Annotated in this window: 50 protein-coding genes and 1 pseudogene (1 of these 51 running past the window's edge); 42 read left to right on the top strand and 9 right to left on the bottom strand. The window is 54.6% G+C overall.

Translation table 11 applies throughout. The features are described from left to right. From AQS70_RS20745 to AQS70_RS20790, 10 genes are all read left to right on the top strand, one after another. Nucleotides 1-477, top strand: a 477-nt coding sequence (locus tag AQS70_RS20745) for a Dyp-type peroxidase (protein WP_156355246.1), incomplete at its 5' end; no start/stop codon positions are given. Nucleotides 478-519: 42 nt separating this feature from the next. Next, nucleotides 520-1,344: an iron uptake system protein EfeO gene (efeO, locus tag AQS70_RS20750; protein WP_055104612.1), complete on the top strand. Its 825-nt coding sequence runs from the start codon at nucleotides 520-522 to the stop codon at nucleotides 1,342-1,344. 481 nt (nucleotides 1,345-1,825) lie between these two features. Continuing rightward, nucleotides 1,826-2,833 carry an undecaprenyl-phosphate 4-deoxy-4-formamido-L-arabinose transferase gene (gene arnC, locus AQS70_RS20755; RefSeq protein ID WP_055104613.1) on the top strand — a complete coding sequence of 336 codons (1,008 nt, stop codon included), beginning with the start codon at nucleotides 1,826-1,828 and terminating at the stop codon, nucleotides 2,831-2,833. A 2-nt stretch (nucleotides 2,834-2,835) separates the two neighbouring features. Beyond that, complete coding sequence (arnA, locus tag AQS70_RS20760) at nucleotides 2,836-4,827, top strand: bifunctional UDP-4-amino-4-deoxy-L-arabinose formyltransferase/UDP-glucuronic acid oxidase ArnA (RefSeq protein WP_055104614.1); 1,992 nt, start codon at nucleotides 2,836-2,838, stop codon at nucleotides 4,825-4,827. Beyond that, on the top strand, nucleotides 4,827-5,711 hold the full coding sequence (arnD, locus tag AQS70_RS20765; RefSeq protein WP_055104615.1) for a 4-deoxy-4-formamido-L-arabinose-phosphoundecaprenol deformylase: 885 nt from the start codon (nucleotides 4,827-4,829) through the stop codon (nucleotides 5,709-5,711). Before arnA ends, arnD begins: the two co-directional genes overlap by 1 nt. Further along, complete coding sequence (gene arnT / locus AQS70_RS20770; RefSeq protein ID WP_055104616.1) at nucleotides 5,708-7,357, top strand: lipid IV(A) 4-amino-4-deoxy-L-arabinosyltransferase; 1,650 nt, start codon at nucleotides 5,708-5,710, stop codon at nucleotides 7,355-7,357. Before arnD ends, arnT begins: the two co-directional genes overlap by 4 nt. After that, nucleotides 7,354-7,698, top strand: coding sequence for a 4-amino-4-deoxy-L-arabinose-phosphoundecaprenol flippase subunit ArnE (gene arnE, locus AQS70_RS20775; protein ID WP_055104617.1), 345 nt, complete (start codon nucleotides 7,354-7,356; stop codon nucleotides 7,696-7,698). The genes arnT and arnE overlap by 4 nt, the downstream gene beginning before the upstream one ends. Further along, nucleotides 7,695-8,102: a 4-amino-4-deoxy-L-arabinose-phosphoundecaprenol flippase subunit ArnF gene (arnF, locus tag AQS70_RS20780; RefSeq protein WP_055104618.1), complete on the top strand. Its 408-nt coding sequence runs from the start codon at nucleotides 7,695-7,697 to the stop codon at nucleotides 8,100-8,102. Before arnE ends, arnF begins: the two co-directional genes overlap by 4 nt. Beyond that, on the top strand, nucleotides 8,099-9,463 hold the full coding sequence (locus tag AQS70_RS20785; RefSeq protein WP_055104619.1) for a UDP-glucose dehydrogenase family protein: 1,365 nt from the start codon (nucleotides 8,099-8,101) through the stop codon (nucleotides 9,461-9,463). Before arnF ends, AQS70_RS20785 begins: the two co-directional genes overlap by 4 nt. A gap of 115 nt (nucleotides 9,464-9,578) precedes the next feature. Further along, on the top strand, nucleotides 9,579-11,201 hold the full coding sequence (locus tag AQS70_RS20790) for an ArnT family glycosyltransferase (protein WP_055104620.1): 1,623 nt from the start codon (nucleotides 9,579-9,581) through the stop codon (nucleotides 11,199-11,201). Nucleotides 11,202-11,274: 73 nt separating this feature from the next. Here AQS70_RS20790 and AQS70_RS20795 read toward each other — a convergent pair whose 3' ends face one another. Together AQS70_RS20795 and AQS70_RS20800 are read right to left on the bottom strand one after the other, a co-directional pair. Continuing rightward, a complete protein-coding gene (locus AQS70_RS20795; RefSeq protein ID WP_055104621.1) occupies nucleotides 11,275-12,366 on the bottom strand; it encodes an NAD(P)H-dependent flavin oxidoreductase in 1,092 nt (363 codons plus the stop codon). Nucleotides 12,367-12,409: 43 nt separating this feature from the next. Then, entirely contained in the window at nucleotides 12,410-13,966 is a 1,557-nt protein-coding gene (locus AQS70_RS20800) for a L,D-transpeptidase family protein (RefSeq protein WP_055104622.1), read from the bottom strand. Nucleotides 13,967-14,108: 142 nt separating this feature from the next. Here AQS70_RS20800 and AQS70_RS20805 point away from each other — a divergent pair, with 142 nt between their 5' ends. From AQS70_RS20805 to AQS70_RS20875, 15 genes are all read left to right on the top strand, one after another. Then, nucleotides 14,109-14,816 carry a murein L,D-transpeptidase catalytic domain family protein gene (locus AQS70_RS20805; RefSeq protein ID WP_055104623.1) on the top strand — a complete coding sequence of 236 codons (708 nt, stop codon included), beginning with the start codon at nucleotides 14,109-14,111 and terminating at the stop codon, nucleotides 14,814-14,816. A gap of 236 nt (nucleotides 14,817-15,052) precedes the next feature. Next, the gene (locus AQS70_RS20810) at nucleotides 15,053-15,823 is read left to right on the top strand and encodes a FadR/GntR family transcriptional regulator (protein WP_055104624.1); all 771 of its coding nucleotides are present in this window, start codon (nucleotides 15,053-15,055) and stop codon (nucleotides 15,821-15,823) included. Nucleotides 15,824-15,949: 126 nt separating this feature from the next. Continuing rightward, complete coding sequence (locus AQS70_RS20815; RefSeq protein WP_055104625.1) at nucleotides 15,950-17,152, top strand: ABC transporter substrate-binding protein; 1,203 nt, start codon at nucleotides 15,950-15,952, stop codon at nucleotides 17,150-17,152. Nucleotides 17,153-17,219: 67 nt separating this feature from the next. Next, complete coding sequence (locus AQS70_RS20820; RefSeq protein ID WP_055104626.1) at nucleotides 17,220-18,080, top strand: branched-chain amino acid ABC transporter permease; 861 nt, start codon at nucleotides 17,220-17,222, stop codon at nucleotides 18,078-18,080. Between the two features lies 1 nt (nucleotide 18,081). After that, nucleotides 18,082-19,092 (top strand): branched-chain amino acid ABC transporter permease, encoded by a 1,011-nt coding sequence (locus AQS70_RS20825; RefSeq protein ID WP_055104627.1) that lies wholly within the window; start codon nucleotides 18,082-18,084, stop codon nucleotides 19,090-19,092. Beyond that, entirely contained in the window at nucleotides 19,089-19,850 is a 762-nt protein-coding gene (locus AQS70_RS20830) for an ABC transporter ATP-binding protein (protein WP_055104628.1), read from the top strand. The genes AQS70_RS20825 and AQS70_RS20830 overlap by 4 nt, the downstream gene beginning before the upstream one ends. Beyond that, a complete protein-coding gene (locus AQS70_RS20835) occupies nucleotides 19,850-20,545 on the top strand; it encodes an ABC transporter ATP-binding protein (protein WP_055104629.1) in 696 nt (231 codons plus the stop codon). The genes AQS70_RS20830 and AQS70_RS20835 overlap by 1 nt, the downstream gene beginning before the upstream one ends. A 16-nt stretch (nucleotides 20,546-20,561) precedes the next feature. Beyond that, entirely contained in the window at nucleotides 20,562-21,839 is a 1,278-nt protein-coding gene (locus tag AQS70_RS20840; RefSeq protein WP_055104630.1) for a Zn-dependent hydrolase, read from the top strand. Then, on the top strand, nucleotides 21,839-23,251 hold the full coding sequence (locus AQS70_RS20845; protein ID WP_055104631.1) for an amidase: 1,413 nt from the start codon (nucleotides 21,839-21,841) through the stop codon (nucleotides 23,249-23,251). Before AQS70_RS20840 ends, AQS70_RS20845 begins: the two co-directional genes overlap by 1 nt. Before the next feature lie 143 nt (nucleotides 23,252-23,394). After that, complete coding sequence (gene cho / locus AQS70_RS20850) at nucleotides 23,395-24,234, top strand: excinuclease Cho (protein ID WP_055104632.1); 840 nt, start codon at nucleotides 23,395-23,397, stop codon at nucleotides 24,232-24,234. Between the two features lie 360 nt (nucleotides 24,235-24,594). Continuing rightward, nucleotides 24,595-25,119: a fimbrial protein gene (locus AQS70_RS20855; protein ID WP_055104633.1), complete on the top strand. Its 525-nt coding sequence runs from the start codon at nucleotides 24,595-24,597 to the stop codon at nucleotides 25,117-25,119. Between the two features lie 144 nt (nucleotides 25,120-25,263). Then, entirely contained in the window at nucleotides 25,264-25,932 is a 669-nt protein-coding gene (locus AQS70_RS20860) for a fimbrial biogenesis chaperone (RefSeq protein WP_162233918.1), read from the top strand. 18 nt (nucleotides 25,933-25,950) lie between these two features. Then, nucleotides 25,951-28,590: a fimbria/pilus outer membrane usher protein gene (locus AQS70_RS20865; RefSeq protein WP_241492873.1), complete on the top strand. Its 2,640-nt coding sequence runs from the start codon at nucleotides 25,951-25,953 to the stop codon at nucleotides 28,588-28,590. Nucleotides 28,591-28,615: 25 nt separating this feature from the next. Further along, a complete protein-coding gene (locus AQS70_RS20870; protein ID WP_082428165.1) occupies nucleotides 28,616-29,914 on the top strand; it encodes a fimbrial protein in 1,299 nt (432 codons plus the stop codon). Then, nucleotides 29,911-30,666, top strand: coding sequence for a fimbrial biogenesis chaperone (locus AQS70_RS20875; RefSeq protein ID WP_055104635.1), 756 nt, complete (start codon nucleotides 29,911-29,913; stop codon nucleotides 30,664-30,666). Before AQS70_RS20870 ends, AQS70_RS20875 begins: the two co-directional genes overlap by 4 nt. A 64-nt stretch (nucleotides 30,667-30,730) precedes the next feature. Here the strand turns inward: AQS70_RS20875 and AQS70_RS20880 are convergent, their stop codons facing one another. Continuing rightward, nucleotides 30,731-31,507 carry an APH(3') family aminoglycoside O-phosphotransferase gene (locus AQS70_RS20880; protein WP_055104636.1) on the bottom strand — a complete coding sequence of 259 codons (777 nt, stop codon included), beginning with the start codon at nucleotides 31,505-31,507 and terminating at the stop codon, nucleotides 30,731-30,733. A 305-nt stretch (nucleotides 31,508-31,812) separates the two neighbouring features. Here AQS70_RS20880 and AQS70_RS20885 point away from each other — a divergent pair, with 305 nt between their 5' ends. The 5 genes from AQS70_RS20885 (at nucleotide 31,813) to AQS70_RS20905 (ending at nucleotide 35,988) form a co-directional block, all read left to right on the top strand. After that, the gene (locus AQS70_RS20885; RefSeq protein ID WP_055104637.1) at nucleotides 31,813-32,355 is read left to right on the top strand and encodes a DUF3455 domain-containing protein; all 543 of its coding nucleotides are present in this window, start codon (nucleotides 31,813-31,815) and stop codon (nucleotides 32,353-32,355) included. A 104-nt stretch (nucleotides 32,356-32,459) separates the two neighbouring features. Next, nucleotides 32,460-33,026: a sigma-70 family RNA polymerase sigma factor gene (locus AQS70_RS20890; RefSeq protein WP_055104638.1), complete on the top strand. Its 567-nt coding sequence runs from the start codon at nucleotides 32,460-32,462 to the stop codon at nucleotides 33,024-33,026. Beyond that, complete coding sequence (locus AQS70_RS20895; RefSeq protein ID WP_055104639.1) at nucleotides 33,023-33,754, top strand: anti-sigma factor; 732 nt, start codon at nucleotides 33,023-33,025, stop codon at nucleotides 33,752-33,754. Before AQS70_RS20890 ends, AQS70_RS20895 begins: the two co-directional genes overlap by 4 nt. Nucleotides 33,755-33,960: 206 nt before the next feature. Then, a complete protein-coding gene (locus tag AQS70_RS20900; RefSeq protein WP_055104640.1) occupies nucleotides 33,961-34,845 on the top strand; it encodes a LysR family transcriptional regulator in 885 nt (294 codons plus the stop codon). 216 nt (nucleotides 34,846-35,061) lie between these two features. Next, on the top strand, nucleotides 35,062-35,988 hold the full coding sequence (locus tag AQS70_RS20905) for an AEC family transporter (protein ID WP_156355247.1): 927 nt from the start codon (nucleotides 35,062-35,064) through the stop codon (nucleotides 35,986-35,988). 52 nt (nucleotides 35,989-36,040) lie between these two features. Here the strand turns inward: AQS70_RS20905 and AQS70_RS20910 are convergent, their stop codons facing one another. Further along, entirely contained in the window at nucleotides 36,041-37,039 is a 999-nt protein-coding gene (locus AQS70_RS20910; RefSeq protein WP_055104641.1) for a GlxA family transcriptional regulator, read from the bottom strand. 289 nt (nucleotides 37,040-37,328) lie between these two features. Between AQS70_RS20910 and AQS70_RS20915 the strand changes: the two genes are divergently transcribed. After that, nucleotides 37,329-37,871: a cysteine hydrolase family protein gene (locus AQS70_RS20915; RefSeq protein ID WP_055104642.1), complete on the top strand. Its 543-nt coding sequence runs from the start codon at nucleotides 37,329-37,331 to the stop codon at nucleotides 37,869-37,871. A 208-nt stretch (nucleotides 37,872-38,079) separates the two neighbouring features. Here AQS70_RS20915 and AQS70_RS24130 read toward each other — a convergent pair. After that, nucleotides 38,080-38,214, bottom strand: a pseudogene (locus tag AQS70_RS24130) (site-specific integrase); the annotation flags it as partial. Between the two features lie 102 nt (nucleotides 38,215-38,316). Here AQS70_RS24130 and dusA point away from each other — a divergent pair. Next, entirely contained in the window at nucleotides 38,317-39,327 is a 1,011-nt protein-coding gene (gene dusA, locus AQS70_RS20925; protein WP_055104644.1) for a tRNA dihydrouridine(20/20a) synthase DusA, read from the top strand. Between the two features lie 67 nt (nucleotides 39,328-39,394). On the opposite strand, the gene rssC is transcribed toward dusA, so the two are convergent. From rssC to AQS70_RS20940, 3 genes are all read right to left on the bottom strand, one after another. Further along, on the bottom strand, nucleotides 39,395-39,877 hold the full coding sequence (rssC, locus tag AQS70_RS20930; RefSeq protein WP_055104645.1) for an anti-sigma factor antagonist RssC: 483 nt from the start codon (nucleotides 39,875-39,877) through the stop codon (nucleotides 39,395-39,397). Next, on the bottom strand, nucleotides 39,874-41,058 hold the full coding sequence (gene rssB, locus AQS70_RS20935) for a two-component system response regulator RssB (RefSeq protein WP_055104685.1): 1,185 nt from the start codon (nucleotides 41,056-41,058) through the stop codon (nucleotides 39,874-39,876). Before rssB ends, rssC begins: the two co-directional genes overlap by 4 nt. A gap of 342 nt (nucleotides 41,059-41,400) precedes the next feature. Further along, nucleotides 41,401-42,090, bottom strand: a complete 690-nt coding sequence (locus AQS70_RS20940) for an MlaA family lipoprotein (RefSeq protein WP_055104646.1) — start codon at nucleotides 42,088-42,090, stop codon at nucleotides 41,401-41,403. 233 nt (nucleotides 42,091-42,323) lie between these two features. Here AQS70_RS20940 and AQS70_RS20945 point away from each other — a divergent pair, with 233 nt between their 5' ends. Next, nucleotides 42,324-42,587 carry a DUF4404 family protein gene (locus AQS70_RS20945; protein WP_055104647.1) on the top strand — a complete coding sequence of 88 codons (264 nt, stop codon included), beginning with the start codon at nucleotides 42,324-42,326 and terminating at the stop codon, nucleotides 42,585-42,587. A gap of 78 nt (nucleotides 42,588-42,665) precedes the next feature. Here AQS70_RS20945 and AQS70_RS20950 read toward each other — a convergent pair whose 3' ends face one another. Further along, nucleotides 42,666-47,522: an NAD-glutamate dehydrogenase gene (locus AQS70_RS20950; RefSeq protein WP_055104648.1), complete on the bottom strand. Its 4,857-nt coding sequence runs from the start codon at nucleotides 47,520-47,522 to the stop codon at nucleotides 42,666-42,668. Nucleotides 47,523-48,019: 497 nt separating this feature from the next. Here AQS70_RS20950 and AQS70_RS20955 point away from each other — a divergent pair, with 497 nt between their 5' ends. The 9 genes from AQS70_RS20955 to AQS70_RS20995 form a co-directional block, all read left to right on the top strand. Beyond that, on the top strand, nucleotides 48,020-48,376 hold the full coding sequence (locus tag AQS70_RS20955) for a hypothetical protein (RefSeq protein ID WP_055104649.1): 357 nt from the start codon (nucleotides 48,020-48,022) through the stop codon (nucleotides 48,374-48,376). Between the two features lie 57 nt (nucleotides 48,377-48,433). Next, nucleotides 48,434-49,183 carry an amidohydrolase family protein gene (locus AQS70_RS20960; RefSeq protein WP_055104650.1) on the top strand — a complete coding sequence of 250 codons (750 nt, stop codon included), beginning with the start codon at nucleotides 48,434-48,436 and terminating at the stop codon, nucleotides 49,181-49,183. A gap of 507 nt (nucleotides 49,184-49,690) precedes the next feature. Next, nucleotides 49,691-50,650: an AAA family ATPase gene (locus AQS70_RS20965; RefSeq protein ID WP_055104651.1), complete on the top strand. Its 960-nt coding sequence runs from the start codon at nucleotides 49,691-49,693 to the stop codon at nucleotides 50,648-50,650. Nucleotides 50,651-50,652: 2 nt separating this feature from the next. Then, complete coding sequence (locus tag AQS70_RS20970; protein ID WP_055104652.1) at nucleotides 50,653-51,597, top strand: DUF58 domain-containing protein; 945 nt, start codon at nucleotides 50,653-50,655, stop codon at nucleotides 51,595-51,597. Then, nucleotides 51,594-52,088, top strand: coding sequence for a DUF4381 domain-containing protein (locus tag AQS70_RS20975; RefSeq protein ID WP_055104653.1), 495 nt, complete (start codon nucleotides 51,594-51,596; stop codon nucleotides 52,086-52,088). The genes AQS70_RS20970 and AQS70_RS20975 overlap by 4 nt, the downstream gene beginning before the upstream one ends. Continuing rightward, nucleotides 52,081-53,157, top strand: coding sequence for a vWA domain-containing protein (locus tag AQS70_RS20980; protein ID WP_055104654.1), 1,077 nt, complete (start codon nucleotides 52,081-52,083; stop codon nucleotides 53,155-53,157). Before AQS70_RS20975 ends, AQS70_RS20980 begins: the two co-directional genes overlap by 8 nt. Beyond that, on the top strand, nucleotides 53,154-54,896 hold the full coding sequence (locus tag AQS70_RS20985; RefSeq protein WP_055104655.1) for a VWA domain-containing protein: 1,743 nt from the start codon (nucleotides 53,154-53,156) through the stop codon (nucleotides 54,894-54,896). The genes AQS70_RS20980 and AQS70_RS20985 overlap by 4 nt, the downstream gene beginning before the upstream one ends. After that, entirely contained in the window at nucleotides 54,893-56,527 is a 1,635-nt protein-coding gene (locus tag AQS70_RS20990) for a BatD family protein (RefSeq protein WP_055104656.1), read from the top strand. The genes AQS70_RS20985 and AQS70_RS20990 overlap by 4 nt, the downstream gene beginning before the upstream one ends. Before the next feature lie 118 nt (nucleotides 56,528-56,645). Continuing rightward, nucleotides 56,646-57,671, top strand: the 5' portion of a protein-coding gene (locus tag AQS70_RS20995; RefSeq protein WP_055104657.1) for an exonuclease SbcCD subunit D C-terminal domain-containing protein. It continues 219 nt past the right edge of the window; the window shows 1,026 of its 1,245 coding nt (coding positions 1-1,026); its start codon is at nucleotides 56,646-56,648; its stop codon lies off the right edge, out of view.

Below are 57,671 nucleotides of genomic sequence, written 5' to 3' on the forward strand. Positions count from 1 at the left end.
CGAATCATTCGTAACTTCGTCGAGCGCTGGGACCGAACGCCGCTGCAAGAGCAACAAAGCATCTTTGGCCGCAACAAGGCCACCGGCGCGCCGATGGATGGCCAGCACGAAACCGATACGCCCAATTACAGCAAAGACCCTGAAGGTAAAGTCACCAAGCTCGATGCCCACATCCGTTTGGCCAACCCGCGTACCGCTGAAAGCCAAAAAAATTTAATTTTGCGCCGCCCGTTCAACTACTCGAACGGCGTCAACAAGAACGGCCAGCTGGATATGGGCTTACTGTTCATTTGCTATCAGAACAACTTAGACAACGGCTTTATCGCGGTTCAAACCCGGCTAAATGGCGAGCCTCTGGAGGAATATCTCAAACCTATTGGTGGGGGCTACTTCTTCACTCTACCCGGCGTACGCAACAATCAAGACTTCATTGGCCGCTCTTTGCTCAATGCTGCCTTACCGCTGACCCGTACATGATTGCGACCTCAACCCACCTCACATACACACCGGAAAAGCCCCATGAAAAAGATGTCGCTCGCCCTGTTTATCGCTTTAGGTTTGCTTCATGCCCCGCTCTCGGTATTCGCGGCGACTGCACCATTGGACTTGGTGCAGCCTATTTCTGACTACAAGATCTACGTCACTGAAGAAATCGACACGCTGGCGCAAGACACTCAGCGCTTCACCGATGCTATTAAAAATGGCGACCTGGCCACGGCCAAGCAGCTATACGCCCCAACCCGCATTCATTACGAGTCGATTGAGCCGATTGCTGAGCTGTTCAGTGACCTCGACGCGTCTATTGACTCGCGGGTTGATGATCATGAAAAAGGCGTGAACGCTGAGAATTTCACTGGGTTTCATCGCATCGAATACAGCCTTTTCTCTGAGAACAGCACTAAAGGCTTAGAGCCGCTAGCGGACAAACTCAACGCCGACGTTAAAGACTTGCAAGCCCGGGTTGCCGATATAACCTTCCCGCCTGAGAAAGTCGTTGGTGGTGCCGCCGCGTTGATGGAGGAAGTCGCTGCCACCAAGATCTCCGGCGAAGAAGATCGTTACAGCCACACCGACTTATATGACTTTCAGGGCAACGTAGACGGCGCCAAGAAAATTTTTGATCTGTTGCGCCCGCAAATCTCGGCAAACGACAAAACGTTTGTCGACAAAGTTGATAAGAACTTCGCAACCGTTAACGACATTTTGGCCAAATACAAGACAAAAGACGGCGGTTTTGAAACCTACGACAAGGTAAAAGACAACGATCGTAAGGCGCTGATCGGTCCGGTTAATACCTTGGCCGAAGACTTATCGACCTTACGCGGCAAGTTAGGATTGAACTAAAAATCCCTATCGGCGCCCTCCTGTGTGATCTGCATCACAGATCGACGGGTTGGCGCAGGGGGTTTCTAGCGTTAAAAAAAGTCCTTTTATGTTTAATCACTGATCTAGGTCATTGTTTAAAATCGCAAAAGCTTCATTCTTGATTCCCCCTGCGTGACGCCTACCCCTCAGCTAATAAAGCCGTAGCCCTAGCGCTACTTGGGTTTTCTGAATCAAACCTGTCCAGGCAATAGAAAATATGGCCTTTTGCTTTAACTTTCATAGGTTTTTTACACCTCTGCGTTTAACGTAGGCACCTGCTTTGGGGATTTTTCCAAATAGTTTGTAAGAAAAATCATGTAGATAACGTGGCTCAATGACTTTACCTTCGCCAGTTTTAGGCTTTAATGCCTGTGGGCGTAGTCTATGAGGGCGCCTGAACAGGCAGACTTTACAGACGAGTCATCGTGAACCATAGAAACTGACTGGAACGAACAATACTTTGAAACCCTACCCTATCCAGTGCGTGTCGATCGTCATTCCGGTCTACAACGAAGAACAAAGCCTGCCAGAGCTGCTTCGACGTACAGAGGCGGCCTGCGCGCAGCTAACCCAATCTTACGAAATCGTACTGGTCGACGATGGCAGCCGAGATAAATCGGCGCAAATTCTGCAAGAGGCCGCTGAGCGTGAAGGCAGCTCGGTCGTGGCGGTTATCCTCAATCGCAACTACGGTCAGCATGCCGCGATCATGGCTGGCTTTGAGAATTCCAAGGGTGATGTCGTTATCACGCTGGACGCGGACTTACAAAACCCTCCAGAAGAAATCCCGCGCTTGGTCGCCCAGGCAGCCTTGGGCTATGACGTGGTCGGCACCGTGCGCAATAACCGTCAAGACTCCGCTTGGCGCCGCTGGCCTTCACGCCTGATCAACTTAGCGGTTCAGCGCTCTACCGGCGTTGCCATGAGCGACTATGGCTGCATGTTGCGTGCCTATCGGCGCTCAATCGTCGACGCCATGCTCGCCTGCCGTGAGCGCAGCACTTTCATCCCGATTCTCGCCAATAGTTTTGCTCGCCACACCACCGAGGTGTTGGTCCAGCACGCTGAACGCGAACACGGCGACTCGAAATACAGCCCGATGCGTTTGATCAATTTAATGTTTGACTTGATCACTTGCATGACCACCACCCCGTTGCGCTTGCTTAGCATCATCGGCTTCAGCATGGCCCTACTAGGGGTTATTTTCGCGATTTTGCTGATCGTACTGCGATTGATTTTCGGGGCTACGTGGGCTGGCGACGGTACTTTCGTACTGTTTGCCGTGCTGTTTGTATTTACTGGCGGCCAATTCATTGGCATGGGTTTGCTGGGTGAATACTTAGGACGCATGTACAGCGATGTGCGTGCCCGGCCACGATTCTTCATCGAGAAAATCGTTCGCGCCGAACCTGCGACAGTTACTGCTGCAACTTGCAACTCGTCTTCTTCTACTTCGACACAGGTCTAACCATGAGTTTGAAAGCCGTTGTTTTCGCCTATCACGATATTGGCTGCACAGGCATCGAAGGTCTGCTTAATGCAGGCTATGAAATTGCTGCCGTGTTTACCCATGCTGACGACCCCTCGGAAAATAACTTCTACGGATCTGTGGCCCAACTCTGTGCGCGCAAAGGCATTGCGGTGCACGCCCCTGAAGATGCTAACCACCCACTGTGGATCGAGCGGATTCGTAAGCTGAATGCCGATTACATCTTCTCGTTCTATTACCGCAACCTGTTAGGTGAAGAGCTGCTGAACAGCGTCAGCAAAGGTGCTTTCAACCTGCACGGTTCGCTACTGCCGCGCTACCGTGGTCGCGCCCCGGCCAATTGGGTGCTGGTCAACGGCGAAACCGAAACCGGCGTGACTCTGCACCGTATGGTTAAGCGCGCTGATGCCGGTGACATCGTCGCTCAAGAACGCATCAGCATTGAGCGCAGCGACACCGCTCTGAGCCTGCACGCAAAACTGCGCGACACCGCGGCTAAGCTTCTGGCCGAAACGCTGCCAGTACTGCCTGAGGGGACGCTCAAAGAAACCGCGCAAGACGAATCCAAAGCCACTTACTTTGGTCGTCGCACCCCCGCTGACGGCTTGCTGCAGTGGGCTCGCCCAGCTGAGGAGCTGTTCAACCTAGTACGCGCTGTTACCCAGCCGTATCCAGGCGCGTTCTGCGCTGTCGGTGAGCACAAACTGATTGTGTGGAGCAGCGAAGTGGTTGCTGGCAATGAAGGCCAAGCACCGGGCAACGTTATCAGCTGCGACCCGCTGCGCATTGCTTGCGGCAAGGACTCTTTGGTCATTACGGCTGGCCAGCGCAACGAAAACGGTTTGTACCTAAGCGGCCCGCAACTGGCTCGCGAATTGGGTCTGGTTGAAGGTTCACGCCTGCGTGGCAGCGAATCCGGGCGTCCCGCTCGCCGCACCCGCGTGCTGATTCTGGGTGTTAACGGCTTTATTGGTAACCACTTGTCCGAGCGTCTGTTGCAAGACGATCGCTACGAAGTGTATGGCCTGGACATCGGCTCCGACGCCATCGACCGCCTGCGCAGCCACCCAAACTTCCACTTCGTGGAAGGCGACATCAGCATCCACACCGAGTGGATCGAGTACCACATCAAGAAGTGCGACGTGATCTTGCCGCTGGTGGCCATCGCAACGCCGATCGAATACACCCGTAACCCACTGCGCGTATTCGAACTGGACTTCGAAGAAAACCTGAAGCTGGTTCGTTACTGCGTCAAGTACAACAAGCGCGTGATTTTCCCGTCTACGTCCGAAGTGTATGGCATGTGCCAAGATCAGAACTTCGACGAAGACACCTCCAACCTGGTTGTTGGCCCCATCAACAAGCAGCGCTGGATCTACTCCGTGTCCAAGCAACTGCTTGACCGCGTGATCTGGGCTTACGGCACCAAGGGCCTGAAGTTCACCCTGTTCCGTCCATTCAACTGGATGGGCCCGCGTCTTGACCGTCTGGACTCGGCGCGTGTGGGCAGCTCGCGTGCAATCACCCAACTGATCTTGCACCTTGTGGAAGGCACCCCAATCCGTCTGGTTGACGGTGGCGCACAGAAGCGTTGCTTCACTGACGTGGCCGACGGCATTGAAGCCCTGGCACGCATCATTGATAACAAAGACGGCAAGTGTGACGGCCAAATCATCAACATCGGTAACCCAGAAAACGAAGCGAGCATTCGTGAATTGGGCGAAGAGCTGCTGCGTCAGTTCGAAGCGCACCCGCTGCGTGACAACTTCCCGCCGTTTGCTGGTTTCCGTGATGTTGAAAGCCAGTCGTTCTACGGCACCGGCTATCAAGACGTTAGCCACCGTAAACCAAGCGTTGAAAACGCACGTCGCTTGATCGACTGGACGCCAACCACGGAACTGAGCGAAACCATTGGTAAAACTCTGGATTTCTTCCTGCGTGAAGCCATGGTTGAAATCGCGGAAAAACGTTAATGCAAGCAGGACTACGTATTGATGTCGATACCTACCGAGGCACCCGTGAAGGGGTGCCTCGGTTACTCGAATTGCTCGAGGAAGCAGGCGTTAAAGCGACTTTTTTCTTCAGTGTGGGGCCAGACAACATGGGTCGCCATTTATGGCGCCTGATCAAGCCTCAGTTCTTTTGGAAAATGATGCGCTCCAAAGCGGCCAGTCTGTATGGCTGGGATATTTTGCTGGCAGGAACCGCTTGGCCGGGTAAACCGATCGGCAAGGATCTGGGGCATTTAATGCGTCAGACCTTGGCCGCGGGCCACGAGGTTGGCTTGCACGCGTGGGATCATCACGGTTGGCAAGCCAACACCGGTCGTTGGAGCCAAGCGCAACTGATTGAGCAGATTCGACGGGGTGTTGACACGCTGAGCGACATCACTGGGCAGCCTGTCGAATGTTCGGCGGCAGCGGGTTGGCGCGCAGATGAGCGCGTAGTCCAAGCCAAAGAAACCTTTGGCTTTCGTTACAACAGCGATTGCCGCGGGCACAGTCTGTTTCGGCCCAGATTGGCTGATGGCAGGCTGGGTGCGCCGCAAATCCCTGTGGATTTGCCCACATTTGATGAAGTCGTCGGCCCTGAGCTCAGCGCTGCCGACTTCAACGCATACATTCTTGATCGCTTCAGCCCACAAAAGCTGAATGCGTACACCATCCATGCAGAAGTAGAAGGGATTCTAATGGCCAATGACTTTCGTCAATTGCTGACGCAGGCCCGTGCCCGCGACATTCACTTTCAACCCCTGCGGGACTTGCTTCCCGCCGACCTCAATGACCTGCCCGCTGGCCAATTGAGCCGCGGCGTACTGGAAGGCCGCGAAGGCTGGTTGGGAGTGCAAAAGCCATGACCCAACGTTGGATGATCCCGTTGCTGGTGCTGGGCTTTATCGCCTTTTACCTGTTACCTCTGGGGACCCACGGTCTATGGATTCCGGACGAAACGCGTTATGCGCAAATCGGCCAACAAATCCTCATAGACGGTAACTGGGTTACCCCGCACTTCATGGATATTCGCTACTTCGAGAAGCCGATTGCCGGTTACTGGATGATAGCTATCGGCCAAGCCATCTTTGGTGAAAACCTATTTGGCGTGCGTATTGCCTCGGCAATTGCCACGGGGCTGAGCGTTCTGCTGGCTTATCTGGTCGCCCGCCGCCTGTGGAATGACCCGCGCAAAAGCTTTGCCTGCGCACTGGTGTACATGACCTTCGGCCTGATTGCCGGTCAGGCTGGCTACTCCAACCTTGACCCGCAGTTCACCTTTTGGGTCAACCTGAGCTTGGTAGCGCTGTGGTTTGCAGTCGACACCCAGCACGCCCGCCAACGCCTGTTGAGCTGGATTCTACTGGGCTTCGCCTGCGGCATGGGCTTTATGACCAAGGGCTTTTTGGCCTTGCTACTGCCGGTACTGATCGCCCTGCCCTACATGATCTGGCAAAAGCGCTTTTTGGAACTGGTCAAATATGGCCTGGTCGCCATGCTGGTTGCATTGCTGGTGTCGTTGCCGTGGGTGTTGGCTGTTCACGCGCAAGAGCCGGATTACTGGCGTTTCTTCTTCTGGCACGAGCATATTCGCCGCTTTGCCGGTGAAGACGCGCAGCACGGTCGCCCTTGGTGGTTCTACTTGCCGCTGATGGTGGTGTCCAGCTTGCCGTGGGCTGCGCTGCTACCGGCCACCTTCAAAGATGCTTGGAAGCAAAAGCGCCATGTCAGCGTGGTCTTTATGCTGATGTGGTTGTTGTTGCCACTGGCGTTATTTAGTTTGAGCAAAGGCAAACTGCCGACCTACATCATGCCGTGCATGTTGCCGTTGGCTCTGCTACTGGGTCATACCTTGATTCAGCGCGTTGAGCAGGTCAAAACCTTGTCGTTGCGCTTGAATGGCCTGGTCGTGCTGTTGATGGGTGCGGTGGGTTTGTTGGCCTTGATCTTCTTCCAGATCAAAAAACCGTTCTACGACAACGAAACGCTGCACATGACACTGCTGATCGTGGTGTTGCTGACCTGGGTCGTGACTGGCCTGCTGGCCATGACACGCCCGGTAAAAATGTGGGCGGCGCCGGCCATCGCTATGGGCGTTCTGGTTCTGGTTTTACCCGCCAGCATGCCAACCAGCGTTGTTCACAACAAAATGCCAGATCAGTTTGTCCTGCATCATCTTGAAGCACTGGAGCCGGCAACGGCCTTGTTGAGTAATGATCTGGGCGCGGCTTCAGCACTGTCTTGGCGTCTTCGTCGCCCTGACGTCACGCTGTACAACACCCGTGGCGAAGTTAAATACGGTTTGGGTTATGAAGATGCCCAAGGCAAGACCATTGGTCTTGAAGAAGTTCAGCCGTGGGTCGCAGCGGCACGTCTTAAAGGGCCCGTGGGTGTAGTCATGCGGGTCAAGGACAGCGATGAAAGCCATGAAATGGACATGCTGCCCAAAGATGCTCAGCGGTTTGACGAAGGCAACATGGTGATCTTGATCTACCCGCAGACCACTCCATGACCATCACCCTGTTGTTATTGGCCTGCCTACTGACCTGCGCAGGCCAAGTGGCCCAGAAGTACGCCGTCGAAAGCTGGCGTGGGCTTGAGTCGGGGATCGCACTAAAACTGCGCTCCCCCTGGCTGTGGCTGGCCTTGCTTTGTCTGGGTCTAGGGTTGCTGGTGTGGTTACTGGTATTGCAACGGCTTGAAGTGAGCATCGCCTATCCAATGCTCAGCCTCAATTTCGTATTGATTACCTTGGTCGCAAGGTACCTGTTTAAAGAAAACATCGACCTGCGCCATTGGTGTGGTGTGGGCTTGGTGATTGCCGGTGTGGTTCTGTTAGGGCAACACGCATGAGCCTGGGCCGTGGTTTTATTTTTGCTTCAGGCAGTGTGCTGCTGGTCAGCGGTGCTCAATTGGGCATGCGCTGGAGCATGACGCGCTTGCCAGAACCCAGCCAATGGCTGAACGCAATCAGCCAAGGGGATGTTTCATTAGCCGCGCTGGCAGTCGTATTCGCTTCCATCATGGCGTATGCGCTGTCGATGCTCTGCTGGCTGCTGGCCTTGCGCGACTTGCCACTGGGGCGAGCATACTCGCTGCTCAGCTTTAGCTACGCGCTCGTTTATCTGCTGGCCGCCAGCTTGCCGGTCTTCCATGAAAGCTTCACCTTTTCAAAAACCCTAGGAGTGGCCTTGGTCATTCTGGGGGTGCTGACGATCAACTCTCGACGTACCCCAAGTTCCAGGAACAGCGCATGAAAATCAGTGTATTCGGTAGCGGTTATGTGGGCCTGGTGCAGGCAACGGTATTGGCAGAAGTCGGCCACGACGTGATTTGCATGGACATTGATCAGAAAAAGGTCGAGCTGTTACAGCAAGGTCACGTCAGCATTTTCGAACCGGGGCTTTCCAACCTGGTGCGTGAAAACCTTGAAAGCAAACGTCTGCGCTTCACCAGCGACGAAAAAACGGCTGTTGAACATGGCCAAGTGCTCTTTATCGCAGTGGGCACCCCGCCCAGCGAGGACGGCTCGGCAGACCTCAAAGCAGTATTCTCAGTGGGTGACGCGGTTGCCCGCCACCGCGTTGAGCCGGTGATTTTGGTCGAAAAATCCACCGTACCCGTGGGCACCGGTGATGCTCTGACTGCGCACATCAATAACGCCCTGAGCCAAAGTGAGCGCTCGTTGCAGTTCGACGTTGTCTCCAACCCCGAGTTTCTTAAAGAAGGCTCAGCCGTCAGCGACTGCCGCCGCCCCGACCGCATCATCATTGGCTGTGAGCGTGACGAAGTCCGCGACGTCATGCGTGACCTGTACGCACCGTTCAACCGCAACCACGACCGCATCATCAACATGGACTTGCGCAGCGCAGAGCTGACCAAGTACGCGGCTAACTGCATGCTGGCGACCAAAATCAGCTTTATCAATCAGATCGCCGAACTGGCCGAACACTTAGGCGCTGATATTGAGTCGGTACGTTTAGGCATCGGTGCTGACACCCGCATTGGTTACCACTTCATCTACCCTGGCTGTGGCTATGGCGGTTCGTGCTTCCCTAAAGATATGCGCGCACTGATCCACAGCGCTCAGCAAGTCAATTGCTCCAGTGATCTGCTGCAAGCCGTTGAAGCCATTAACGAACGCCAGAAACACAAATTGTTTGATCGCATTAATGCCTTCTTCAAAGGCGACCTCAAAGGTAAAACCTTTGCCTTGTGGGGCTTAGCATTCAAACCCAACACCGACGACATGCGCGATGCTCCGAGTCGCGTATTGATGCAAGCATTGTGGGCGGCAGGCGCAGACGTACGTGCTTTCGACCCCGAAGCGATGCAAGAAACCCAACGTTTGTACGGCGATGAACCACGCTTGAGCCTGATGGGCACCCCGGAGTCCACCCTCCAAGGCGCCGATGCCTTGATCGTGTGCACGGAGTGGCAGCAGTTCAAAGCGCCAGACTTTGATCTGATCAAACAACGCCTTAAAACCCCGGTAATTTTCGACGGTCGCAACTTATACGACGGCGAGCGCCTGAGCCGCCTGGGCTTGCAGTACTTCCCGATGGGCCGTGGCGAGTCGTGTAACTTGCCGGTATCTCAGGGTTCAACAGCCCCATAAGCCACCAACAACGCCGCCATTGACAACAATGGCGGCGTTTTTTTTGCCTACGTCTTAAGAAGCTACCGCGCCAGCGGTGGGTATGTGTCTGTCTATTGAGTCAAGGAAACTCGACATGCCGGCGTTCTCTTCTCCCAGCGTTTTACGCGCGTTGCACCGACAGTCCCTGCTACTGGGTGCGCTGACATTATTGCTGTTTAGTGTGGGTGATATTCACCAGGCCGCGATTGGGTTTGATTCGCGCTTTGTGATGTTTGCCAAAGAAATGCTGCGCCACGGTCCGAGTTTTTTTCCCACCACTTACGGCCAACCTTACGCCGACTATAACGCCACCACGACGCTGTTTATCTGGTTACTGTCGTTGCCGTTCGGCGAGGTCAACAGCCTCACCGCTTGGCTGCCCACGGCAATTGCCAGTGCAACCATCGTGACGCTGATCTACCGTTTAGTGGCTCCACAGTCCACCACATGGGCCTTGCTCAGTATTGTGTTGCTGTTGATGAGTGCGACGTTCATCACCGAAACCCGCGCTGTGTCACTGGACCAGATGCTCGCAGCGGTCAGCTTAGGCGTGTTCTACCTAGCCTATGCCCACGATCATTTTGGCGCGCCGCGCCGACATTTTTGGCTGCTGGTGTTACTGGTACTGGGCTTTGCCATTCGCGGCCCCATTGGTTTGGTCATTCCCACGGGCATGCTGTGCAGTTACTGGCTACTAAGCGGCCAATGGCGGCGCATGATCAGCGTGGGCTTACAGGCTTTGTTGTTATTAGTGCTGTGCATCGGACTGCTGCTGTTGCTCGCGTGGATAAGTGGCGGGCAAGCCTTTGTACAAGACGTGATTCGCATGCAAGTCACGGGGCGTATCGACGGCTCTGAAGGTGCCAGTAGCACGTTCTATTACTTCACTAGCTCCATGGGTAACTATGCCCTCGCCTACCCTTTAGCCGTGCTGGTCTTGGCGGTCACCCTGATCGCAGGGCGCAAACCGTCGAGCCCCGCCTTGCATCTGGTTAAGTACTGCGCGGCGGCAGGGTTGATCGTGATGATCGGCCTGTCGATCCCACAAGCGAAGAAAGCCCGTTACTTGCTGCCCATGCTACCCATGGCCGCGATTATTGCTGCGTATCCATTCATGGGCATGCAAGGTCGAGCGTTTGCGTGTCTACGCGTGATGATTCAGGTCATTTTATTGGTAATGCCCGCTCTGCTCATCGCAGGCTTGATCGTTGCAAGCAAGCGTTTCGCGGATGAATTGCCGCCGCTGAACACGATCTACAGTGTGCTCGGGGCGCTGCAAGTGGTCGCGTTAGGGCTATTATTCAACGCCCGGGTGCGCGCTGTTGGCTTGGGCGTTTGTGCAGTAGTGGCGATGTGGAGCAGCGCCATTGTGGTGCTCGAACCCGCTGAGCAAAACGCATACAACACACGAGATTTCACCGTGAACGCCATGCACCTGATCGACCAAGCCCCGGCCCCGTTGGTATTGCATGGCATGGCCAAAGACGCTAAGGCCATTAAATTTATGGTCAACGTAGATCGTGATTTGCTGCCAGTATTCACCCCTTCAGCCGTTGAATTAGCCGCCATAGAGGCTCCAGCGTGGATCGTGATGGATCGTAAGGATTACCAAGGAATGCAAGGCACCCCACTGGGCAACACTGTTCCGGCATTAAGCGGACGGTTCGATAAAAACGACTACGTGTTGCTGCATTTAACCCATAGCAAGGGCGATTAGCCCTTGCCGGCGTTAGCTTGTCTCGCGATCTGTTTAAGATCAAAAGATCGCGAGCAAGCTCGCTCCTACAAAGTTACTCTGCGTTTTTTGCGGCGCGTGCAGCGTAATCGTCAATCAGTTTACGAGTCAGCTCAAACGATGACAGCTCAGCCATACGCCCTGGGCTTAAAGGGAACGCCTGACCTGCCCACAAGTTGATGAAATCATCAGAACCCGAAGGCTCGGATTTAGCTTTCAATGGAAGCAGTACCCCGCCTGCCAACGGAAATTCTGGAGCCTGCGGGTTTATCGGCCCGACCTCACGCATCACCCGATTAACAATGCCGCGAGCCGGTCTGCCGGTGAACAGATTAGTCAGCGCCGTATCGCTGGCATTGGCCTCGCGCAGCGCCCGATGATGGGGCTTGGAGATCTTAGCCTGCGGGCAAAACAGATACGCAGTACCTATTTGAACGGCACTGGCGCCCAGCGCAAAGGCTGCCGCAATACCGCGTGCATCAGCAATTGCGCCAGCCGCAATCACTGGCACCGAGACAGCATCCGCGATTTGCGGGACCAACGCGAAGGTGCCGATTTGGCTGTTCAGCTCACGGGTTAAAAACATCGCCCGATGACCTCCAGCTTCGCTACCCATGGCAATAACGCCATCGCAGCCATTCATTTCGAGCCACTGCGCCTCTTCTACGGTAGTCGCCGAGCTAAGAATCTTTGCACCGGTGGCTTTGACTCGAGCGACCCACTCTTGCGCAGGCAAGCCAAAGTGAAAGCTCACCACAGGTGGACGCAGTTCCTCGATCAGCGCACAGGTGGCCTCATCAAAAGGCGCCCGACTCGAGATCGGCGTTGGCGCGTCATAGTCGGCGTCCAACTCTTGATAATAGGCTTTAAACAGGGACTTCCAACGCTGTATCTGAGCCTCGTCGTACTCGGGCGCTTGATGGCAGAAGAAATTGAGATTGAAAGGTTGATCGCTAGCCGCTCGAAACGTCGCCACCTCTTCGCGAATAGCTTCCAGGCTCAAGGTGGCGCACGCCAAAGAGCCCAAACCGCCCGCCTTGGCTACACCCATCATGACGTCAACACCAGCACCCAGCATGGGCGCCTGAATGATGGGAGCGCTGATACCGAGCAAGTCGATAAAGCGTGAGTCAGGCCAACACGTCATGGTTTTATTCTCAGCAGGGATGAGTGGTAAATAGTGACCGCGACTAACGCTTATTGGCCAGTGCTTTTATTAGGGCCTGGTCACGGCTGTAGATGTCCGGCGTGTAGATCACATTGCCAGCAGCGTCGGCTTGCGCCGTCCAGTAAGTCATCAAGATTGGCTTAGGGTCAGACAGGCGAAATTCATGGGTTTTACCCGTGCTGAGCAAGTCTTCGGTGCGATTTTTTTCGGCGGGTGTTACCAGCACATCACGCAGTTGGAACACCGACTCAACCCGCACACAGCCTGAACTAAAAGCCCGCGGGCCTTTGCTGAACAACGCTTGGCTTGGCGTGTCGTGCAAGTACACAGAGAACGGATTCGGGAAACGCAGCACAATTTTGCCCAGCGGGTTTCTGGGCCCGGCGCCTTGGCGCAACAGGATATTGCCGGGACGATCCCAATCAATACTTTGTGGCGATAACGGCTGGCCATTGCTGTCGATGACTTGCAGGTCATGGCGGCTCAAAAAAGACGCATCGCGGCGAATTTGCGGCAGTTTGTCTTCTTTAAAAATGGTTGGCGGAATGGTCCAGGTCGGATTTAGGGTCAAACGCGTTACCCGTGACTTGAGTAATGGCGTTTGACGATCAGGCCGCCCTACTTGAGTTCGGGTTTGCCACACCGGAGCGCCATTTTCGTAGACGGTCAATTTCGCAGCAGGCACATTCACCAGCAGCATCGACGGCTCGAAATCCTGAGCCATCCAGCGAAAGCGCTCCAAGTTTATTCTCAATTGCTCGCGGCGAACTTCAGGGCTCACATTCAGCTCTTTCAACGTACCGGCGCCAAGGATGCCATCGGCCTGTAATGAATGGTTGAGCTGAAAGCCTTTGATGGCTGAAACAAGCTCATTGCTATAGAGGTTATCGAGGGGCGCAAATGAGTGATCCAAGTACCCTTCGCCCCGCAGCCGCTGAACCAGCACTGGGACTCGCGAGTCTTGCATGCCAGGGCGTAGCACGGGGCCGTCCGGTACGGTTGGCCAAATCGGCAACGGTTGCAGGCGTTGCTGGGCATACACGTGACGCAAGTTCTTATACAGCTCAAACCCAGGGCGCGCCTGTGCAAACCCTTGGTCAATGTTGTTCAGCCCCAACTGCGCGATCGAAAGAATCGGGGTTCTGTCTGGCGTGACCTCATTGGCATGCCACACCGGTTCGAAACGGGCTTGCGGCAAGCGACCGTAGTGCAGGTCTTGTAGAGCCTGCAGATATTGGCGACTGATTTCGATATCGGCGCACAGGTCTTTAGGCTCGGGCAATGGGTAGTTCAGAGGGTCAAGGCCGTCGTCTGCAAGACTGGGCAAAGCGGCTTTAAAGGCTGCCAGACGCTCTTTGTCAGCCCAAATTGGCTGGTAGTTCTGGCTCTGGTAAAAAGCTTGCAGTAACGCCTGCGCAGGTTCGTTGATACGGCTGGCTAAGGTTGGGCAGGCTTGTGGCAGTTGAGTCAGTGTCACTTGCACCATGCCTAACGGCTCGACGGGCAGGTCATCCGCCCGCGCGACCAGTGGCGCTGCGAGCAGGGCAAGGGTGAAGTAACATGCGTGTTTTTTGATCAACTGCTTAACTCCAGTCCGTGGCCTTTGTGTGAGGGTCACCATGATGCTTGTCGCGCTATACAGTCAGGCTAGCATCTAAATCGCAGCTGCCCTTGGATCAGCGCAATGTCATAAGTCTATTTACTGTGGAAACTCTCTTAATATGCTGATTTTTTTGCGACGACTGTTTTTGGTCGCCGCGTCCCTGGGTTCTGTCTGCAGCCCAGTGTTCGCCGCCAATGCTTCTACCCCGGTGCTTTATAACAGCCTTGCCCAGGCAGCTCCGGAACTGAATCCTCAAGTCCTTGAAAGTGCCCTCAGCGCGATGCAATGCGCGGTTAACAACGGGGCCAGTAAAGCTCGGCACTTAGCGGTTATCGACTATTCAATGCCATCAACGGCTAAGCGTTTATGGATTTTCGATTTAAAGGCCAAAAAGCTGGTACTGCGTGAGCTTGTGGCTCATGGTCAAAACTCCGGTCAAAACTTTGCTACTCGGTTTTCCAACAGCGAGGGCAGCTTCCAGTCCAGTCTGGGTCTGTTTCGCACTCAAGAAAGCTACCAAGGTGCAAACGGCTATTCGCTGCGCATGGACGGTCTTGAGCCGGGTATCAATGATCGGGCCCGTGATCGCGATATCGTGATTCACGGGGCCAGCTATGTGAACCCTTTGTGGAGCCAAAGCCAAGGGCGCATCGGTCGCAGCCAGGGTTGTCCAGCCGTACGCCCTCAAGTTGCGCGCCAAGTGGTTGACAACCTGAAGAACGGTCAGTTCATGTTTGCGTGGTATCCCGATCAACGTTGGTTGAAATCTTCGGCGTATCTAAACTGCAAGCCACAGCTAGTGGCGAGTATTGTTTCAACCAAGTAGAAAAAAGTTTCTCTGTAGCCGCTGACGAGCCACGAGGCCGCGATGGGTTGCTCAGCAATCCTTTGCGGCGTCCCTACGGTGCTCATCGTCGGCCTGCGCCTCGTCAGCCACTGCCCTCCATACTCATTTGCGACGCCTTTTCTCTGGAGGCGACACCTCTAAGCGTCTAGGGTTGACTCAATAGGTTCGTGTCTATTTATTACTATTTATCCGCATTAATACGATAAATAGAACAGATGCTTAATCGCCCGATTCGCCGCAAACGCCAGAAGCTCTCCGATGTCATTGTCGAATCGGTGAAGCGTTCAATTGTGACCGATGCGCTAAAACCCGGCGACCGCCTGCCCACTGAGCGTGAGTTGATGGAGAGCTTTCAATGCTCCAAAGGCTCCGCGCGCGAAGCACTCAAGGCGCTTGAGGTCGAGGGGCTCGTCAGCACCCGCACGGGGCCCAGCGGTGGGGCTTACCTAAATCAAGCTGGAACCGAACCGGCCAGCCGCGCACTGCGCAATTATCTGCACTTCCAGCATTTGGACGGCGAGCAGGTGTATCAACTGCGCAAGGTCATTGAGGTTGAGTTGGCGGTGTCGGTCATCGGCCGCTTAAGCGCTAAGGATTATCAGGCGCTGCAAGCCAATGTGGATTTTTGCAGCGCGCCCGAAGACAGTGAAGAAGGCCAGCGTGAGCAACGCTTGGCCGAGATTGAATTCCATAACCTGTTGGCTGGCGCCTGCCCTAACCCGCTGCTGAGCTTTATGGCGCAGTTTCTCAACGATTTACTACGCGATCTGGTGGTGCTGAAAAAAGCCTACAAACCAAAACGCAAACAGTTCGATGCCGCCAACCTTGATTATCACAAGCAGTTATTGATTGCTTTGCGCGCCGAGGATGAGGCCAACGTTCGCAGTTTGATGCATGAGCATATGTGTGACGCCGAGCACCATATGACCGCCTTAGAAGGCCAAGTCAGCCCGCACTTCTTGCTTGAGTTCGATCACTCTCACTAAGCCGTTAAATCATAACCGTGTGTTAGCACGTACTGTCGCTCTATCTAATAAAAGGCCTGTTCACAGGACCTGATCCGCCGTTTGCCATTGCTACTCCTGCCAATAATTAAACCAGGGAGTTACCCTATGCAACGTCGTACTTTGTTGAAAGCCGGGCTGGTTGCTGCCAGTGCGTTAAGCCTTCCGCTAGGCATACGCCAAGCTTTCGCCGCACAACCTTTTACCTTCTATGGCCTCAAGTCCATGTCTGGAGCCTTTGCCAGTTATGGAAAGTTTGCCGACATGGGCTCGCGCTTGGCCGTGGAGCAGTATCCGCAGCTGTTGGGCAGGCCGTTGAACTACAAAGTCATCGACACCGAAGGTAATGCTGGCAAAGCAGTACGCAAGGTTCAGGAAGCCATTGGCCAAGACGGCGCGAGGTTTTTCCAAGGCTGCACGCTGTCGTCTTCAGCCTTGGCGGTGGCGAAAGAAGTCAACAAAACCCAAGGTGTTTTTATGACCCCGGTCGGGGCGGATGAAGTGACCGGCAAAGATTGCAACAGCTCCACATTTCGCTGGTCGGTGCCCACTTACGGCGCGGTGCGCGAAACCTTAGTCCCGCTGATCAAACGCCTGCCAGAGGCTAAACGCTGGTACACCATCACCCCGCAGTATGTGTTCGGCGAGGCGCTACTCGACGGCACGCGCCAAGTGCTTGAAGAACATGGCTTGCAATTGGTGGGCAACAGTTATCACTCACTACAAGAGCAGGAGTTTTCCGGCTACTTAACCAACGCTATTTCAGCCAAACCCGACGTGCTGGTACTGCTCAACTTCGGCAGCCAATCCAACAATGCGCTGCGCCAAGCCGTGAATTTCGGCATGAAAGAACGGATGAAGATTTTGCTGGTGTGGTCGGCCGGGCTGGATCAATTTCAGGAGCTGGGCAGTGATGTGCTGGAGGGTGTTTACCTTGGGGCGCAGTACTGGCACCAAGTGGACAGCCCGCTCAACCGCGAACTGGTCAAAGCGACCCAGGCCAAATACGGTATTAACCCCAACTACCCGCTAGCCGCCGATTACATCAGCACTAAAGTCATGCTCGACACCATCGCCGCCACTGGCAGCTTTGATGGTCCGACGGTGGCAAAAGCCATGCAGGGCTTGAGCTACGAAGGTCCGACCGGCAAAGAAACAATCCGCGCCGGTGACCATCAAGTGATCAAAGATTACTACCTGATGTTAGGCAAACCTGAGAGCGAAATGGCTGACAAGGACGATCTGGCGATGGTTGTCAGTTCGGGTCAGTCGTTTACACCGGTTGCCGACACCGGCTGCGTACTCAGCTAACCCCCCGATTATTTGGCGCTTGCTATACGCAGCCGGTCAACCACGACCGCCTGCAGAGGGTATCTGCATGCTCGAACTTTATATGTTTCAGATTCTCAATGGCCTAGGCCTGGGGATGATCTACTTTCTGATTGCGGTTGGGCTGACCATCATTTTTGGTCTGCTGAACTTCGTCAACTTCGCCCACGGCGCGTTTTTCCTGTTGGGTGCCTACCTCTGCTACACCGCGGTCAGCCTCACCGGTAATTTTTGGCTGTCGCTGCTGATTGCCCCCCTACTGGTTGCCGCCTTGGCCTGGATCATCGAGCGGGTGCTGATTCAGCGAATTTATAACCTGCCGCACATGTTTCAGATTCTAGTGACGCTGGGGATCGCACTGATCATTCAAGAAGCCAGCGTGATGATATGGGGGCCGGTTGGTAAAAGCGTCGCGGTCCCGCCATTGCTTCGCGGCGTGGTCGAAATTGGCGATTTTGTGTACCCCTACTACCGCTTGTTTCTGATTGTGTTCTCGGCGCTGGTGGGCTTTGCCCTGTGGTTGCTGCTGGAGCGCACACGCTTTGGGGCGTTGGTACGCGCTGGCAGTGAAAGCACTGAAACCGTGTCGTTGCTGGGCACCAACATCTTTCGCCTGTTCTCCATGACCTTCGCCCTAGGCGCAGGGCTGGCCGGTATTGCCGGTGTGCTATTCGCGCCGTTGCGCGGCGCTCAGCCTTTTGTGGGCCCGGAGATTCTCGGCGTAGCCTTCGTGGTGGTGGTGATCGGCGGCATGGGATCGTTCAGTGGCGCATTGGTGGGTGGTCTGCTGGTGGGTGTGGTGCAAAGCCTGATGACAACTATCTGGCCCCAAGGCGCGAGTCTAATGATCTACGGCGCAATGGCCATAGTGATTTTGCTGCGTCCTTACGGCCTGTTTGGGAGAGCCTGACATGAGCGAGAAAAACCCCCTGCCCTTCGCCAAGACTCAGTCGCGCTCAATGCTGCTGTTGGTGATTGCCGTGCTGATCGTACTACCGCTGGTCTTACCGTCGGCCACACTGGCCACCGAAATCTTGATCTTCGCCATGGCCGCGTTGGCCTGCAATTTGTTACTGGGTTACACCGGGCTGTTGTCGTTTGGCCAAGGTATTTTCTTTGGTGCAGGCTCCTATTGCGCGGCCTTGCTGATGATACATCTGCAATGGGGGCTGTTCAGCGCGCTGTTGGGCGCAGCCATCGCTGGTGCTTTACTGGCCTTTTTGGTGGGTGCCTTGGCGATTCGCCGCACGGGTATCTACTTTGTGATGCTGACCTTGGCATTCAGCCAGATGGCGTACTTCCTAACCTACACCCTGAGCGGCTGGACCGGCGGCGACAATGGCTTGCTCGACGTGCCACGGCCTGAAATTCGCATCGGCGATACAGTTTTGCTGTCGCTGGCGGATGCGCGCTACTTCTACGGTTTTGTCGCGGTGTTGTTTTTGCTGATTTTTATGGGCGCACGCCGGGTGATTACCTCGCCCTTTGGCAGCACGCTGATGGCCATCCGAGAGAATGAAACCCGTGCAACGGCCATCGGCTACGACACGCGTCACTTCAAGATCTTGGTGTTCATGTTGTCAGGCGCCGTGACCGGTATTGCCGGGGCACTGTACGGCATGCTGCTGCACTTTGTACCGCTGTCCAATATCGACCTGATGATGTCTGAAAACATTCTGATCATGACCATTGTCGGCGGCACAGGGTCGCTCTTTGGATCGTTGCTGGGCGCAGGGTCCATTGTTTTGCTGGGTGAATTCTTGTCTGACCTGTGGCCGCGTTGGCTGATGCTGCTCGGGGTCATTTTGATTGTGATCGTCGTGTTTATGCGCGGCGGCCTGTGGGGCGGGTTGAGCAGCGTTTTCGAACGCATCAAAGGCTCGCGCAAAAACAGCCTCCCGAATCAGGAGCAACAGCCATGAGTGCAAGCAGCCCTTACCTGCTAGAAACCGAAAACCTGAAGTTATCCTATGGCGCTTTCAACGCCGTAAACGGGGTCAATCTAAAGGTTGAGCAAGGCACTATCCATACCGTAATCGGCCCTAACGGTGCGGGTAAAACCAGTCTCTTTCACTGCTTGACTGGCGAACGCCGTGCCACTGACGGGGCAATTTTGTTCGGTGGTAAAAACATCATTAAAAAACCGTCTCATGGCCGAGTTGCACTGGGGATGGCTCGCTCTTTTCAACTCACCAGCTTGTTCCAGAATCTGAGTGTGCGAGAAAACTTGCGGCTTGCCGCACAAGGCCGTGACGGGCTGAGTGCATTGAACTTCTGGCGCCGGGTAGACAGCCGTCGCGAACACTGGGACATGGCTGACCAAGTGCTGGAACGCCTGCACTTGACCTCGCGCGCCAATACCTTGGCTGGCGAGTTGTCCCACGGTCAGCAACGGGTACTGGAGGTCGGTATGTCGATTTGCTCCAAGCCCAAACTGTTGATGCTCGATGAGCCGACCTCGGGCATGGGGATCGACGATATTCCGATCATGACTCAACTGATAAGCGACTTGGGCCGTGATCACACGGTGCTGCTGATCGAGCACAACATGAGCATTGTTATGTCCATTAGCCAACGCATCACGGTGATGAGCCATGGCCAGATTCTGGTCGAAGGCAGCCCTGAATTTGTCCGCGCGGATGAACGTGTGCGCACCGCCTACTTGGGAGAAGCCGCCTGATGCTAATCGTCGACAACATCCACTCTTATTACGACAAAAGCCACGTACTTGAAGGCGTCTCGCTGCAGGTGAACCCCGGCGAGTTGGTGACCTTGCTGGGCCGTAACGGCGCGGGCAAGACCACCACGTTGCGCAGTATCTTGGGGGTTATCTGCCCCCGTCAGGGGCAAATTCGCTTTAACGGACAAGACATGGTGGGCCGTAAGATTTTCGAAATCGCCCGCGAAGGTTTGGCGCTGGTGCCGGAACATCGCGGGATTTTCCGCCTGCTGAGCGTTGAAGAAAACTTGCGCATTGCCCAACGTAAAACCAGTCGCTGGCAGCTGGAGGACGTCTACGGGATGTTTCCACGGCTTAAGGAGCGGCGTAAAAACGCTGGCCATGCGCTGTCCGGTGGTGAGCAGCAAATGCTCGCCATCGCGCGCGCCCTGATCAATGACCCCAAGCTGCTGATTCTTGATGAGCCCACTGAGGGGCTGGCACCGGTCATCGTCGACGAGCTGGTTAAGATCCTGCGCAAGATCAAGGATGACGGCTTGCCAGTACTGCTGGTGGAACAAAATCTAATGGTCTGCGACAAGCTCGCCGACCGTCATTACGTGCTTGAACAAGGCCGCGTCGTGTATGAAGGCAGCGCCGCCGATTTTCGCGCCAACCCAACGATCAAGAACCGCTACCTGGCCCTTAGCGCCTAAAGGGAGACTCGTGTCCATGAACAGCCCTATCGTGTTATCCGACCTTTTCAAGACTGATGCGCCATTCATTAACCGCGACCGCCTATGGCAATCGCTGATGTATCTGGCCCAGCTCGGTGCCACCGCTAAAGGCGGTGTGTGCCGCTTAGCCTTGACCGACTTGGACCGACAAGCCCGCGATTTGTTTGTGCGCTGGTGTGAAGAGGCCGGATGCAGTGTCAGCGTTGACGGGATCGGCAATATCTTTGCGCGTCGCGCCGGGCGGCAACCCGACCTGCCTCCTGTCATGACGGGGAGCCACATCGACACCCAGCCCACCGGCGGCAAATTCGATGGCTGCTATGGGGTGATGGCAGGGCTAGAAGTCATCCGCACGTTGAACGATCTGCAACTCATTACCGAAGCTCCGATTGAAGTGGTGGTCTGGACCAACGAAGAAGGCTCGCGGTTTCCACCGTGCATGATGGGTTCCGGGGTGTTCGCCGGAAAGTTCGACCTTAATGACACGCTCAATAAAGTGGATGAACTGGGGCTTTCAGTGGGTGCCGAATTGCAGCGCATCGGTTATGCGGGCACACGTTCGGTACTCGGACATCCGGTGGGCGCGTATTTTGAAGCGCATATCGAGCAAGGTCCGGTACTCGAAGACCGCCACACCACGGTCGGCGTAGTGATGGGTTGCCTCGGCCAAAAGTGGTTCGACCTGACCCTGACCGGGGTTGAAGCCCACGCGGGCCCTACCCCCATGCATTTACGCAAAGATGCACTGGTCGGCGCGGCGCACGTGGTCAGCGCCGTTAACCGGATTGCCCATCAACATCAGCCCCACGCGTGCGGTACCGTGGGCTGCCTGAGTCTGCACCCCGGCTCGCGTAACGTGATCCCAGGCCAAGTGCACATGACCATCGACCTGCGGCATCTGCATGCTGATCACTTGCAAGCAATGGTCGATGAAGTACGCGAAGCCATCGACGTGGCCTGCACTGAACACGGCTTGAGTTTTGAGTTGACCCCTACTGCTGATTTCCCGCCGCTGGACTTCAACCCGGCTTGCGTTAATGCCGTGCGAGATGGCGCGCAACAATTGGGCTTTAGCCATATGGACATCGTCAGTGGCGCCGGGCACGACGCCATCTTTGTGGCCGAGCTGGGCCCGGCCGGAATGATTTTTGTGCCTTGTGAGGGCGGCATCAGCCACAACGAGATTGAAAATGCTGCGCCCCAAGACTTAGCCGATGGTTGCGCGGTATTACTGCGGGCCATGGTCAATGCGGCGCAAGGAGGCAAAAAATAATGAGTACGACACCTGACATTGGCCAGATGAACGCCGTCGAGTTACTGACCCGCTTCCGCGACAAAAGCTTGTCACCGGTGGAAGTGACCGAAGACGCACTGCTGCGCATTGAACGCTTCAACCCAGCGGTCAACGCTTATTGCCATGTTGACCCGCAAGGCGCGTTGCAGGCGGCACGCGAATCGGAACAGCGCTGGTTAAAAGGCACGCCTTGCGGTGCGCTAGACGGCGTGCCCGCGTCGATCAAAGACCTGACCCTGACCCAAGGTATGCCGACCCGCAAAGGCTCGCGCACCACCAAGGCCCAGGGCCCTTGGGAAATCGACGCCCCGTTTAGTGCGTTTATGCGCAAGGCAGGCGCGGTCTTGCTGGGTAAAACTACAACCCCAGAATTCGGCTGGAAAGGCGTCACTGATAACCCACTGTATGGCATCACCCGCAACCCGTGGGACACCCGGCAGACCGCAGGCGGTTCATCTGGCGGGGCCGCCGCAGCCGCCTCGCTTAACCTCGGCGTATTGCATCAGGGCAGTGATGCTGGCGGCTCGATTCGTATCCCATGCGCATTCACCGGTACGTTTGGCATCAAGCCGACCTTCGGCTACGTACCGCAATGGCCGGCCAGCTCCATGACGATCCTTTCGCACTTGGGGCCAATGACCCGCACTGTAGAAGACTCAGTCTTGATGCTGCAAACCGTGGCCAAGCCTGACGCCCGCGATGGTTTAATCGCAGCCCCACGTAGCACCCCGTGGTTGCAGCAGAGCAATGACCTTAAAGGCTTGCGCATCGCCTACAGCCCGAACTTCGGCTATGTAGACGTCGATCCTGGTGTCGCCCGAGTAGTGGCTCGGGCTGTTGCGCGACTGGTCGAACTGGGCGCGCATGTCGAACAGATCGACCCCGGTTTTAGCGACCCGCTAGAAACGTTTAACACCTTGTGGTTTGCCGGGGCTGCACGCTTAGCAAGCCAACTCGACAGTGCCCAACGCGAGCTGATGGACCCTGGCCTGCAACGCATTGCAGCGCTGGGAGCGCAGATTACCCTTGAGCAATACAGCGCCGCGCTGGAAGCACGAGCGGCCTTGGTGGCGCACATGAGCGCGTTCCATCAGCGCTACGACATCCTGATCTCACCCATGTTGCCCATTACCGCCTTTGCTGCTGGGCATAACGTGCCGCCCGACTCTTCATTCACAGACTGGATGCAATGGACCCCATTCACCTATCCGTTCAATCTCACACAACAACCCGCGGCATCGGTGCCCTGTGGGTTGGCCGATAATAGCTTGCCGGTTGGTCTGCACGTGGTAGGCGCACGTTTTGCTGATGATCAAGTACTGCGAGTGTGTCGGGCGTATGAACAGCACTTTCCAGAGAGCCATCCACACGCACCGGTAACGCCCCTCTAAAACCTATCCAGCTGGAGCGGACTTGCTTGCGATCTTTTGGCCCTCAGCATCAAAAGATCGCAGCCTTCCTGCTTTGGCAGCTCCAAGAGTGATTCTGACCAGCGGCTGTCATATTCCGTAACCAATGCCGCACTATAACGGATATGCATTTACGCCCAGTCAATCCCACCCCCGCTTATGAGTATCCCGAGCACCTTCGCGCGCAAGTTGAGGCAGCGCCGCGCGCGCCGGGTGTTTACTTCTTCTACGCCCAAGACGACTCAATGCCGCTTTATATTGGCAAAAGCGTTGATATCCGAAGTCGACTTCTTGCCCACCTGCGAACCCCCGAGGAAGCGCGGATGCTGCGCCAAGCGCAGAGGATTGAGTACGTACAAACAGCCGGAGAAATTGGCGCCCTGCTGCTTGAATCGCGCCTGATCAAAGAACTGCAACCTCTTAAAAACAAACGCCTACGCAAGCAGCGGCGTTTGTGCTCGATACGCATCAGCAACGGCACAGTAGAAATCATCGACACCACCGACCTGTCGGGAGCTAGTCAGTTATACGGGCTATTTCGTAACAAACGCATGGCCACCGAAGCGTTGACGCTAATAGCTGACGAACATCGTCTATGCCTGCACCTGCTCGGCATTGAAAAATCCCTTGGGCGCAGTTGCTTCAGGGCGCAAATAGGTAAATGCGCAGGCGCTTGTAGAGGCGATGAAAGCCATGAGGCTCATAGCGAGCGCTTATTAAGTGCACTCAAAGGTTGGGCAGTACACCGCTGGCCATACCCCTGCGCTATCGCTCTGCACGAACGCCACGCAGAGCGTGAGGAATACCACGTCGTAGACAACTGGCATTACATCGGGACTTACGCCACGCAAGCTCAAGCGAGGCAGGCATCCAAAAGTACAGGCCAAGCATTCGATGCCGACTGTTACAAGATCCTTGTAAGGCCGGTGCTGCTCGAAAGTACAGCGCTGATTTTGCTTGATTAGCAGGCGTTAATTTCAACATTTAGCACTCGTATCATTCGGTTTTTCATTGGGCACGGCCGCTATTATTCATCTGAGTTATCTTCAGTACCCCTCTATTATTAATCTCAACCAACAACACCTAATTGCAAGAGCCCCGCGCTAGTAAAGACAGCCATTCAAACTTACGCAAGAAATTAAAAAAATTCTTATCGAGCGAGTTACTGCTGATTAGGCTGCGTGATATTACATTGATATTACACAGCAAAAGACACACAGCGCTAAAAATAATAAAAACTTTTAATAACTTGCGCTTTTTGGAAGTAGCTTCTTAACTCACGGCGGCTAAAGGACCACTACTAAACGTCACATAGGAGATACACCATGAAACGGATCGCTTTCGTTATCGCTGCTACCTTCCCTGTTATGGCTTTTGCAGCCTCTAACAACACGATTACGTTTAACGGACAAGTGTCCGCTCAAACGTGCACCGTGGCAGTTAATGGCAATCAGGCTAACCCGGTTATTTTGCTTCCCACCGTGAGCGCCGCATCGTTAAGCACAGCAGGTAGTACAGCAGGAGAGACTACATTTACGGTTAGCGTCAGTAATTGCGATGCACCCAGCACCGCCTTGCCGATTAAAACTGCGTTCTTAGGTAATAACGTCACCAGTGATGGAAATCTCGGTAATACCGGCACGGCCACTAACGTGCAAGTTCAATTGCTCGAGGCGTCTGGTGGTACAGCTATTCAACTCCAAGGAACGACGTCAGTGTCTGGTCTGGTACTGGATGTCGACGCAACAGAAGCCAGTCATGACTTCGCCGTTCAATATGTCAGCGTAGTGGGTGGAGCGACTGCAGGTACTGTTTCAGCCAGCGTGCAATACGCTCTGGATTACCTGTAAGTCAATCATCCTTTCTGCCGGGCTAAACGCCCGGCAGTCATTTTGCCGCCATTTAAACACTCTTTACACACTGTGTATGGATACGCTATGTCTTGCCTTAAAAAAGTTCCCTTGGCCTTGGCCTTTACCTTATGCAGTCTTTCAATGCACACCGTAAGTGCCAGCGTTGTCATGACCGGCACCCGTGTTATCTATCCCGCTGACGCGTCGGAGAAGATGGTTCAACTGAGTAACCAGGACACGCATCCTTACATGGTGCAACTGTGGACTGATAGTGACCCTAGTAATAATGAGGTGCAGAAGGCCAGCGCCCCTTTTATTGCAAACCCTCATATATTTCGTATTAACCCCAACGCAGGGCAAATCGTGCGGCTTGTATTTACCGGCGGCGAGTTAGCTAAAGACAGAGAAACGCTGTTTTATCTGAGCTTCCTGCAAATGCCAGCCATCAGGGCTAGCGAATTACAGGCCAATAAGTTGCTGCTTAGCGTCAACAGCCGAATGAAACTCTTCTATCGACCTCAGCCGTTGGTGGGTAATCCTGATGAACTGAGTAAGTCACTCAGTTTCAAAGTAAACGGCAAGACTATCGTCGCCCGCAATAACAGTGGTTACTTCGCCACTGTGCGCGACGCTAAAGTAGTTCACGCTGGCCAGCCACTGCCGTTGAATCAAGCCGTGATGATTCCTCCGTTAAGTGAAGTTAACTGGACAGTTCCCCCCCGGAGTACGGCTACCCGTGGCGATACGTTACGCCTGACGTTGGTCAACGATTATGGTGCTGATATCACCACTGACCTTCTCCTAAACTGACGGCCAGGATGACTGTTTATGTGTGTGCGTCGCGTAGTGATGTTTAAAAAGGATTTTGATGTTTCGGGTTTACGTGGATTACGCGATTTAGTAGGCGCTTCAACGTTAATGACTCTCAGCGTGCTGTGCCCTGGCGTTGTGTTGGCAGAGCCCGCCCCCTTGGAATCAAACGACCCCTATATTTTCGACGACAGCATGATGTTCGGAAATGGCTCGTTGTCGCGTTTTAACCGGGTCAACGCGATAGAACCTGGGCAATACAAAGTCGACCTGTTTATTAATAAACGTTTTATTGATCGCGTTGATCTGCGCTTCGTGGATATGGGTGACGGCGAGGTGCTGCCCTGCCTACCAGAGGAACTGCTAACGTCTTCCGGCGTGCTCAAAAGCGCTATTCACAACCCTGACGCGAGTCAATGTTTGATCCTTTCCAGAGCGGTAAAGGGCGCATCCACTGCATTTGAATTTTCCATATTGAGGTTGGATTTAAGCATTCCACAAAGTTTGATGGCCAATACCCCACGAGGCTACGTGCCTACCCAGAACCTGGACGCTGGAAGCCCCATGGGTTTCGTCAACTACAGCGCCAACCAATATCATGTCTCGCGCTCCGGCAGAAACAGCAGCAGCACAGATTCAACGTATCTGGCACTGAACAGCGGCTTGAACGTTGGGCTGTGGCGCTTTCGACAACAAGGAAATCTGCGCTATGACAATGACAACGGCCAGCACTGGAACACCACTCGCACTTACGTCCAACGTGCATTACCGGGAATCAAGGGCGATCTGACCGCGGGCCAAGGCTTTACTTCGGGACGTTTTTTTTCGGGGTTAAGTTACACCGGTGTCGAGATCGCCTCCGACGACCGCATGTTGCCCGAGTCACTGCGTGGTTATGCGCCGACCGTGCGCGGTATCGCCACGAGCAATGCTCAAGTGATCGTGCGTCAGAACGGCAATACGATTTATCAGACCACTGTGACGCCCGGTCCATTCGAAATTAATGACCTCTACTCGACCAACTACAACGGCGACTTGGATGTCTCTGTGATCGAAGCCGATGGCAGTGTCAGTACTTTTACTGTGCCCTTCTCAGCGGTACCAGAATCTTTACGCGCGGGGATATCGCGTTACAGCATGGCCTTGGGGCGAACCCGAAATATAGGTGATCACGATCCGTTCGCCGAGATGACCTACCAAATCGGCATGAGCAATAGCATCACCGCCAGCAGTGGCTTGCGCGTCGCAGATCAATATCAAGCGCTGGTGTTTGGCGCTGTATATGCCAGCAGTTTCGGTGCCCTCGGCCTTGACACCACTTACTCACGGGCAACGTTACCTGAGGATGGCCAATTAGAGGGTTGGATGGGGCGTCTGTCTTATAGCCGTACGTTTCAACCCACCAACACCACCTTGTCGATTGCCGGATATCGTTATTCCACTGAGGGCTACCGAGATTTGAACGATGTATTAGGGGTGCGCAAATCTACCCGTAAGCACCAGACTTGGGAGTCTACGAGTTATATGCAGCGCTCGCGCTTCGAAGTGTCGATCAATCAGAGCCTTGACCAGTGGGGCAGTGTGTTTTTGTCAGGCTCCTCCCAGGACTACCGTAATGATCGAGAGCGCGACACGCAATTTCAGCTTGGCTGGTCCAACACCTTGCGCAACAACATCAGCCTAAACTTGACAGCCTCCCGGCAAACCACCGGCAGGTATCTGAACCGCGGCAGTGACTATTACGATGATCCATTCGATAACTCTGCAACGAGTAACGGATTGGGCGTTACGCGCATGGACGGTAGAAGCGAAACCGTGACGCTGTTTTCCGTGTCTTTCCCACTCGGCAGTCCATCTCGCCCCAATGTGCCCTCCTTAAGCAGCTCAGTCACGCATAGTTCGGTCGCCGGTAACGTCTACCAAACCTCGCTTTCAGGCACTCAGGGTGCGGATCAGTCGCTTAGCTACGGCATTGATGCGTCCCGCGATGCTCAGCAAAAGCTCAACGTTTTCAGTGCAAGCCTTCAAAAGTACTTCCCCAAGGCCTCTCTCAGTGCTACCGCCTCTAAAAGTCAAGATTACTGGCAAGCCTCCGGCAGCGCCCGCGGAGCCTTAGCAATACACGAAGGAGGCATCACTTTTGGGCCGTATCTGAGCGATACCTTTGCGCTGGTAGAAGCCAAGGGCGCCAGTGGTGCAACGGTTATGAACGGACTGGGCGCCAAAATTGATAGCAGTGGTTATGCATTAGTCCCCTCACTCACGCCCTACCGTTACAACTCCGTGGTCATCAACCCCGAAGGTATGAATGAGAAGACCGAACTCGACAATGGCCAGCAGCGAGTTGCGCCCTATGCCGGCGCAGCCGTCAAAGTGACGTTCAAAACCGTGGTCGGCAACGCGATTCTGGTCAAGGCGCTGCGCAGCGATGGTGAAGCTGTCCCCATGGGAGCTGACGTGCTGGATGACCGTGACAGCGTCATCGGAATGGTCGGTCAAGGCAGTCAAGCCTACCTGCGGACCGAAAAGCTTAAAGGCACGTTGACCGTACGCTGGGGCGACGCACCGCAGGAGCGCTGCACGATGAACTTCGATCTGGCCAAGCAGGATGTCAGCCAAGCCCTGATCAAGGTCAACAGCACGTGCCGTATTCCATGACTGCTTTCAACCAGAAGAACTTCTTATGACACTGTCTCGATCCCTGTTAACACTCACCGTGCTTGTCACTGTCGGCTCCGCTATTTCTGAGGCTCAAGCGACCTGTAGAAAAATCTACTCCGGCATCCAAACACGCGACAATAATACGGCTCAACTCACCTTCGGCCGGATCAATCTGACTTCAGCGCACTTGCAGCCGGTGGGCACACCCCTTGGCTCCGTTGTCATTTCCCCGGCGTCAGCCACTGGCCTAACCAGTGAGACATTAATGTGGGAGTGTGATCTCACAGATGCCAATGACCTTTACGAACTGTTCGCGACCAATGGTGACGACCGGGTGGGTGGATTTTGGGACATTGGGGCCGCTGATGGCCTGCCTAATTATTTCGCGACTTGGTTTCCTTACGTCGCGGTCAAACTGACCCATGTCAACTCAGGCCAGGTTTATACCCGTTACTGGCAGCAAGCCAGGATTACTGAATATGACACTGTCGGTACGAAGATCCAGATCAAGGCTAAACATCTGAGCATGATTCAAGCAGAACTGGTCCGCGTATCCAGCCTGCCGCCCAGTTCAGGCTCAGTCTCTAACTATTGCAGCGGCACGGCCCCCACTACCGGAGCCGGTATTTATTCTTACACCTGCACTCAGCCCAACGGATACATACAGTTCCAAGGCGGCGGTATTAAGTCCGACTCGGTAGGCGAAGACTCTAGTAGAAACTACAGATTTTGGGGTGCTCGAAACGGCGTCGGTTACGGCATGCGCGCGGCAGCCTCGATCAGTTACACCGCCACGTGCGTGGCCAGAAACGTCACGCCAGTCGTCACTTTTTTGCCCGTCACAGCCGCGGAGCTCAACCAAGGCATAACGCGCAGCAGTGATTTCACTATCGAGCTTGAGTGCGACAACACAGTGAACTCCGGTACGGCAACCAATCAGACCGCTTTAGGTATACAAGTAGCGCAAAGCGCGTATTCACAGGCTCAGTCCATGGGGCTTGTAACCAGTGGCGGCGCAGTCACTCACTTGCTGTCAAATGGTTATGGAAGTGACCCCTCTGTTGCCACGGGGGTGGGGATCAGCCTGCGTAATGCAACTGACGGTTCAGCCATGAACTTTCTAGGTTGGTCTAACACCGGAACAGGGGCCTCCAGTGGCTGGTATCCCGTCTTGGAAGGGGCAAACAATACGGGCAGTAATACACAGGGCTATACCAGTTACTCGCAGACCATAACCGCAACCCTTGGTGCGCTGCCCGGTTTAACGGCCAACCCCGGCAAAGTCAACGCAACCGCTTACGTGTTGGTGAAAGTGCAATGATTAAATTCAAGATCGCCCTATTGGTTAGTTGCGCCTATTTGGCAGTCAGCGTCGTACAGAGTGCTGCTGCCGGGGTGATGCCAGAAAAGACCCGATTGATTTTCCATGAGGGGCAATCTCATCGCTCACTGATGCTTGCTAATACCAACGCCTACCCGGTAGTCGTTCAAACCTGGGTCGATAACGGTGAAGGTAACCAAGCCCCTGAAAATGCTGTCTCGACCATGGTCGCTCTACCTTCGGTATTCCGGCTGCAAGCAGGTGCTATCCAAGGGTTACGTATCGTTCAAGACGCCAGTTCACTTCCAAAAGACCGTGAGTCTGTCAGTTGGTTAAATATTTACGAGATCCCGCCAACCAAAGCCGTGGCCCCGCTCATTGCAACTCAAGTCGCAGTAGCCATGAACACCCAAATGAAAGTGTTTTACCGCCCAGCCAATTTGCCTATACCACCTGAAAAAATGGCCGCGTCCTTAACCTTTAGTCTCAAACAACAGGCCGGTGGCTGGGTGTTGATATGCCACAACCCTAGCCCCTATCACGCATCTTTTTCATCCTTGCGCCTTGTTGCGCAAGGGCATGACTACGCAAAGGCGAAAACACAAGACATGATGACCCCTCCTCTGAGTGAGAAAACATATCCGTTAGAGTCAATTAATCTTGCTGGTCAGGTTGGCTTGGCTGTGAGTTACACACTGATTGATGATGAGGGGCATTACTACGATGGGAACACAACGGTGCAGAGGCTCTAAAACATGGCTGTATGCTGGTTAAAAGGCTCGGCACCCTTTGATGTGCGGGCGCAGAGGCAGAAGACTAAAATAACTCATCCAACTGTTCGAAAAATTCACGCTTGGCGGGGTTATCCCCTATGCCTAGTCCTTCTAAAAACTCGCTGGCCACGTCTGCATTTGTATCTCTCAGTAAGTTTCGATGTACGAGTGCAATGTCTAACCACCGATCAGCAACCCCGCCGCGGCCCAAATCAATAAAGTGCAGGTTATCTTGTGCATCAACAAAAACATTTGCAGCGCAAAGATCACCATGGCTAAACACACGCTGCTCGGTCGGTAATGTGTTGTGCAGGTGAGATAACAGGTCTTGTAGTGAATGCAGATATGGCCATTTCTGAAGGTTGTAGCTCGCCTCACCAAGTGCATGTGCAACTAAGTAACCCAGTTCTTTGAGACGATATTTAGCGCTCGAATCAAATGGGCAATCGAAAATTGGCACAGCGTTCAACTGATGCAATGCCTCACTGAACAGCGTCACGATGGTAGACGGTTCATTGATAAGTGCCTGAAGGGGCTCGCCTTTGACGCAACGCGTAATCATGAACTCGCCTTCTGCGTTGCTTGCTACGGCAACCACTTCGGGGACGCTTAGGCGACCTGAGAGCCAAGACAACACATGCGCCTCTCGCGAAACGCTATAGGTGGTGGGTGCTAGGATTGCAGGGCAAATCTTGAGGAAGAAGCGACCATTACCGCGCTTGAAGCTGTAAACATCGCAGGGTGACTCACCGATCTCGTCACAAGTCAGTGCTGCGTTACCTATAAAGTGTTCGATTATTTTTGGTAACTGAATGGCCATTGACCTTTAACCAAGTAGGCTGCGAAGGCACCACAGTGATCCCGCACTCAAGAATCGTCAATGAGCTTTAGAAGCTCTAAGCGAGAACAATCGCCCAGAGCAGGTCGAGCAGCAGCAACCCGTAAAAATAGCAGCATAGATTCCCGCCGGCTCAGTTGCCCTGTCGCTACCGGACAGTGGCCTACTTAAGCTCGGCCATTCTGCTTAGGAAAATTTTTTTACTCGCTGCATCCAATCCATCACTTCACGGGTAGTACCCGTAGTAGCAACAGCTGCTGACCTGATCGCATCCTGGAGAGATTGAGATGAACGCCAAACGAATCCTGTCCACTGCCAGTACTACCCTTGCAGCCACCTGCTTGTTGATCACAGCCCAAGCGTCTTACGCCCAAGCAACGTTACCCGACAGCATCAAGGTTCCTGACGGCCACAAGATCGCTCTAGAGACTGTGGGTGTGGGCGAAATCACGTACGAGTGCCGCGATAAGGCTAACGCCAACGGCGAAACTGAATGGACATTCGCCGGCCCCAAAGCCGTTCTTAATGATCGCAACGGTAAACAGGTTGGCACTTACTTCGGCCCGCCTGCTACTTGGCAAGCTAATGACGGTTCTAAAATCACTGGAACACAATTGGCCGTTGCCCCATCAGGCCCTGGCAACCTCCCCTATCAGTTGGTTAAAGCCAATCCAGCTGAAGGCAAAGGCGCAATGAACGGTATTAGTTACATCCAGCGTGTGGCGCTTAAGGGCGGCGTAGCACCAACGAGTGAATGCTCGAGCGCCAATAAAGGCAAAAGCGAGGTCGTGAAGTATCAAGCCGACTATATTTTTTGGGCACCTAACTAAGTCAGCAATCCGGGCCGGTATTAGCGCATAAGTCGTCTACGCTGCTTGGAAAGAACTCCAGCTTTATGGCTGGAGTCATTACCACCTGTTGATGGCTGAAAACCTTGTCCTTACCTGAGCCTTTTTTTGATTATGAAGCCTGCCTGATTGCTTGCTCTCGAGGCGAGCAACAGGCACTTCGCGATCTCTACGAGCAAGAGAGTGCACGTCTTTTGGGCGTTGCAAAGCGCATCGCGCGTGATGACGCCTTGGCTGAAGACATCGTGCACGATGCTTTTATTAAAATTTGGACACGTGCCAGCAGTTTTGATCCTGCTAGAGGCTCTGCACGAGGCTGGATTTTCAGCGTAACGCGGCATCTTGCGCTTAATTTCATGCGAGATAGCGCCAGGGAAGTACACGTTAGCGAGCAACAGGAAACAGCGCTGCATGATTTAGCGTCTCTGGAAGCATCACATGAAAGTGTCGACTCCTTCGATTATCGTTCCCGTTCAGGGCGTATTTATATGTGTCTCGAACAATTAGAGCCGGTACGTCGCAATTGCATCCTGCACGCGTATGTAGATGGCTATTCGCATTCAGAAATTTCTCAGAAGCTGGACACACCTTTGGGCACCGTCAAAGCTTGGATCAAACGTAGTTTAGTGGCCTTGCGGGAGTGCATGGGATGACCCTAAGCCCAGAAGATGACAGCCCCGACAAGATTCAAGCGCTGGCCGGTGAGTATGTGCTGGGCACACTGTCGGTAGAGCAACGTATTGAAGTTCAAACACGCCTAGGCCAAGACACCGAGTTAAGAGCTGCTGTGGATGCATGGGAACAACGTTTACTCCCATTGATCGAACTGGCTGAACCGCAAACACCCACGGCGTTACTGTGGAAAAGAATTGAACGCAGCGTGAAGCTTCTTGAAACACGCGCCCCCAAAGCATTGAGTAGCGAGCAGCCAATCGCTTGGTGGAACCTTCTTTCGCTGTGGCGGGGGCTGGCAGGCGCAGGTTTGATCGCCACTTTGCTACTCGGGTCAATGTTACTGACCCATACCGCACAAGTGAGTCCAACCTCCTACTTGGTCGTTCTTGTGGCCCCGCAAAATCAGGCACCCGGCTGGGTGGTGCAAGCGAGCAACTCTAGAGAAATCCAACTGATGCCATTGGGGGTTGCGCAGGTTCCAACCGATAAAGCACTCGAGTTCTGGACCAAAGCTGACGGCTGGCAAAGCCCAGTTTCGCTTGGGCTGGTCAAACCAGGGCAAACGTTATCTGTCCCGTTGGATAAATTACCGCCCTTGGAGCCCAATCAACTCTTTGAGTTGACCTTGGAAAACCCCAACGGCTCGCCAACAGGCAAACCGACAGGGCCGATTCAGTTTATTGGACGGGCCGTTAAAGTGATCTGACCTGTGTCGATTAGGTGACATTTAGATTTGCGTGTGTAGCTAAAACCCACCCGACTCGCCTGTGGCTTGATCACTACACCTCTGCGTCGTAATTCGAGACGATTGAGCTGAGGAGCCGTATGCTTACGGCTTCTATGCCTCTTTACCTCAATCACTCAGGGCGACAGTGTTCGCACGCTGCTGCCCACCTCAAAGCGGGAGATTTAATGTCATTGCGCGCGCTTCGTACCTTAATCGCTATCGCTCAACACGGGTCGTTTGCGCGAGCTGCTGACAGCGTTCATCTCACCCAATCCGCAGTGAGCCTGCACATAAAGTCGCTTGAGGAGGCGTTCAATGCTTCGCTGTTTGATCGCTCACGACGACTGCCCGTACTGACCCATGCAGGCCATTTGGCCGTAGAGCGGGCGCGTGAGATTGTTGCGCTTTACGACAGCATTGCTTCGGATATCGGGCCGGATAACGAGCTGCGCGGTCGGCTAAAAATTGGAGCCATTCATACCGCACTGGCCAATACTTTACCTTTAGCCTTGGCCACTTTGGCGGCCGAGCACCCTCATCTACGCATAAACGTCGCTTCGGGCATGTCTGCCGAGTTGGCGACACGCGTAGAGGCTGGCGAGTTGGATGCCGCTATCACCACAGAACCCGTGAAACCGCATCCCTATGGTTTGGTGAGTACCACCCTCTATGCGGAAGGTTTTTGGATCATTGCGCCGAGTTCCTCCGCAGGGTTGGATTTTCGGCAGCTCCTGCAAGAACTTCCATTTATTCGCTTTGACCGCAGGGCTTGGGCAGGACGCACCATTGACCGAGAACTTCGCCGGATGCGCATACGCGTGCACACCAGCATGGAGTTGGACAGTCAGGAAGCAATCATTCAGATGGTCAGCAGCGGTCTGGGAGTGGCGGTGATCCCCCTGTCCAGTCGCAACGTAGAGCAACTCAAGCATTTAGAAGTCCAGCCGTTCGGATCACCGCAAAAAACCCGTTGTGTTGTGTTGTTGGAGCAAGAAGAAAGACCCCTTGGGCGGCTGGCAGCAGCCCTGGTCGAGGCGGTTAAAAAGCATGCACCACGCAACCACCAATGAGTAAAACTTGTCGATTGGTGAACTTTAAATCGTTTTTACTTTTGCTAATGAGTTCTTATCGTAGTGCCCATCCATTTACAGTTTAAAGGGCACCATGCACACCATTGAAACGCTCCCCTTGGCTACCAATCCTTCGACAAACGACCTTGTACGCCCTGTTTTCGCGAGGGTACAGGCCAGATGTAAACGCTGTGTGCTTGCGTCTGAGGCGCACTCGTGACTGCCGAACTGTTACTTGCCCTGACGCCCATTGCGCTGCTGATTGGCATGGGCGCTTGGCTTAAGCACAGTCGGTTTCTGGAGGATAGCTTCTGGGCACCGGCTGAGCGTCTGGGTTATTACGTTCTTTTACCCGCGCTGTTTTTACATGGCTTGGCCACCGCCGAGTTGGATCACGTCCCCGTCCAAGCGATGATCTTAGTTCTGGTACTTTCGACGGTTATGGTCGCGGTGTTGATGCTCGGTGCTCGTCGACTCATTAAAGGCAACGACGCCTCCTTCACATCTGTTTTCCAAGGCGGGATACGTTTTAACAATTACGTGGGTGTATCCGTGGTGGCTGGCTTGTTCGGTGCTCAAGGGGTCGCGCTGGCTGCCGTAGCCAACGCGGCGATAGTGCCTACCGTGAATATTTTGTGCGTACTGGTATTCGCTCGTTTCGGCACAGGTGGCAGGATGTCGACAAGCAAAGTGGCCAAGCAACTGGCACTTAACCCACTGGTACTCGCTTGTTTCGGCGGGATATTAATTCAGACAACAGGCGCAGGCCTGCCTGTGGCTGTCGAGCCGGTGATCAAGGCCCTAGGGCAAGCATCCTTACCTCTGGGACTACTGTGTGTTGGAGCGGCTCTTGAACTGAGCAGCATGCGCAGTTGGCTTCGCCCGGTCGCATACTCATCAGTGGCCAAGTTCTTGATCATGCCGCTGATAACACTAGGCGCTTGCCATGTGTTTGGTTTAGGCGGGAAAGCAGCCATCGCAGCATTGCTTTTCCAAGCACTGCCGACAGCCTCTTCGTCTTACATCATGGCGCGCCAATTGGGCGGGGATGCATCACTCATGGCGGGAATCATTGCCATCCAGACCCTGCTTGCCGCCGTGGCGCTGCCCGTTGCAGTCATGGTTTTGGTTCCTTGGCTCTGAAGCTGCTGATCAGCAATAACGATGCCTAAGCTAGCTGAAAGCGGGTGGACGGTTAGCCTGTGGTGTCACTGCCCTTCAACGTGCGCCCCGGCTTTCTGTCACGAAAGAACATCCGCCGGTACTCAGAGGGTGAGGTATCGAGATAAATGGCGAAGTGTTGCCTCAACGACAAAGGCGTGCCAAACCCGGCCTCTGTGGCAACACTTTCAATAGGCAGATCAGTTGTCTCTAAGAGTTCTTGCGCCCTGACCACGCGCTCTGCGTTTAACCATTTTGAGACAGTCGTGCCCGTTGCTTCCTTGAACCGTCGGCTGAATGTGCGCCTGCTCATTTTCGCCCTGCTCGCCAAGACATCAAGCGACAGATCGGCAGCTACGTTAATTCGAGCCCAGGCCAGTACTTCAGACAAATGCGTCTCGCTGGAGAGTTGCGGTACAGCATGCTCAACGTACTGAGCTTGGCCGCCTTGCCGATGCGGGGGTGTCACCAGCATTTTGGCCACGCGATTCGCCACATCAGCGCCGAGTCGTTGTCGCACCAAATGAAGACAACAGTCGATTGCCGCCACGGTTCCCGCAGAAGTCATGATAGTGCCATCACTGACGTAGAGCACCTCGGGCTTGAAACGAACGTCAGGGAAGCGCCGCGCAAACTCGTCTCTGGCAGCCCAGTGCGTGGTTGCTTGCTTTCCATCAAGCAGCCCGGCATCGCCGAGCACGAATGCTCCCAGACATAACCCAACGATGAGCTTTCCTTGGGCATGCGCCGCTTGTAACGCGCTAACGAGCGCTGCACAAGCGACACCTAACTGATCGTCCCACGCAGGAATAATAATGACGTCGCATGCATCTATCAGCTCTAGACCATGATTGATAGCCAGGCCGATGCCTTGGTCGCTACTGACCATACCGGGTTTTTCTGCGCAGTAACTCACCACGTACTGAGGTTCGCCAGGGGCTGATTGCGCCGCCCCCAGCACTATTCCGGGTACAGAAAGATGGAACAGGCTGACGCCTTCAAAAGCAAGAACTGCAACATGTATAGAGTCCATCAATTAGCCTCGGATAAGCCGTGTGGTGGCTCGTAGAGCTCTTGTGCACATGTGGTCGATCACTCACGTCTGTGAATTTTCATAGGCGGTGCCGTTTGGCCCAATTCTATCGAAATATGTCATTTAGGCCACTGTTGAGCCTGAGTGTATTGAGCAAGAATGAAGTCCACGGACGCCCAAAGGCGCCTTGAAGCATCTAACCGAGCAGGCTTACCGCAAGTTCGCGACGCAACGGTAAAAATCACATCCCTCGACAACATCACGTTGATCATTTGACTGGAGATTGTTCATGACACTAGGTCTTGTAGTGGTTGATCTACAAAATGAATACCTGCCTTCCGGCAAGTTACCTTTAACCGGTATTGACGCAGCGGTCGCAAATGCGGGCCAGGTGATCAGCCACGCCCGTGACACTGGCATTCCAGTGTTCCACGTACGGCACGAGTCCGATGAAAACGGCCCAATATTCGCCAAGGGTTCGACTGGCGCCGACATTCAAGCCGCTGTAGCGCCTAAAGACGATGAACCTGTCATCGTTAAAAAACACATCAACGCCTTCAGAGAAACTGATCTGAAGCAGCAACTGGATGCTGCGGGTGTTCAGGAGATTGTGGTTATCGGTGCGATGAGCCACATGTGCATCGACGCGGTGGTCCGAGCAGCTGCGGACATGGGATATCCGGTCACGGTGCTGGATGATGCATGCGCCACACTGGATCTCACCTTTCGCGGCGTGACCGTCCCTGCTGCTCAAACGCACGCGGCTTTGATGGCAGCCTTTGAATTCGGCTACGCCACGGTTAGATCGGTAGATGAGTATTTATCGGCCTGATAGCTCACAGCGCGCTCCTGCAAGAGAGTGCGCCATGAGGATTTGGACCTCACCTTTTTGTCAGACTGGCGAGTGCCTCGGCTTTGTTCGTGAAGTCTGCCCCCAAGTGCACGCTCAATTTCCGTAATAAGTCCGGAGTACGCCTCAAACGTTTATTAAGAGCTATTCACTTATCAACGCGCACAAGATGAGCGCCAACTGCCGCGCCCCAAACTTGACCGGTCTGTTTACGGGCTAAAGTCTGACGCTCTTGGTAGACTTGCACTCCGTCGAGCTTGGTGCGGATCTGAGCCGTATAGCTCACCGTCCCATCTGCCAGTTTTCTTGCCCTGATGGCCGCCATATCGAGAATGGTACGCGTCAGTTTTTGAGTGGTACATCGTACCACCGAGCCCTCAAAACGCCTGAAAACGCCCCAAAACACGCCCAGAACACGTTGAATAAAATGCTAGATAAACATAGCTGTAGCCCAGCAGAATCAAACCCTGCGCTGTCCCGCCGCTTCAGCGTTGCCCCCATGATGGATTGGACTGATCGTCACTGCCGATTCTTCCTGCGGCTGTTATCCAAGAACGCGTTGTTGTACACCGAGATGGTGACGACTGGCGCTTTGCTGCACGGTGATGCTGAGCGTTTTTTACGTCATGACGATGCGGAGCATCCACTGGCATTGCAGTTAGGTGGCAGTACGCCTGCTGATTTGGCTGCATGTGCGCGTATGGCTCAGGCGGCAGGTTATGACGAAGTGAATCTTAATGTCGGCTGCCCGAGCGATCGGGTGCAGAACAATATGATTGGCGCTTGTCTAATGGCCCATCCGGCGCTGGTCGCTGAGTGTGTGAAGGCGATGCGTGACGCGGTGTCGATTCCAGTGACGGTTAAGCATCGAATCGGGATTAATGGTCGTGATAGCTACGCGCAGTTATGTGACTTTGTCGGTACGGTGCGTGATGCTGGCTGCGAAAGTTTTACTGTGCATGCGCGTATCGCGATTCTGGAGGGGCTTTCACCTAAAGAAAATCGTGATATCCCGCCTCTGCGTTATGACGTTGCGGCGCTGTTAAAGGCTGATTTTCCTGAACTAGAGTTTATCCTCAACGGCGGTATCAAGACGCTGGAGGAGTGCCATACGCATTTAGAGGTGTTTGATGGCGTGATGCTCGGTCGCGAGGCTTATCACAATTCGTATCTTCTGGCCGAGGTCGATCAACAACTGTTTGGCAGCACGGCTCCGATCATTACCCGTGAGCAAGTACTGGTGCAGTTAAGGCCGTATATCGCTGCGCATATCGCCGCAGGTGGCGCGATGCATCATATTACCCGGCATATTCTCGGCTTGGGTCAGGGGTTCCCTGGCGCGCGACGTTTCCGTCAGTTGCTGTCGGCCGATATTCACAAGGCTAAGGATCAGTTAGTGCTATTGGATCAAGCGGCGCAGTTGCTGGAAGGTCGCTAACTCTCGACCACGCAAACGGGGCTAATCCTGCGAACGGCCGCCCCGCTTGTTTTGCGCTACACGTCGCTCACTGACGCTCGAGGGCATTCACCAAGTCGTGGAAGGCTTCGCGATTGGAGTCATTAAGCCCCATCAGGATTTTGTGCGCTTCGAGTACTTTGACTCGCACCACTTCTTCAGACTCGTCTTGGGACGGCAAATCAGTCAGGCACTCAGGGCAAGGTATGGGTCTGTTAATGATGTTAAAGACCTGATCGAAGCCCATCGACTGCAATAACCGGCTGATGTCTTCATGTGTGGTCACAACGGTTGGCAACAAACCTATTTTCTGACGCGACAAGATCGACAGTTTAGCCAGCAAGCCCAAGGTGGTGCTGTCAATACTCCGGGTTTCGGTCAGGTCAATCACGATGGCCGCAAAGTTACGGGCCGTGAAAATCCTTTCGATTGTCGCATCCAGTGCCGAACACAGTGTCAGACGCACTTCACCCACAAATTTCAGGACAAAGGTGCCATCCTGTTCGGCGAACTGAATTCTACCGGTACTCATGTAAGATTCCTGCTTAACACCAACAGGGCGATATCATCCGGCATCTCCCCTAGCGTAGCTAATCCAAAAACCTGGCGCAGACCATCCAAGCTGCCACCCGCTGCTTTTACCCGCTGAGGCAAAGCAGCTTCTTTCTCTTTGAGTGTCTGCTCGGACAAAAGATCCAAAATCCCATCAGACATCAACGTCAAGCTGAATACCTCTGGCAATTTCAGCACATGATCTTGGTAAGTCGCCTCGTTGAACAACCCCACCGGCAACCCACGCCCTTCCAGATAAGAGACACTGTCAGGGGTATAAAGCACCGGCAATGGCAGGTGCCCGCCGATGCTATACGTCAGCAACCCCGTCTCTTGATCAATCACTCCACCGACCATGGTCACGTGCTTGCCCAGCTTGCAGTTGATCAAGCCACGGTTGATATGCCCAAGCACGTCAGAAGGCTTAAATTCGGGCAATGTGCCATTACGCTTCGATTCAAACAGCAAGCGCGTGGTCATGAACTTAAGCAGCACAGTGACGAACGCTGAAGAAGCGCCATGCCCAGAAACATCAGCGAGGTAAAACGCCACTCGTCGCTCATCAACTTTGAAGTAGTCGACAAAATCGCCCGACAGATACAAAGAGGGAATAATTTGATGCGCAAAATCGAACTCATCAATTGCCCAAGGGCTGACAGGCAGCATGTTCATCTGCACCTGTCGACCAGCGTTTTGATCCTCCTGCAATAAATGCAGGCTGGCTTCAAGCTCGCGGTTGGCGGACTCCAGCTTCTCGCGGTAGCGTTGGTTCTCGTGCAGTAATCGAGCGCGATCTAACGCTCGATGCACGGAGTGCTCCAGCACCGCCAAGTCTTCGAGGGGCTTGATTAGGTAATCGGCAGCACCCAAACGCAACGCTTCGACCACGTCACTCATCACCCCGGCACCTGAGATCACGATAACGGGAGTCTGAGCTGAACGCTGAGCGACCTGCCTAATCAACTCCAGACCGCTCATTTGCGGCATGCGAAGATCGCAGATCACTAAGTCTGGTTGCTCTTGCTCGAACACCTTGAGGCCTTGCACGCCATTACTGGCTTGCAGGACGCTAAAGCCGCTGTCTTCTAAGTAGGCTGCCAAACTGGCACGCACTACTTCGTCGTCATCAATGATCAGCAGCGTGGCACTGGTTTTTTGCATGTGGGCAAACGGCGCCAGAATTAGGTTTGCGTAAAAGCTCGAATAGATCGGGCTCAACGACTGAAAAGGCTTTGGAACATCCCTCACTCAAAATGATTGTTTTGATCATTCCTACAAAGGAGCTCATGTAAGGCGCAGACGGTACTCCCATCTGCGGGGCGTTTCAAGCTTAGGCCGACAGTGGTAATCAGTGTTCAGCAGGGTAAATTCCCTCGGGTTATAAGAACAACGCCAACAGCAACTAAAACCTTGGTCTGAACCCCCACCGAGAGGCGTTATTTTCGTACTCAATGATGCAAAAAACGGCCACTAAGGCCGTTTTCAGTACTCAGCATGCAAGACTTAAAAGTCGTCTTCAATCTCGCCGTCTTTGATCTTGAATTCACGGTTTTGCAGGTAGGCGTTACGAATAAATACGTACTTGTCGCCAGTGATCAGTTTTTCTGCCGATAAGAGGCTGGCACGTGCATCGATCACGTCCATGCCGAGCGCCATATTGCGTGCCGGAACATCGTTGAGGTAACGGTATGGCTTGGTGAAGGAGTCTGGATAAATACCGGCGGTGTCACGTACGGTGCTAGGCCCCAAGAGCGGCAATACTAGATAAGGGCCGCTTGGCACCCCCCAACGACCCAATGTCTGGCCAAAGTCTTCTTCGTTGCGTTGTAGGCCCATTTTGGTGCCCACATCAAAGAAACCGCCGATACCAAAAATGGTATTCATCAGCACACGCGAGGTATCGACACCCGCTGCATGAGGTTTCCCTTGCAAGATATCGTTGGCCAAGTTACGCACATCGCCAATGTTGCGGTACATGTTGTGAATGCCGTCTTGCAGAAACTGCGGGGTAATGAATTGATAACCCTGCGCAATCGGCTTTAAAGCATAGGTATCAAGCGTGTCGTTGAAAGTGAAAACGGCGCGGTTGAAGCCCTCCCACGGGTCATCTTCAGTGGCAGCGTGGGCAGCAAACGGAGCCATCGTTACCGAGGCACACAGGCACATTGGGGCAAGACGCTTAGTCCAGCGCATAGCAAAACTCCTTGAGGATACTTATCACGTGGGCGCTACGCCCTGGGTCAGGCGATGAGTATAACGGCAATTGCATTTTTGGCAGCCCCCTCAAACAGACTTGCAGAGAGGCTGGCCGATTTAATCCAGATCATGCACTCTGAACGCGAGTGGATTAATCTAGACGCCCGCTTATAGACCTTTCTCTCACCCCAAAGGTCTACAACAGAGCCTATCAATAAAGGATGAATGCTATGCCTGCCCGCGAACTGCAAGATCAACTCAATACCTTGCGCGAGCAATTGGAACAAAATCCTCCGCTCAACGAATCTGACCGCCTGCATTTACAGGAGCTTGCCAGTCAGATTGAGGCCGAAATCGCGCTAGAAAAAGCCACCCAAGACTCAAGTCTTTCTGACAGCGTCAATCTCGCCGTTGAGCGATTCGAGGTTGATCACCCTTCACTCGCTATCACGCTGCGCAATATCGTCCAGACCTTGGGCAGCATGGGCATCTAACGGGCGACTCAACACCCCAAACAACTAAGCCCCGACTCAGTTAACTGAGCCGGGGCTTATTGTTTATTGCTCAGGCTGTCAGAGCCCTGTTTGACCACTCAATGCCAAGTCCAGCAGTTCACGGTTGGCAACCGCATACATGGCGTAATCATTGCCCGACGCCGCACGCAGATCGACCAACATTGAACGCCAGCGCTCAACCATCGACTGATTCTGCTCTAGCCACAAAGCGACCCGCGCTTCGATTTCAACGGGAGCATCAGCCATCTGCAACACCGACACAGTGATTGCACGTTGCTGCCAGTCAATGTCGTCACGGAATGCCTCGCGAGCCAACGCTTGCCAGTTGTTCTCGACCGGCAAGCTACTGATCTGCTGCAAGTACCACGTCAGGTCCAACGCGCTGCCCACGGCAAAGTATGCTTTGGCCACATCTGCTGCATTTTGACCGGTTACGTCAGAGGCTTCGATAATCGGCAACAAGGTGTACAGATGCGTTGTGCCGGCAACCATGCGCGACAGTAGCTCCGGCACGCCCGCCTCGACATACGCTTGATAGCGAGTCTCCCAGCCTTCGCGGGTTGGCCCTTCAAGCAGTTCGTTGAGCTTCAAACCCAGCGCAGCTAGATGCGGCCCAAAGTGAGCGACATCACGCGCTGCGTCCAACTCGTTACGACGGCTGCGTAAGAACCAGCGCGTAGCGCGGCGGCCCAAGCGCATCAGTTCGTCCATCAATGCCAGCTGGATTTCGGCAGGCACTTGGTAGTCAAGCGCTTCGATCTGACGGAACCAATGCGGGAGGTGGAAAATATCGCGCACGATCACATACGCACCCGCCACATTGGCGGCACTCATGCCGGTCGACTCTTTGAGACGCTCCACAAAGGTGATGCCCATGTGGTTGACCAAATCGTTAGCGATTTGAGTGCTGACGATCTCACGCTTCAAGCGGTGACGACGCATGGCCAAAGCAAACTTGTTGACCAACATCGGCGGGAACGCTGTTTCCATATCCCGCGTCAGGTAGTCGTCATCCGGCACCTGAGAGTTAAGCAGCGCCTCCTTGAGGTCGATCTTGCTGTACGAGATCAATACCGACAGCTCAGGGCGCGTTAATCCATGGCCAGACGCTATACGCTCGTTAAGCTGCTCTTCTGAGGGTAGGAACTCAATGGCACGGTCCAGCTTGCCACGCGCTTCCAGATCGTTCATCAGTCGTTTGTATTCAGCAATACGCTCATAAGCACGACGCTCGGCCAGCGAAATGGCCTGTGTCTGCTTATAGTTGTTACCCAGAACCAAGGCACCCACTTCGTCGGTCATACTGCCGAGCAATTGGTTGCGCTGCTTCTCGGTCATATCACCGGCTTGCACCACCTCATTAAGCAGGATTTTGATATTCACTTCGTGGTCAGAGCAGTCCACTCCGCCAGCATTGTCAATGAAGTCGGTATTAGAGCCGCCGCCGTTCAGACCAAACTCCACACGACCCAACTGGGTCATACCCAAATTACCGCCCTCGCCCACGACCTTGCAACGCAGCTCATTGCCGTTGACACGTAGCGCATCGTTAGCCTTATCGCCAACATCGGCGTGGCTTTCTGTGCTGGCCTTGACGTAAGTACCAATACCGCCGTTCCACAACAGATCCACGGGTGCCTTGAGCAAGGCATTCAGCAACTCAGTCGGGGTTAGCTTGTCAGCGCTGATCGCAAAGCGCTCTTTCATCTCAGGCGAGATAGCGATGCTTTTCGCACTACGGGAGAAAATCCCACTGCCCGCCGACATGATGCTGGTGTCGTAATCCGTCCACGACGAACGCGGCAGATCAAACAGGCGCTGGCGCTCGGCAAAGCTGCTGGCCGGCTCTGGATTAGGGTCAATAAAGATGTGCAAGTGGTTGAAGGCTGCGACTAGTTGCAACTTGTCAGACATCAACAAGCCGTTACCAAACACATCGCCAGCCATGTCGCCCACGCCGACCACGCTGATGCTGTCTTGCTGGACGTTGATGCCACGCTCTCTGAAGTGGCGCTGCACACCGACCCAAGCGCCTCGAGCGGTAATGCCCATTTTTTTATGGTCATAACCGGCCGAACCACCGGAAGCAAACGCATCGCCGAGCCAGAAGCCGTAGTCAATAGCAATGCCGTTAGCAATGTCTGAGAACGTAGCAGTGCCTTTGTCGGCCGCCACCACCAAGTACGGGTCATCGTCGTCGTGACGCACCACGTTCAATGGCGGCACCAACGCGCCATCCTTGAGGTTATCGGTTATATCCAGCAAGCCTGAGATGAAGATGCGATAGCACGCAATCGCCTCGGCCTGAACCTCGTCACGACCACCGCCCACTGGCAGACGGCGCGGGACAAAGCCACCTTTGGCACCGACCGGCACGATGACCGAGTTTTTCACCTGCTGGGCTTTTACCAAGCCAAGCACTTCAGTACGGAAGTCTTCTTCACGGTCAGACCAGCGCAACCCGCCTCGGGCCACGTTGCCGAAACGTAAATGCACACCTTCCACACGTGGCGAATACACGAAGATCTCAAACTTCGGCACCGGCTTAGGCAGCTCAGGAATCAGATGCGGATTGAACTTAAAGCTGAAGTACGAGCGGTTTTGGCCGCTAGCATCCGGCTGATAGAAGTTGGTACGCAGGGTAGCTTTGATCAGGTCCAAATAACGACGTAGGATGCGGTCTTCATTCAACACCTGAACGTCGTCCAATGCCGTCAGAATCGCCTGCTCCAGACGCTGCTGCTTATCTTCCAGATCTTCGGCGGTCAGTTTGCGCGCCAGATAGAAGCGAGTTTTGAACAACCGGGTCAGCTCACGCGCGATATCGGTGTGGTTGTTCAGCGTGCTGGCAATGTAGCCCAGGTCGAAGCCCAGACGAATCTGCTTCAAGTAGCGCGCATAGGCACGCAGCAACGCCACATCGCGCCACGGTAAACCGGCGGTCAGCACCAGACGGTTGAAGGCGTCGTTTTCAGCGTCACCCTTAACGATATGCACAAAGGCATCTTGCAGCGTGTCGTTGAGCTGCTGGATGTCCAAGTTCAAACCTTCGCCAGCGGTGAAGGCGAAGTCATGGATCCAGAACTCACGGCCATTGGCGTGACGCAGGCGATAAGGGAACTCGCCCAGAACGCGCAGGCCCAGATTCTCCAGAATCGGCAGCACATCAGACAACGCCAAAGGCGTGTCAGCGTGGTACAGCTTGCAGTGCAATTCCTGACCCGCGCTCTGGCCCAACGGCTGATAGAAGCTCATTACCAGCGGTTTCTTTTCACTGAGATTCATCAGGTGCTGCATGTCGACCACCGCCGAATGCGCAGCAAAACGCTCGCGATAACCCGCCGGGAAGCCTTTAGGGAAGTCTGCCAGCACCTTGGTGCCATTCGCTTCGCCGAAGCTTTCAACCACAAGGCTTGCGTAGTCGTCCTTCCAGCTACGGCACGCCTGGACCACTTCTTTTTCTAGCAACAGCGGATCAATGTCGATCCGGTTTTTTGGGTCAACCCGCAGAATCAACTGCACGCGCGCCAGCACTGACTCAGAGAAGAAGGTCCAAAATTCGCAGTCAGAGGCTTGCAGACGATCCATCAGCACTTGCTGGATCTTTTGTCGCACTTCTGTGGAATACACGTCACGCGGCACATAAGCCAAGCAGTAGCAGAAACGCCCGTACGGGTCTTTACGCAGGAACACACGAATCTTGTTACGTTCTTGGATTTGCACAATCGACATCACGGTGTTGAATAGCTCGTCCACCGGCGTCTGAAACAAGTCATCACGGGGCAGCACTTCAAGCACTTGCGCCAGTTCTTTACCCAAGTGAGCCTTGGGCTGGAAGCCAGAGCGACGCTCGACCTCGTCCACTTTGCGACGAATATAAGGAATAACCCGCACGCTTTCGCCATACACCGACGAGGTATACAAGCCCATAAAGCGGCATTCCTTGATCACCTTGCCATCGGCGTCGATCTGGCGGATCGACACGTAATCTGGGTACGCAGGGCGGTGTACGCGGCTCGGATGGGCGGCTTTGGTAAACGACAGCAGAGTCGGCTCACGCAGGTAGCTCACCGCGTAATCTTCAATACGCAGGTCTTCGCAGGTCAGCCCCACGCGCAGCAGTTTGGTCAGGCCCAAGAATGAGTGCGGGTCATATTCGATATGGCCGCCATCGGCTTCGTCACGCACCACAAACTCTTCGTAGCCCAGGAAGGTGAAATGGTTACCTACCAACCACTCTAGGAAGCTCTTGATTTCGGCTTTTTCGCCGGCATCAACGGCGTACGGGCAGCTATCGACACTGGCCAGCAGTTCTTGAACCTTGGCCTTCATCGGCTCAAAGTCAGCGACGGCGATACGCACCTCGCCCAGCACCTGCTCCAGCTCCTTGCTCAGTACGCTCAACTCAGCGGCGTTAGAGCAACGGTCAATTTCCAGGTACATCAGCGATTCTTGTGCGATGCCCTCACCCGAAGTGCCTTTGGGCAGGATTTCCAGCAATTCGCCCTTATTCCCACGGCGAACACTCAGCACCGTGGTTTGAAGGGTATGGATGCTATAGCCGCGGCGGTTCAGTTCAGTGCGAACCGAGTCAACCAAGAAGGGTAAATCGTGATGTAAGACTTCAACCGCGGTATGGGTTGACTGCCAACCGTGGCGCTCATAATCGGGGTTAAACACCCGCACTTGAGGCTGTGCCGGGTCGAATCGTTCAAGCAGCCGCCAGGCTGACAGCGTGCAGCCGGCGAGGTCTGACATACGACGCTGGGTGAGTTCATCCAGAGAAATGATGCCGAAGAACTTTTCAGCAAACAGGGCTACTTGTGGCAGAACCTGTTCACTAACGTGTTGGGCGAGTGCAGATTGCAATTGATGCTGGAAGTCGGCTTTGCTGGCTGCGGTGAAGAACGCCATCTGTGGTACTCCGCTTGGGCTTGTTATTGAGAGAAGCGTCGCGTGCTATTCCCTTTTGGGGACTTGTCGCCACTGTGCTTAAACATCAAGAACACAGCGTGACAGGGAGGTGAAGCTGGGTGTGACCCTTGAGTCACATCCGTATTTCGGAATGAGTCGCTGCAAAAAGCCATAACCCGATTCACAGGTTAGGTCTTAAGGGATAACTGTCAGCAACGCAGCTTAACGACTGCATTGCCCAGCCTGCTTGCGATGCGGCGACATATTCGGACATGAGGAGGCAATCTTGTGGCTCGGTCAGGTACAACCCTAGCAGTCGAAGCTCATAAGTCCTCACGCGACCCCACTTAATTTCCATCATCAGTATCAGAAAAGACTGACAAAACTCGCAGGCTAAAAGCCACCTACCAAGATTGAACCAGCATAAAAATGCGCAGGCTGGCAAAATCGGCGTTTGTTCAGCAATTAGATGCGCTTAGCGCTAGGAATTCCCCGACATGCAAATGACAACCGCCCTGCTGATGGCTAACCCTTGCGACGACGAAGAAGACAACCTGGCCATGTTGTGCTGCCACAGCGACAAGGGCGAAATGTTTCTGATAACGCGCTACCCCGACGAAGACGAGGTTGAAATCACCCTCGATGGTGAACCTTTAGCGCTCGACGGCTTAAAAATCACCCTCAGCCCGACTCGCCTATTGATCGAAGTGGCACCAGACGACGCCGATGTATTGAACGATTCAGACCATCTGGAAATCATCCATAGCTCCGACGCTGACGAACTGGTCGAGATTGAGCAAACCCTTAAAAACATCCTCACTGGCACCGGCACTTACATCAGCGAACTAAGCTAACGCTCGTTATTTGAAGCTTTCGCCCCAGCAAACCGCTCACCGACAGGTATACACGCCATGCACCAGCTCTTCGATGCTCACTGCCATATCATCGACAAGGCTTATCCGCTGATAGCTAACAACGGTTATCTGCCTGATTTTTTCAGTGTCGATGACTACCGTGCGCGAACTGACACGCTGGGCGTGGCTGGGGGGGCTGTGGTTTCAGGCTCGTTTCAAGGTTTTGATCAAACTTACTTGGTGGCCGCTTTAAAACGACTTGGCCCTGATTTCGTCGGCGTGACTCAATTGCCCGCTAGCGTGACCGACGACGAGTTACAAACCCTCAACCAACAAGGTGTTCGCGGCCTGCGCTTCAACCTCAAGCGCGGGGGCTCAGAGCAGCTCGACCAACTTGAAGCACTGGCCATACGCGTCCATGAATGTGTTGGTTGGCATTCAGAGCTGTATATCGACTCGCGCGAACTGCCGTCGTTATGCGACCGGTTGCTGCGATTGCCAGCCTTGAGCATTGATCACCTAGGGTTGAGCCACGTAGGTCTGCCAAGTTTGTTACACCTTGCTGAGCGTGGCGTTCGCATCAAAGCCTGCGGATTTGGCCGGGTGGATTTTGATGTGGCAGCCGTCCTCAAGAAAATCAATACAGCCAACCCGGATGCGCTGATGTTCGGCACAGACCTGCCATCTACACGCGCCCCAAGAACCTTTGAAAACAATGACATAGAGATTTTAGTTAATGCTTTAGGTGAAAGCAGTGCGCATAAGGCTCTATGGCAAAACGCGCGAAACTTTTATCGACTTAGCTAAGGCACTTGTCATCGCTGAGGTTACGAAATGGGCACCACGAACGAGTAACCTGCGTGTGACTCAGCACAAAGTCCCATAACAAGTTAGCCAATTGGGGTGTTGCACTATTACTTTTATCAATTCTGGAAATGGCTTAGAGCTGATATCTCATAAAACACTTCAACAGCTTAATGCCTATGAAAACTTGATGACCTATCACTTCCCCGAACTTAAGCCATGCTCAACCTGTTTTTATGACACAGCGACATAGGGCTAAAGCGGCACGCGACCCCTTTGCGGCGCTGTTGGTTGAGCATTTTGCAGCATTAACGCCAACACCCTGTCGCTGGACAGCGACTACAAGCACCGCCTAGATGATTAAAATTCTCAACAACCGCGCTGATTTAGCCTTTTTGCTCAAAAAGCCCGCCCGTCATTAGTCCGAGACGCTCGCAATGGATTAAAGTATCGGCCCCGGCCACGGCGTCGTTATCGCGCTGTCGCAGTCCTTTTCAGGAACAGTCACCGATGGAACATCGTGAAGCGCTACTGGCGCTGCGAACCTTTCTTTCAACGCAGATTCTCGGTCAAGAAAAACTCATTGACCGCTTGTTAATCGCGCTGCTGGCTGACGGCCACATGTTGGTTGAAGGCGCGCCCGGCCTCGCCAAAACCAAAGCGATTAAAGAGTTAGCTGAAGGCATCGAAGCACAATTTCATCGCATCCAGTTCACCCCCGACCTGTTGCCAGCCGACATCACCGGCACCGAAATCTATCGTCCAGAAACCGGCAGCTTTGTCTTCCAACAAGGGCCGATCTTTCACAACTTAGTGCTGGCCGACGAAATCAACCGCGCACCCGCTAAAGTGCAATCGGCCTTGCTTGAAGCCATGGCCGAACGTCAAGTCAGTGTCGGACGCAGCACCTACGACCTATCGCCCCTGTTTTTGGTGATGGCGACCCAAAACCCCATCGAACAGGAAGGCACCTACCCGCTTCCAGAAGCCCAACTGGACCGTTTTTTGATGCACGTCAAAATCGGCTTCCCGGATGCCGCCGTTGAGCGCCGTATTCTGCAACAGGCTCGCGGCGAAGCGTTGAATGGCGAAACCAAGCCTGAGCGCAGAGTCAGTCAGCAAGCTATTTTCGCGGCCCGCAAAGAAATTCTGGGGCTGTACATGGCCGACGCGGTGGAGGAATACCTCGTGCAGTTGGTCATGGCGACCCGCACGCCCGGTAAATTCGACGCTGAAATGGCCGAATGGATTGCTTACGGCGCCAGCCCGCGAGGCTCGATTGCCCTAGACCGCTGCGCCCGAGCGCATGCTTGGCTGGCCGGTCGCGACTTTGTCAGCCCCGAAGACATCCAAGCCGTTTTGTTCGATGTACTGCGCCATCGCATTATTTTGTCATTTGAGGCCGAGGCGGCAGGCATCGACCAAGACCGCGTTGTGCAACGCATCCTTGACGTTGTTGCCGTTGCCTGACCATGAACAACCCACTGCCCGCCGAACCCGGCATTCGCGTAACCCTGGCCGAATTGATCGAAATGCGGCATCGAGTGCGCGAAGTGCAACTGTTTTCCAGCCCCGGCCAGCGCAGTTCGCTGGCCGGCTTGCATCATTCCAAACTGCGCGGGCGCGGGGTCGACTTCGACCAAGTACGGGTGTATCAGGCCGGGGACGATGTACGAACCATCGACTGGCGCGTCACCGCTCGCACTCAAGAACCGCATACCAAAATGTTCCATGAAGAGCGCGAACGGCCAATATTCATCCTTGCCGAGCAAAGCCGCCGTTTGTTCTTCGGGTCTGGGCTGATGTTTAAATCGGTACTCGGCGCTCAAGCCGCAAGCCTGATTGGTTGGGCTGCATTGGGGCATAACGACCGTGTGGGCGGCCTGGTATTTGGCGATCATGAACATTACGAAATCAAACCTCGGCGCAGTAAGCAAAGCCTGTTACAGCTGCTAAACCGTTTGGTACGCGTCAATCAATCGCTGCACACCGAAGTCCAGTCCGACCGTGACGCACTGGGCATGGCCTTGATTCGAGCCCGTGAAGTGCTACGGCCCGGTAGCCTAGTCGTTGTGGTGTGCGATGAGCGTGCGCTCACCGACGCGGCAGAACAGCAATTGAGCCTACTGTCGCGCCATTGCGATCTGATCTTGTTACCACTCTCCGACCCTCTGGACCATGCCCTGCCCGCCGCCGGGCTGATGCGCCTTGCTGCGCGCGGGGCACAACTAGAGCTTGATACCCTCAACTATGATTTACGTCAGGCGTATCGCGCTCAGGCCGAAGCCCGCATCGCTCGCTGGGAGCTGCTTGCACAAAAAGTACGGGCATTGCTAATGCCTCTTAGCACTCAAAACGAGATGATCGAACAACTACGTGAGTTCCTTAACGCCAAACGCCCCGGCAAGCCGTTATGAATGAACTCGAACAACTGCAACCACTCATCCCCCCGCCAGCAATTAGCTTGTGGCCACCGGCCCCTGGCTGGTGGTTGTTGCTGCTTTTGATGGTTGGCTTGGGATGGGGCGCGTGGTGGTTGCGCCGTTATTTGTCCGGCAAGCGCCTGGTAGTAACCACCGAACAACCCTTGGACCCCGTTCGCGTGGCGGCGCTTGAAGAACTTTCACGCTTCACCAAACCCTACGATGGCGCCCCCGCCGGGGCTTGGCTGCAACAGCTCAACGGCCTGCTTAAACGCTTGTGCCGCAGTCATTACCCTTACAGCCAGAGCCACACCCTCAACGGTCGTAAGTGGTTGGCGTTCCTTGACAATCGCTGCCCAGCGGCGGGTTTGACGCGCTGGATGGTACTGGTTGAGGGCGCCTACAAACCCGAGTGTAAGCTCGATGACAAGGCCATCGCCGGGCTCAATCAAGCGGTTGAAACCTGGATTCGCAAACATGTATGAATTCGCCTGGCCATGGCTTTTTGCCTTGTTGCCACTGCCGTGGTTGATGCGCTGGCTGCTACCGGCTGCCGATAGCGGCGAAGCAGCACTTAAAGTCAGCTTTCTAAATGATCTTGAAGCGCTGGCTCGGCGTAAAGCGCGCCCTGTCCTGCCCTCATTGCGTCAGCAAACCCCTTACGTGCTGCTGTGGCTGCTGCTGTTAACCGCCGCAGCCCGCCCACAATGGCTCGGCGAGCCCTTACCCATTGCGGCCAGTGGTCGCGACTTATTGGTGGCCGTGGACGTATCGGGATCAATGGACTACCCCGATATGCAGTGGCACGACGAAGACATCACTCGCATCGACTCCGTCAAAAAACTACTGGGCGACTTTTTGGAGCATCGCGAGGGCGACCGGGTCGGTCTTATCCTGTTTGGTAGTCAGGCTTATCTGCAAGCACCTCTTACCTTTGATCGTCATACCGTACGAACTTGGCTAGATGAAGCGCGCATCGGTATTGCAGGTAAAAATACCGCTATTGGAGATGCCATTGGCTTGGCCCTCAAACGGCTGCGCCAACGCCCCGCACAAAGCCGAGTGCTGATTTTGGTCACAGACGGCGCCAACAACGGCGGGCAGATAGACCCTCTGACCGCTGCACGTTTGGCAGCGCAAGAAGGTGTCAGGATCTACCCCATCGGGGTGGGAGCCGATCCGCAAGAAAACTCCAATAAGGGCCTGTTCAGCATTAATCCTGGGGTTGACCTGGATGAGCCGGCCATGGAAGAAATTGCCCGTATCACCGGTGGGCGGTACTTTCGCGCCCGCGACGGCGATGAGCTGTCCGCCATCAAAGACACCCTCGACCAGCTCGAACCCATCGCCCAACAGCCCACTCAGGCTCGTCCGGCAACAGCGCTTTACAGTTGGCCATTGGCAGGCGCTTTGCTATTGAGCGTTCTGTTAGTCATTCGCGAAATATGGCCCAACCATCCGTTGCAACGTTTACTGAGCAAAAAACACTTTCTGCATCAGCATCCTGAATGGCGCTCACGCCTTAAACGTCTGCGTCTGCGGAGGCGTCGATGAGCGCACTCTGGCCACACTGGTTTCGTCCCGAATGGCTGTTGGCTTTGCCGCTCCTGGGTTGGCTGTTGTGCAAGCTCTGGCATCGACAAAAACGTGCGGGTCGTTGGCAGATGATCCTGCCCGAAGCTTTTCATCGCGTACTGCTCAGCGGCGGTCATAGCCGCGACAGCAAACTGCCTTGGGTTGCACTGGGGTTGGCTTGGTTGTTGGCCCTCTTCGCCTTAACAGGGCCGAGCTGGGAACGCGTGGAGCAGGCCGCGCAAAAGCCGGCTGACCCGTTGATCGTGATGCTTGAGCTGACTCCCGAAATGCTCGCTACGGACAGCCCACCTAATCGGTTAGAGCAAGCGCGGCGAAAACTCTACGACCTGCTGCAAAGCCGCAATGATTCGCAGACCGCAATCATTGTCTATGCAGGAAGCGCACATACGCTGGTGCCGCTGTCTGATGACATGGCCACTAGCCGCAATCTGCTAGAAGCCGTTAAGCCTTCGATCATGCCGCAACCCGGCAATCGTGCAGACTTGGCCGTGATCAAAGCCCTCAAGCTGCTGGATCAAGGTGCCCTCGGCGAAGGTCGCCTGTTGCTCGTTGCCTCATCGCTAAGCGAGCAAGAGCGCGCAGGGATTCGTCAGGCGCTTGATGGCCGCGCGACGCCGCTGCTGATACTGGGCGTTGGCACCCGCGAAGGCTCGCCGGTGGTCGAAGAGAACGGCGAATTCTTGAAAGATGCCAAGGGCGCGATTTTCATGCCGCGCCTAGACAGCCCGAGCCTGCGCACCTTTGCCCAAAGTGTGGGTGGGCAGTATCGACAAGCGCGACTCGATGACAACGATTTGCGCAATTTAGGTTTACTGGACGGGCCGCAGCACGTGCGTGACGACGCTCAGACCCTGCGCTTGGACACTTGGTCTGATCAAGGTTATTGGTTGATCTTACCGCTGCTACTGTTAGCCGCGTGCGCAGGTCGCCGTGGCTGGCTGTTTTGCTTGCCATTATTGTTGATGTCGCCTCAACCCAGCTATGCACTCAGCTTCGCTGATCTATGGCTACGACCCGATCAACAAGGTCAACGCCTGCTGGAACAGAAACAACCCTTACAGGCACTTGAGCATTTTAAAGATCCGCTTTGGCAAGGTTTAGCGCTGTATCAAGCCGCAGATTACAAAGGTGCCGCTCAGCGTTTTGCCGAGGTCAACAGCGCCAGTGCGCACTACAATCGCGGTAATGCACTGGCAATGAGTGGCGAACTTGAAGCGTCTATTGACGCCTATGAGCAAGCTTTGGAGTTACAGCCAGACTTGGAAGTCGCAGCGCAAAACAAAGCGTTGATCGAGCAATTGCTAGAGCAGCAGCGCGAGCAGAACACGCCGCCAGACAATAAAACGCCCGAGAATACGGCCGAACCTGAGCCCACCGAGCCATCGGAACACAACAGCAGTGCCACCACTCACGGTGAAAGCGGCCAGCACGAAGAAAGCAGCACCGCCAGTGATCCTGCGGCCGAAGCCAACGCCGATGAATCAAACCAGGCACCGCCCACAGCCTCTACTATGCCTGATAGCGAACGCAGCGATGAATCGACTCAGCTCCCGCCTACCGCCCCTACCGATGAGTTGGACGACGAGCAACATCAGGCGCTTGAGCACTGGCTTAGACAGATTCCTGACAACCCCAGCGAATTACTGCGACGAAAATTTTGGTACGAACAGCAGCAACATCAGGACACGTCTCAATGAATCGCTTCTGCGTTTTACTCTTTTTGCTCTGTTGCTGGACGTTACCGGCCCAAGCACTGGGACTGATCGCCAGTGTTGATCGCGATCAACTCAACTCAGGGGAAACCGTCGAGCTCACCCTTGAGTCCAACGACGCCACATTATTCGGCAAGCCGGACCTGACGCCGCTGGACAATCTTTTTGAAGTGCGCGGCACGCGGCAGGTCAACCAACTGACCACGCTCAACGACGATAACCAAGCCACCACGCGCTGGATTATCACCCTGCAACCCAAGCAAACAGGCAGCGTGACCATACCGTCACTGCAAGTGGGTGATTATCACAGCCTGCCGATCAAGCTGAGCGTGACTCAAAGCAGCACCAGTGATGCCGAACTAGCCCCCGTGTTTATTGAGGCCAGCCTCGATCAACCGAGCGTTTACGTGCAAGCCCAAGCGATATTGACCCTGCGCGTTTACCACTCGGTGGCGCTGTACGACGACAGCAACCTGACGCCATTACACCTGCAAGATGCCATCGTTGAGCAACTGGGCGACTCTCGTACCTATGAAAAACTGATCAATGGCGTGCGCCACGGCGTGATCGAAGTGCGTTACGGCATCTACCCTCAGCACAGTGGCGAAATGCTGGTCCCCGCTCTGACCTTTAGCGCCACACAGGTCGACAGCCAGCCAAACCAAGCCCCCGTGCCCAATAATCCAAAGCCTGGAAAAATGGTGCATGTGGTCTCAGCGCAGATCCCCTTGCAGGTTAAACCCAAGCCTGAAGACTACCCGGCTACGTCAGCTTGGTTACCAGCCCGCAGCCTGAGTTTGAGTGAAACCTGGAACCCCGAGCCGGACCACTGCAAGGTGGGCGACTCACTCACACGAACCTTAACCCTCAAGGCCGAGGGCCTGTCCAGCGCTCAACTGCCGCCGCTGCCTGCAACCGACGTTAATGGTTTGCGGCGCTACCCAGACTTGCCACAGTTGAGCAATCAAGTCACCGATAACGGGATGTTGGGCAGTCGTGAAGAACGTGAAGCGCTGGTGCCAACTCGTATCGGCCAGGTGGAGCTGCCCGCCGTTGAAGTGGTGTGGTGGAACACCCATGAGGACCGACTGGAGCGCAGTTACCTGCCCGCGCGTACTTTGCAGGTCGCAGCTAACGCTAGCTTGGCTGCGCAGATAGCGATAGAAAAAGAACCTGGCGCGTTTAGCGAAGACTCAAGCCTATGGTTGTGGCAGCTCAGCACATTGCTGCTGGCGTGCAGCACATTGATAGGCTTTGGCCTGTGGTGGAGAGCCCGCCGAAAACCGGCAATTATGCGCGCCTCGCAGACCGGTCCAAGCCCGCGAACGCTGCTCGACGATATCAAGCGCGCCAGCCTGGCCAATGACCCGCATGCCACACGCCAAGCGCTCGATGCTTGGGCACGCCAACAACCTGAAACATTAGCCGAAATGGCGGCGCGGTTTGTACTGCTGTCCGATGCGTTGGACGGTCTGAACGGCGCGCTCTACAGCGAAACCGGCCACTACTGGCAAGGTGAAGAGTTGTGGAAAGCGATTCGCAGCATTCCGGCCGCCGAGCGCGAGCACGACGTAAGCAGCGAGGCGAGTAGCCTGCCGCCGCTTTACCCCAAATAATCGCCTAACCGGTGACCTTCCTGTAGGAGTTGCCGAAGACTGCGATCTTTTGATCTTTTAAAGATCGCAGCCTTCGGCAGCTCCTACACGGCATTACCCTTTTCGAACGGATTTTGTTATGCGCCTGTTTCACACCTCCGACTGGCACTTGGGGCAAAACCTCCATGGCCAGGAACGCGACTTCGAACATGCTTGCTTTTTGAGCTGGCTGCTCACCCAACTGGCCACTGTACAACCCGATGTACTGCTGATTGCCGGTGATATTTTTGACACCGTCAACCCACCGGTCAAAGCCCAAGAACGGCTCTACGACTTCATCGTCAGCGCCCATGAACTGCAACCTAAACTGACCATCGTGATGATCGCCGGCAACCACGACTCCGGTTCACGGATCGAGCTGCCTGCGCCCCTGATGCGTCGTTTACGCACCCACGCGCTGGGCCGGGTGTTGTGGCTCGATGACGGCCAACTGGATGCCGAACGCCTGTTAATCCCGCTGCCCGACGCCAGCGGCGAAATCGCCGCATGGTGCTTGGCACTGCCGTTCTTGCGCCCCGCCGAAGTCACTGGCGCCCACTTGGGGGATGACTACCTGCGGGGTATTGGGCAGGTTCACGAATGGCTGATCGAAGCTGCCAACGCCAAACGCACGCCTGGGCAGGCATTAATTGCCATCAGCCACGCGCACATGGCGGGCGGCTCAGTCTCAGAAGACTCCGAACGTAGCTTGATTATCGGTAACGCCGAAGCGCTGCCCGCCAGCTTATTCGGCCCTAGCATCAGCTATGTGGCGCTGGGTCATCTACACAAGCCCCAACGGGTCAATAGCGAAGAGCGTATTCGCTATTGCGGCTCGCCCATCCCGTTGTCGTTTTCAGAGATCCGCTACCCGCATCAGATTCTCGATGTCACACTCGACGGCGAAACTCTGGTCAGCGTCGAAACACGCTTAATCCCCCGAGCGGTCAACCTGCAACGCATCGGCCCCGCGCCGCTGGCAGACATTCTTAGGCAATTGGCCGACCTGCCAGACATTGACCTGTTGGCCGACACCCAGCGGCAACCATGGCTCGAAATACGAATCAAGCTGGATGAGCCGCAGCCTGACTTGCGCCAACAAATTGAAAGCGTCTTGCAAGGCAAA

Origin of the sequence: Pseudomonas endophytica (assembly GCF_001411475.1) — a bacterium.
In the GTDB taxonomy this organism is placed as follows: Bacteria; Pseudomonadota; Gammaproteobacteria; order Pseudomonadales; family Pseudomonadaceae; genus Aquipseudomonas; species Aquipseudomonas endophytica.

Bases quoted from the DNA above. Each gene is read 5' to 3' on its own strand.
- AQS70_RS20965 (WP_055104651.1), top strand. From the start codon at position 49,691: ATGGAACATCGTGAAGCGCTACTGGCGCTGCGAACCTTTCTTTCAACG.
- AQS70_RS20870 (WP_082428165.1), top strand. From the start codon at position 28,616: ATGACACTGTCTCGATCCCTGTTAACACTCACCGTGCTTGTCACTGTC.
- AQS70_RS20785 (WP_055104619.1), top strand. From the start codon at position 8,099: ATGAAAATCAGTGTATTCGGTAGCGGTTATGTGGGCCTGGTGCAGGCA.
- rssC (WP_055104645.1), bottom strand. From the start codon at position 39,877: ATGAGTACCGGTAGAATTCAGTTCGCCGAACAGGATGGCACCTTTGTC.
- AQS70_RS20805 (WP_055104623.1), top strand. From the start codon at position 14,109: ATGCTGATTTTTTTGCGACGACTGTTTTTGGTCGCCGCGTCCCTGGGT.
- AQS70_RS20915 (WP_055104642.1), top strand. From the start codon at position 37,329: ATGACACTAGGTCTTGTAGTGGTTGATCTACAAAATGAATACCTGCCT.
- AQS70_RS20885 (WP_055104637.1), top strand. From the start codon at position 31,813: ATGAACGCCAAACGAATCCTGTCCACTGCCAGTACTACCCTTGCAGCC.
- arnE (WP_055104617.1), top strand. From the start codon at position 7,354: ATGACCATCACCCTGTTGTTATTGGCCTGCCTACTGACCTGCGCAGGC.
- AQS70_RS20830 (WP_055104628.1), top strand. From the start codon at position 19,089: ATGAGTGCAAGCAGCCCTTACCTGCTAGAAACCGAAAACCTGAAGTTA.
- AQS70_RS20815 (WP_055104625.1), top strand. From the start codon at position 15,950: ATGCAACGTCGTACTTTGTTGAAAGCCGGGCTGGTTGCTGCCAGTGCG.
- AQS70_RS20790 (WP_055104620.1), top strand. From the start codon at position 9,579: ATGCCGGCGTTCTCTTCTCCCAGCGTTTTACGCGCGTTGCACCGACAG.
- AQS70_RS20985 (WP_055104655.1), top strand. From the start codon at position 53,154: ATGAGCGCACTCTGGCCACACTGGTTTCGTCCCGAATGGCTGTTGGCT.
- AQS70_RS20860 (WP_162233918.1), top strand. From the start codon at position 25,264: ATGCACACCGTAAGTGCCAGCGTTGTCATGACCGGCACCCGTGTTATC.
- AQS70_RS20945 (WP_055104647.1), top strand. From the start codon at position 42,324: ATGCCTGCCCGCGAACTGCAAGATCAACTCAATACCTTGCGCGAGCAA.
- AQS70_RS20900 (WP_055104640.1), top strand. From the start codon at position 33,961: ATGTCATTGCGCGCGCTTCGTACCTTAATCGCTATCGCTCAACACGGG.
- AQS70_RS20875 (WP_055104635.1), top strand. From the start codon at position 29,911: ATGATTAAATTCAAGATCGCCCTATTGGTTAGTTGCGCCTATTTGGCA.
- AQS70_RS20990 (WP_055104656.1), top strand. From the start codon at position 54,893: ATGAATCGCTTCTGCGTTTTACTCTTTTTGCTCTGTTGCTGGACGTTA.
- arnD (WP_055104615.1), top strand. From the start codon at position 4,827: ATGCAAGCAGGACTACGTATTGATGTCGATACCTACCGAGGCACCCGT.
- AQS70_RS20835 (WP_055104629.1), top strand. From the start codon at position 19,850: ATGCTAATCGTCGACAACATCCACTCTTATTACGACAAAAGCCACGTA.
- AQS70_RS20980 (WP_055104654.1), top strand. From the start codon at position 52,081: ATGTATGAATTCGCCTGGCCATGGCTTTTTGCCTTGTTGCCACTGCCG.
- AQS70_RS20825 (WP_055104627.1), top strand. From the start codon at position 18,082: ATGAGCGAGAAAAACCCCCTGCCCTTCGCCAAGACTCAGTCGCGCTCA.
- AQS70_RS20940 (WP_055104646.1), bottom strand. From the start codon at position 42,090: ATGCGCTGGACTAAGCGTCTTGCCCCAATGTGCCTGTGTGCCTCGGTA.
- dusA (WP_055104644.1), top strand. From the start codon at position 38,317: ATGCTAGATAAACATAGCTGTAGCCCAGCAGAATCAAACCCTGCGCTG.
- AQS70_RS20970 (WP_055104652.1), top strand. From the start codon at position 50,653: ATGAACAACCCACTGCCCGCCGAACCCGGCATTCGCGTAACCCTGGCC.
- AQS70_RS20820 (WP_055104626.1), top strand. From the start codon at position 17,220: ATGCTCGAACTTTATATGTTTCAGATTCTCAATGGCCTAGGCCTGGGG.
- arnF (WP_055104618.1), top strand. From the start codon at position 7,695: ATGAGCCTGGGCCGTGGTTTTATTTTTGCTTCAGGCAGTGTGCTGCTG.
- AQS70_RS20950 (WP_055104648.1), bottom strand. From the start codon at position 47,522: ATGGCGTTCTTCACCGCAGCCAGCAAAGCCGACTTCCAGCATCAATTG.
- AQS70_RS20910 (WP_055104641.1), bottom strand. From the start codon at position 37,039: ATGGACTCTATACATGTTGCAGTTCTTGCTTTTGAAGGCGTCAGCCTG.
- AQS70_RS20955 (WP_055104649.1), top strand. From the start codon at position 48,020: ATGCAAATGACAACCGCCCTGCTGATGGCTAACCCTTGCGACGACGAA.
- arnT (WP_055104616.1), top strand. From the start codon at position 5,708: ATGACCCAACGTTGGATGATCCCGTTGCTGGTGCTGGGCTTTATCGCC.
- AQS70_RS20855 (WP_055104633.1), top strand. From the start codon at position 24,595: ATGAAACGGATCGCTTTCGTTATCGCTGCTACCTTCCCTGTTATGGCT.
- AQS70_RS20975 (WP_055104653.1), top strand. From the start codon at position 51,594: ATGAATGAACTCGAACAACTGCAACCACTCATCCCCCCGCCAGCAATT.
- arnA (WP_055104614.1), top strand. From the start codon at position 2,836: ATGAGTTTGAAAGCCGTTGTTTTCGCCTATCACGATATTGGCTGCACA.
- AQS70_RS20795 (WP_055104621.1), bottom strand. From the start codon at position 12,366: ATGACGTGTTGGCCTGACTCACGCTTTATCGACTTGCTCGGTATCAGC.
- AQS70_RS20810 (WP_055104624.1), top strand. From the start codon at position 15,053: ATGCTTAATCGCCCGATTCGCCGCAAACGCCAGAAGCTCTCCGATGTC.
- AQS70_RS20865 (WP_241492873.1), top strand. From the start codon at position 25,951: ATGTGTGTGCGTCGCGTAGTGATGTTTAAAAAGGATTTTGATGTTTCG.
- rssB (WP_055104685.1), bottom strand. From the start codon at position 41,058: ATGCAAAAAACCAGTGCCACGCTGCTGATCATTGATGACGACGAAGTA.
- AQS70_RS20840 (WP_055104630.1), top strand. From the start codon at position 20,562: ATGAACAGCCCTATCGTGTTATCCGACCTTTTCAAGACTGATGCGCCA.
- cho (WP_055104632.1), top strand. From the start codon at position 23,395: ATGCATTTACGCCCAGTCAATCCCACCCCCGCTTATGAGTATCCCGAG.
- efeO (WP_055104612.1), top strand. From the start codon at position 520: ATGAAAAAGATGTCGCTCGCCCTGTTTATCGCTTTAGGTTTGCTTCAT.
- AQS70_RS20845 (WP_055104631.1), top strand. From the start codon at position 21,839: ATGAGTACGACACCTGACATTGGCCAGATGAACGCCGTCGAGTTACTG.
- AQS70_RS20960 (WP_055104650.1), top strand. From the start codon at position 48,434: ATGCACCAGCTCTTCGATGCTCACTGCCATATCATCGACAAGGCTTAT.
- AQS70_RS20880 (WP_055104636.1), bottom strand. From the start codon at position 31,507: ATGGCCATTCAGTTACCAAAAATAATCGAACACTTTATAGGTAACGCA.
- AQS70_RS20895 (WP_055104639.1), top strand. From the start codon at position 33,023: ATGACCCTAAGCCCAGAAGATGACAGCCCCGACAAGATTCAAGCGCTG.